46 protein-coding genes and 2 tRNA genes (1 of these 48 running past the window's edge) are annotated in these 57,671 nt (G+C 71.0%); 11 read left to right on the top strand and 37 right to left on the bottom strand.

The annotated features are described in order from the left end of the window. The first annotated feature begins 89 nt into the window (after positions 1-89). Positions 90-1,427, top strand: coding sequence for an MFS transporter (locus tag OO67_RS33785; RefSeq protein ID WP_033305659.1), 1,338 nt, complete (start codon positions 90-92; stop codon positions 1,425-1,427). On the opposite strand, the gene OO67_RS33790 is transcribed toward OO67_RS33785, so the two are convergent. From OO67_RS33790 to hrcA, 7 genes are all read right to left on the bottom strand, one after another. Continuing rightward, complete coding sequence (locus tag OO67_RS33790; RefSeq protein WP_033305660.1) at positions 1,412-2,404, bottom strand: adenosine deaminase; 993 nt, start codon at positions 2,402-2,404, stop codon at positions 1,412-1,414. The two genes, OO67_RS33785 and OO67_RS33790, sit on opposite strands and share 16 nt — an antisense overlap. Before the next feature lie 10 nt (positions 2,405-2,414). Beyond that, on the bottom strand, positions 2,415-3,323 hold the full coding sequence (locus OO67_RS33795) for a ribonuclease Z (protein ID WP_033305661.1): 909 nt from the start codon (positions 3,321-3,323) through the stop codon (positions 2,415-2,417). A gap of 13 nt (positions 3,324-3,336) precedes the next feature. Beyond that, on the bottom strand, positions 3,337-3,696 hold the full coding sequence (locus OO67_RS33800) for a histidine triad nucleotide-binding protein (protein ID WP_033305662.1): 360 nt from the start codon (positions 3,694-3,696) through the stop codon (positions 3,337-3,339). A gap of 77 nt (positions 3,697-3,773) precedes the next feature. Continuing rightward, complete coding sequence (locus OO67_RS33805) at positions 3,774-4,520, bottom strand: 16S rRNA (uracil(1498)-N(3))-methyltransferase (RefSeq protein WP_033305663.1); 747 nt, start codon at positions 4,518-4,520, stop codon at positions 3,774-3,776. Continuing rightward, positions 4,517-5,590: a nitronate monooxygenase gene (locus OO67_RS33810; RefSeq protein ID WP_033305664.1), complete on the bottom strand. Its 1,074-nt coding sequence runs from the start codon at positions 5,588-5,590 to the stop codon at positions 4,517-4,519. Before OO67_RS33810 ends, OO67_RS33805 begins: the two co-directional genes overlap by 4 nt. Positions 5,591-5,711: 121 nt before the next feature. Beyond that, positions 5,712-6,851 (bottom strand): molecular chaperone DnaJ, encoded by a 1,140-nt coding sequence (dnaJ, locus tag OO67_RS33815; protein ID WP_033305665.1) that lies wholly within the window; start codon positions 6,849-6,851, stop codon positions 5,712-5,714. Beyond that, entirely contained in the window at positions 6,852-7,868 is a 1,017-nt protein-coding gene (gene hrcA / locus OO67_RS33820) for a heat-inducible transcriptional repressor HrcA (RefSeq protein WP_033305700.1), read from the bottom strand. It abuts the gene before it with no gap. A 165-nt stretch (positions 7,869-8,033) separates the two neighbouring features. Here hrcA and OO67_RS33825 point away from each other — a divergent pair, with 165 nt between their 5' ends. The 3 genes from OO67_RS33825 (at position 8,034) to OO67_RS33835 (ending at position 12,601) form a co-directional block, all read left to right on the top strand. Then, positions 8,034-8,756, top strand: a complete 723-nt coding sequence (locus OO67_RS33825) for an MBL fold metallo-hydrolase (RefSeq protein WP_033305666.1) — start codon at positions 8,034-8,036, stop codon at positions 8,754-8,756. 24 nt (positions 8,757-8,780) lie between these two features. Next, a complete protein-coding gene (locus tag OO67_RS33830; RefSeq protein ID WP_033305667.1) occupies positions 8,781-9,599 on the top strand; it encodes a DUF3097 domain-containing protein in 819 nt (272 codons plus the stop codon). A gap of 119 nt (positions 9,600-9,718) precedes the next feature. Further along, the gene (locus OO67_RS33835; RefSeq protein ID WP_033305668.1) at positions 9,719-12,601 is read left to right on the top strand and encodes a type 1 periplasmic-binding domain-containing protein; all 2,883 of its coding nucleotides are present in this window, start codon (positions 9,719-9,721) and stop codon (positions 12,599-12,601) included. Between the two features lie 79 nt (positions 12,602-12,680). Here the strand turns inward: OO67_RS33835 and hemW are convergent, their stop codons facing one another. The 4 genes from hemW to lepA form a co-directional block, all read right to left on the bottom strand. Continuing rightward, complete coding sequence (gene hemW, locus OO67_RS33840) at positions 12,681-13,913, bottom strand: radical SAM family heme chaperone HemW (RefSeq protein ID WP_033305701.1); 1,233 nt, start codon at positions 13,911-13,913, stop codon at positions 12,681-12,683. An 11-nt stretch (positions 13,914-13,924) separates the two neighbouring features. Next, positions 13,925-15,880, bottom strand: a complete 1,956-nt coding sequence (locus OO67_RS33845) for an ATP-binding SpoIIE family protein phosphatase (protein ID WP_033305669.1) — start codon at positions 15,878-15,880, stop codon at positions 13,925-13,927. A 173-nt stretch (positions 15,881-16,053) separates the two neighbouring features. Beyond that, the gene (locus OO67_RS33850) at positions 16,054-17,943 is read right to left on the bottom strand and encodes an AMP-dependent synthetase/ligase (RefSeq protein WP_033305670.1); all 1,890 of its coding nucleotides are present in this window, start codon (positions 17,941-17,943) and stop codon (positions 16,054-16,056) included. 290 nt (positions 17,944-18,233) lie between these two features. Then, complete coding sequence (lepA, locus tag OO67_RS33855; protein ID WP_033305671.1) at positions 18,234-20,108, bottom strand: translation elongation factor 4; 1,875 nt, start codon at positions 20,106-20,108, stop codon at positions 18,234-18,236. Positions 20,109-20,323: 215 nt separating this feature from the next. Here lepA and rpsT point away from each other — a divergent pair, with 215 nt between their 5' ends. After that, a complete protein-coding gene (gene rpsT, locus OO67_RS33860; protein WP_014156344.1) occupies positions 20,324-20,590 on the top strand; it encodes a 30S ribosomal protein S20 in 267 nt (88 codons plus the stop codon). Positions 20,591-21,039: 449 nt separating this feature from the next. Here the strand turns inward: rpsT and holA are convergent, their stop codons facing one another. Further along, entirely contained in the window at positions 21,040-22,029 is a 990-nt protein-coding gene (gene holA, locus OO67_RS33865; RefSeq protein WP_033305672.1) for a DNA polymerase III subunit delta, read from the bottom strand. An 89-nt stretch (positions 22,030-22,118) separates the two neighbouring features. Here holA and OO67_RS33870 point away from each other — a divergent pair, with 89 nt between their 5' ends. Next, entirely contained in the window at positions 22,119-22,364 is a 246-nt protein-coding gene (locus OO67_RS33870; RefSeq protein ID WP_208861126.1) for a hypothetical protein, read from the top strand. A gap of 33 nt (positions 22,365-22,397) precedes the next feature. Here OO67_RS33870 and OO67_RS33875 read toward each other — a convergent pair whose 3' ends face one another. Beyond that, positions 22,398-23,282 (bottom strand): YceI family protein, encoded by an 885-nt coding sequence (locus tag OO67_RS33875; protein ID WP_078598470.1) that lies wholly within the window; start codon positions 23,280-23,282, stop codon positions 22,398-22,400. Between the two features lie 276 nt (positions 23,283-23,558). Next, the gene (locus tag OO67_RS33880) at positions 23,559-24,383 is read right to left on the bottom strand and encodes an arylamine N-acetyltransferase family protein (protein WP_051710175.1); all 825 of its coding nucleotides are present in this window, start codon (positions 24,381-24,383) and stop codon (positions 23,559-23,561) included. Positions 24,384-24,483: 100 nt separating this feature from the next. Here OO67_RS33880 and OO67_RS33885 point away from each other — a divergent pair, with 100 nt between their 5' ends. Continuing rightward, positions 24,484-24,939 carry a pyridoxamine 5'-phosphate oxidase family protein gene (locus OO67_RS33885; protein WP_033305674.1) on the top strand — a complete coding sequence of 152 codons (456 nt, stop codon included), beginning with the start codon at positions 24,484-24,486 and terminating at the stop codon, positions 24,937-24,939. A gap of 176 nt (positions 24,940-25,115) precedes the next feature. Here the strand turns inward: OO67_RS33885 and OO67_RS33890 are convergent, their stop codons facing one another. The 5 genes from OO67_RS33890 to leuS form a co-directional block, all read right to left on the bottom strand. Then, positions 25,116-27,734, bottom strand: a complete 2,619-nt coding sequence (locus tag OO67_RS33890; RefSeq protein WP_033305675.1) for a ComEC/Rec2 family competence protein — start codon at positions 27,732-27,734, stop codon at positions 25,116-25,118. Then, complete coding sequence (locus OO67_RS37430; RefSeq protein WP_382055775.1) at positions 27,731-28,393, bottom strand: ComEA family DNA-binding protein; 663 nt, start codon at positions 28,391-28,393, stop codon at positions 27,731-27,733. The genes OO67_RS33890 and OO67_RS37430 overlap by 4 nt, the downstream gene beginning before the upstream one ends. Before the next feature lie 799 nt (positions 28,394-29,192). Further along, positions 29,193-30,038 carry a DegV family protein gene (locus OO67_RS33900; RefSeq protein ID WP_033305676.1) on the bottom strand — a complete coding sequence of 282 codons (846 nt, stop codon included), beginning with the start codon at positions 30,036-30,038 and terminating at the stop codon, positions 29,193-29,195. Positions 30,039-30,219: 181 nt separating this feature from the next. Beyond that, a complete protein-coding gene (locus OO67_RS33905; RefSeq protein ID WP_033305677.1) occupies positions 30,220-30,912 on the bottom strand; it encodes a hypothetical protein in 693 nt (230 codons plus the stop codon). A 212-nt stretch (positions 30,913-31,124) separates the two neighbouring features. After that, entirely contained in the window at positions 31,125-33,998 is a 2,874-nt protein-coding gene (gene leuS, locus OO67_RS33910; RefSeq protein WP_033305678.1) for a leucine--tRNA ligase, read from the bottom strand. A 498-nt stretch (positions 33,999-34,496) separates the two neighbouring features. Here leuS and OO67_RS33915 point away from each other — a divergent pair, with 498 nt between their 5' ends. After that, on the top strand, positions 34,497-35,753 hold the full coding sequence (locus tag OO67_RS33915; RefSeq protein ID WP_033305679.1) for a ferric reductase-like transmembrane domain-containing protein: 1,257 nt from the start codon (positions 34,497-34,499) through the stop codon (positions 35,751-35,753). Further along, positions 35,750-37,324, top strand: coding sequence for an NADH-quinone oxidoreductase subunit NuoF family protein (locus OO67_RS33920; protein WP_033305680.1), 1,575 nt, complete (start codon positions 35,750-35,752; stop codon positions 37,322-37,324). The genes OO67_RS33915 and OO67_RS33920 overlap by 4 nt, the downstream gene beginning before the upstream one ends. 86 nt (positions 37,325-37,410) lie before the next feature. On the opposite strand, the gene OO67_RS33925 is transcribed toward OO67_RS33920, so the two are convergent. From OO67_RS33925 to OO67_RS39195, 9 genes are all read right to left on the bottom strand, one after another. Further along, positions 37,411-37,483, bottom strand: a tRNA-Ala gene (locus OO67_RS33925). Positions 37,484-37,641: 158 nt separating this feature from the next. Continuing rightward, positions 37,642-37,875 carry a hypothetical protein gene (locus OO67_RS33930; RefSeq protein ID WP_033305681.1) on the bottom strand — a complete coding sequence of 78 codons (234 nt, stop codon included), beginning with the start codon at positions 37,873-37,875 and terminating at the stop codon, positions 37,642-37,644. 460 nt (positions 37,876-38,335) lie between these two features. After that, positions 38,336-38,408, bottom strand: a tRNA-Ala gene (locus tag OO67_RS33935). Between the two features lie 116 nt (positions 38,409-38,524). Beyond that, entirely contained in the window at positions 38,525-39,178 is a 654-nt protein-coding gene (locus tag OO67_RS33940; protein ID WP_033305682.1) for a histidine phosphatase family protein, read from the bottom strand. After that, complete coding sequence (rsfS, locus tag OO67_RS33945) at positions 39,175-39,606, bottom strand: ribosome silencing factor (RefSeq protein ID WP_033305683.1); 432 nt, start codon at positions 39,604-39,606, stop codon at positions 39,175-39,177. The genes OO67_RS33940 and rsfS overlap by 4 nt, the downstream gene beginning before the upstream one ends. Positions 39,607-39,666: 60 nt before the next feature. After that, complete coding sequence (locus OO67_RS33950; RefSeq protein WP_033305684.1) at positions 39,667-41,391, bottom strand: LCP family protein; 1,725 nt, start codon at positions 41,389-41,391, stop codon at positions 39,667-39,669. A gap of 19 nt (positions 41,392-41,410) precedes the next feature. Further along, the gene (nadD, locus tag OO67_RS33955; protein ID WP_051710180.1) at positions 41,411-42,028 is read right to left on the bottom strand and encodes a nicotinate-nucleotide adenylyltransferase; all 618 of its coding nucleotides are present in this window, start codon (positions 42,026-42,028) and stop codon (positions 41,411-41,413) included. A 38-nt stretch (positions 42,029-42,066) separates the two neighbouring features. Then, a complete protein-coding gene (locus tag OO67_RS38385) occupies positions 42,067-42,228 on the bottom strand; it encodes a hypothetical protein (protein WP_033305686.1) in 162 nt (53 codons plus the stop codon). An 84-nt stretch (positions 42,229-42,312) separates the two neighbouring features. Beyond that, positions 42,313-42,465 (bottom strand): hypothetical protein, encoded by a 153-nt coding sequence (locus tag OO67_RS39195; RefSeq protein ID WP_033305687.1) that lies wholly within the window; start codon positions 42,463-42,465, stop codon positions 42,313-42,315. A 110-nt stretch (positions 42,466-42,575) separates the two neighbouring features. On the opposite strand from OO67_RS39195, the gene OO67_RS33970 reads away from it, so the two are divergent. Further along, entirely contained in the window at positions 42,576-43,706 is a 1,131-nt protein-coding gene (locus OO67_RS33970) for a M48 family metallopeptidase (protein ID WP_033305688.1), read from the top strand. Here the strand turns inward: OO67_RS33970 and OO67_RS33975 are convergent. From OO67_RS33975 to proB, 5 genes are all read right to left on the bottom strand, one after another. After that, complete coding sequence (locus tag OO67_RS33975; protein ID WP_033305689.1) at positions 43,639-44,760, bottom strand: SCO2583 family membrane protein; 1,122 nt, start codon at positions 44,758-44,760, stop codon at positions 43,639-43,641. The two genes, OO67_RS33970 and OO67_RS33975, sit on opposite strands and share 68 nt — an antisense overlap. Before the next feature lie 625 nt (positions 44,761-45,385). Beyond that, the gene (locus OO67_RS33980; protein ID WP_033305690.1) at positions 45,386-45,985 is read right to left on the bottom strand and encodes an SCO2584 family spore wall biosynthesis protein; all 600 of its coding nucleotides are present in this window, start codon (positions 45,983-45,985) and stop codon (positions 45,386-45,388) included. Positions 45,986-46,060: 75 nt separating this feature from the next. Then, positions 46,061-47,344 (bottom strand): glutamate-5-semialdehyde dehydrogenase, encoded by a 1,284-nt coding sequence (locus OO67_RS33985; protein ID WP_033305691.1) that lies wholly within the window; start codon positions 47,342-47,344, stop codon positions 46,061-46,063. A 156-nt stretch (positions 47,345-47,500) separates the two neighbouring features. Continuing rightward, on the bottom strand, positions 47,501-47,986 hold the full coding sequence (locus OO67_RS33990; RefSeq protein ID WP_033305692.1) for a hypothetical protein: 486 nt from the start codon (positions 47,984-47,986) through the stop codon (positions 47,501-47,503). Between the two features lie 130 nt (positions 47,987-48,116). Further along, positions 48,117-49,235 carry a glutamate 5-kinase gene (proB, locus tag OO67_RS33995; RefSeq protein ID WP_033305693.1) on the bottom strand — a complete coding sequence of 373 codons (1,119 nt, stop codon included), beginning with the start codon at positions 49,233-49,235 and terminating at the stop codon, positions 48,117-48,119. A gap of 296 nt (positions 49,236-49,531) precedes the next feature. On the opposite strand from proB, the gene OO67_RS34000 reads away from it, so the two are divergent. Next, a complete protein-coding gene (locus OO67_RS34000; protein ID WP_033305694.1) occupies positions 49,532-50,956 on the top strand; it encodes a polysaccharide pyruvyl transferase family protein in 1,425 nt (474 codons plus the stop codon). Between the two features lie 30 nt (positions 50,957-50,986). Here OO67_RS34000 and OO67_RS34005 read toward each other — a convergent pair whose 3' ends face one another. From OO67_RS34005 to obgE, 4 genes are all read right to left on the bottom strand, one after another. Beyond that, the gene (locus OO67_RS34005; protein ID WP_033305695.1) at positions 50,987-52,216 is read right to left on the bottom strand and encodes a glycosyltransferase family 2 protein; all 1,230 of its coding nucleotides are present in this window, start codon (positions 52,214-52,216) and stop codon (positions 50,987-50,989) included. A gap of 256 nt (positions 52,217-52,472) precedes the next feature. After that, positions 52,473-54,575, bottom strand: a complete 2,103-nt coding sequence (locus OO67_RS34010; RefSeq protein ID WP_244300442.1) for a hypothetical protein — start codon at positions 54,573-54,575, stop codon at positions 52,473-52,475. A gap of 227 nt (positions 54,576-54,802) precedes the next feature. Further along, positions 54,803-56,302 (bottom strand): bifunctional cytidylyltransferase/SDR family oxidoreductase, encoded by a 1,500-nt coding sequence (locus OO67_RS34015; RefSeq protein ID WP_033305697.1) that lies wholly within the window; start codon positions 56,300-56,302, stop codon positions 54,803-54,805. A gap of 273 nt (positions 56,303-56,575) precedes the next feature. Next, positions 56,576-57,671, bottom strand: the 3' portion of a protein-coding gene (gene obgE / locus OO67_RS34020) for a GTPase ObgE (protein WP_033305698.1). It continues 341 nt past the right edge of the window; the window shows 1,096 of its 1,437 coding nt (coding positions 342-1,437); the start codon falls outside the window, past its right edge — the gene reads right to left on this strand; its stop codon occupies positions 56,576-56,578.

Raw genomic sequence — 57,671 nt, forward strand, 5'->3', positions numbered from 1 at the left:
GCCTTCGTCGGCAGCGTCAGATGTGTATAAGAGACAGCCACCCTCCCCCGCCTCCTCCTGCCTCCTCTGGCATGTCATCAGGAACGCCCATGTCCTCGCGCACTCGCGCCGCGTGGCCTCTGGTCGCCGTGTTCACCGCCGGTTACCTCGCCGCTTACCTGCTCCCCACCATCGTCGGCCGCCTCAGCACCTATCTGGGGCTGAGCTCGGCCCAGGCCGGTCTGGTCGGCAGCGCCCTGCTGCTCAGCTCGGCCTCCGCCGGCTTCGCGCTGGCGGGGCGCGTCGAGAGATACGGGGCGCGGAGACCGGCGCGCACAGGACTGCTGCTCGCCGCGCTCGGATACGGCTGTGCGGCGCTGACCACCTCGGTGCCGCTGGTGATCGCCGGTGTCGTGGTGGGTGGTTTCGGATCCGGTACGGCGACCGCCGTGGCGGCGTCCGGCATCGCCGCGCAGCGCGACCCGCACCGGACCTCGTCGCTCGGGCTGCTCAGCGTCTCGGCGACGGCGGGAGCCCTCTACCTGACGATCCCTCACCTGGGCGGCGGCCACCGGCTGCCGTTCGCCTCCATCGCACTGGTCGCGCTGCTCGTCTGGCCCGCGACGGCCAGGCTGGGCGGCTCGGTGCCCGTCGGCGGGACACCGCCGGTACAGGGACGGCTGCCGCACCGGCGTTCGGGCCTGGTGCTGGCCGGCGGCATGCTCGTCTGGTCGATGGCGCAGAACGCCCTGTGGGGCGTGAGCAGTCGCATCGGCGCCGACCAGGTCGGCCTCTCCGAGGTGACCGTCGGCGCCGTGTTCGCCGCCGCGCTGGGCGCGGGGCTGCTGGGCGTCATGGGTGCCGGCGTGCTGGGAGCCCGGCTCGGGCGGGCGGTACCGATCGGCCTCGGCACGATGATCATCGCGGGGAGCATCGTGCTCAGCTCCTCTGCCGAGGACCTGGGATCGTTCGCGACCGGTGAGATCGTGTGGAACACCTTCTACCCGGTGGTCCTGTCGTACCTGATCGGGCTGGCGGCCTCGCTGGACGTGCGCGGCCGCTGGGCGGTCCTCGCGGGTTCGGCCTCATCCGTCGGTACGGCCTGCGGCCCCCTCCTCGGCAGCGTGCTGTCCGAGCAGGCGGGCTACGCGGTGATGGGCCTGATCCTGGGGGCCGCCACCCTCCTGGTCGCGGCTCCCGTCACCGCGGTGGCGCTGCACACCGGCGGCCGCCCGCTGGTGCCCGGTTCCGTCCGGCGCAGGGGCGGCGCCCCGGCCGCGCTCCTCGCCGCCACGACCAACAGCCTGTCCGGCGCGGTACCGAGGCTGGGCGCGCCGGAGCAGGCGGTCGCGGAGATCAGCGTGCCCGCGCTGCGGCGCAGGCGGCTGGTGCGGAGCGCGGTCCGGACGGCGGGACCGGACGGAGGTTCCGGTCAGTCGAACACGTAGGCCTCGACCTCGGCGAGGTAGCGCGCCCTGCGCTCCTCGTCGTGGTCGAGGAAGGCCGCCTCGAAGGAGTTCCGGGCCAGGGTGCGCAGCTGCTCGCGGTCCAGGCCGAGCGCCTCGTGCACCGCGTGGAAGGTGTCTCCGACGTATCCGCCGAAGTAGGCGGGGTCGTCGGAGTTCACCGTGCAGAGCAGGCCCGCGTCCATCATGGACCGCAGCGGGTGCTGCTCCAGGACGTCGATGGCGCGCAGCCGTACGTTGGAGAGCGGGCAGAGCGTCAGCGGGATCCGCTCGGACACCAGCCGGTCCACCAGCTCCGGGTCCTCCACGCAGCGCAGGCCGTGGTCGATCCGTTCGACGCCGAGGACGTCGAGGGCCTCCCGGATGTACTCCGGCGGTCCCTCCTCGCCGGCGTGGGCGACCTTGCGCAGGCCGAGGGCCGTGGCCGCCGCGTACACCTCGCGGAACTTCGCGGGCGGGTGGCCCACCTCCGCGGAGTCGAGGCCGACCGCGCTGATGCGGTGCAGGTACGGCTTCGCGGCTTCCAGGGTCTCCAGTGCCGAACCGGCGGACTCGTCGCGCAGGAAGCACATGATCAGCTGGGTGGAGATGCCGTGCGTCTCCTCGCTGCGGTCGAGTGCCTTGCCGAGCCCCTCGATGACGGTACCGATCGGGACGCCGCGGTCGGTGTGGGCCTGCGGGTCGAAGAAGATCTCGGCGTGCCGGACGCCCTGGGCGGCGGCGCGGGCGAGATAGGCGTCGGCCAGCTCGGCGAAGTCCTCCTCGGTGCGCAGCACCGCCATGAGGGCGTAGTAGAGGTCGAGGAAGCTCTGCAGGTCGTCGAAGAGGTAGGCGGTGCGCAGCTCTTCGGTGTCCGCGTAGGGCAGGTCCACGCCGTTGCGGGCGGCGAGCGCGAAGGCCAGCTCGGGTTCGAGGGTGCCTTCGATGTGGAGGTGGAGTTCTGCTTTGGGGAGGTGCACGGGGTTCTCGTTACGTGTGGCGGGTGGGTACCGGGACCCTGATCAGGTCCTGGGCGATGGTCAGTCCGCCTTCGAAACCGGCTGCCCTGGCCTGGTGCTCGAAGGCGTCGGGGTCGGTGTAGCGCTGGGAGAAGTGCGTCAGCACGAGGTGCCGTACGCCCGACTCCTTCGCCACCCGGGCCGCCTGGCCGGCGGTGAGGTGACCGTGGTCGGCGGCGAGCCGTCCGTCCTCGTCGAGGAACGTCGACTCGATGACCAGCATGTCGCATCCCTCGGCGAGCGCGAACGCACCCTCGCAGAGCCGGGTGTCCATGACGAACGCGAAGCGCTGTCCGCGGCGGGTCTCGGAGACCTCTTCCAGCGGGACGCCGCGCAGGGCCCCGTCCCGCTGGATCCGTCCGACGTCGGGCCCGCCGATGCCGTGCTCGGCCAGCTTCGCGGGCAGCATCCGCAGCCGGTCGGGCTCGGTGAGGCGGTAGCCGTAGGACTCGACGGGGTGCGACAGCCGGTGGCTGTCGAGGGTGTACGCGCCGGTGGTGGCGAGTACGCCGTCGGCGGCGACCGGGGCCTCGGTCAGCTCGACCGACTCGCGGTAGGCCGTCGAGTACCGGAGCCGGTCGAAGAACCGCTGGCCGCTCGCCGGGAAGTGGGCGGTGACGGGGTGCGGGACCTGGTCGAGGTTGATCCGCTGGATCACGCCCGCCAGGCCCAGCGAGTGGTCGCCGTGGAAGTGGGTGACGCAGATCCGGTTGATGTCGTGCGCTGCCACCCCGGCGCGCAGCATCTGGCGCTGGGTTCCCTCGCCCGGGTCGAAGAGGATGCCCTCCCCGTCCCAGCGCAGCAGGTAGCCGTTGTGGTTGCGGTGACGGGTCGGCACCTGGCTGGCGGTGCCGAGGATCACGAGTTCTCGTACGGACACGGGTGGTGGCCTGCTAGCCGGGGGGCCACTGCATCCCGCGGCCGCCCAGGACGTGGGCGTGCGCGTGGAAGACGGTCTGCCCGGCGCCCGCACCGGTGTTGAGGACGATGCGGTAGCCGCTCTCGGTGAGCTTCTCGTCCGCGGCGACCAGGCCCGCCTCGCGCAGCACGTCGGCGGCGGTCTGCGGTTCGGCGGCGGCGAGCGCGGCGGCGTCCGGGTAGTGCGCCTTGGGGATGACCAGGACGTGGGTCGGGGCCTGAGGGTTTATGTCGCGGAAGGCGACGGTCGTCTCGCTCTCGCGGACGACGGTCGCCGGGATGTCACCTGTAACGATCTTGCAGAACAGGCAGTCGGTCTGCGGCTCTCCCGCCATGGCCCGGCCTCCTCGGTCGTTCGGTCCTCGTGGTCAGTACCCCGGCATGCTATCCGGCCGGGGCGGCGCGACCGCTCTCAGCTCCAGCGCCCGGTGCGTCCCATCAGCAGGGCCGCCGCGGCCGTCCCCGCGGTCGAGGTGCGCAGCACGCTGGGGCCGAGCCGGTACGGGGGCGCCCCCGCCTCGGCGAACGCGGCCAGCTCCTGCGGCGAGACGCCGCCCTCCGGGCCCACGACCAGCACGATCGTGCCCTGGGCGGGGAGTTCGGCGGTGGCGAGCGGCTCGCTGCCGCTGTCGCGGTCCTCGTGCAGGACGCCCGCGAAGTCCGCACCGGCCAGCAGCGCGGCGACCTGCCGGGTCGTCATCGCCTCGGCCACCTCGGGGAAGCGCACCCGGCGCGACTGCTTCCCCGCCTCGCGCGCGGTGCTGCGCCACTTGGCGAGGGACTTGAGCCCGCGTTCGCCCTTCCACTGCGTGATGCAGCGCGCGGCCTGCCAGGGAACGATCGCGTCGACGCCCGTCTCGGTCATCGTCTCCACGGCGAGCTCACCGCGGTCGCCCTTGGGCAGCGCCTGGACGACGGTGACGGACGGGGAGGGCGCGGGCTCCTCGTGCACCGGCTCCAGACCCCCCACGACGAGCCGGTCCTTGCCCTCGGCCGCCCGTACGACGCCTTCCGCCCAGCGGCCCCGCCCGTCGGTCAGGACGACGTCCTCACCCGGGTTGAGACGCTTCACCGAAACGGCGTGCCGCCCCTCGGGGCCGTCCAGCACGAACTCCGGCCCGCCGGCCAGCTGTTCCACGACGAAAACCGGTGCCGTCACCGGGCACTCCTCACACTCACTGCCGCACGCGCGGCTTCCATTTCGGCGGCGAGCAGGCCCACGAGCTCCCCGGCGGGCAGCTCGCGTGCCATCCGGTGGCCCTGGCCCGCCCACAGGGCCATGCCCTGTGCGTCCTCGGTCCGGGCGGCGGCCTTGCGCAGCCCGCTGGTCATATGGTGCACCTGCGGGTAGGCGGCGGGGGCGTACGGGCCGTGCTCCCGTACGAAACGGTTGACCAGCCCGCGTGCGGGGCGGCCGGAGAACGCGCGGGTCAGGGTCGTCGTGACGAAGAGCGGGTTGGTCAGGGCCTGCTTGTGCAGCGGGTGCGCTCCCGACTCGGGGCAGGGCAGGAACGCCGTACCGAGCTGCGCCGCGTCGGCCCCGGCCGCCAGGACGGCCGTGATCTGGGAGCCCCGCATCAGCCCTCCGGCCGCGACGACCGGAAGCTGTACCGACTCGCGGACCTCGGCGAGCAGGGTGAGCAGCCCGGTGCCCGTGAGCCCGGCCTGCGGATCATCGCGGTGGGTGGACTGATGGCCGCCCGCCTCGCCGCCCTGGACGCACAGGGCACCGGCACCCGCCCACTGCGCGTTCCGCGCCTCCTGGGCCGAGGTGACCGTGACGACGGTGAGCGTGCCGGCGGCGGCGAACGCGTCGAGGACCTCGCGGGTGGGGCAGCCGAAGGTGAAGGAGACCAGGGCGACGGGGTCCTCCAGCAGGATCGCGACCTTGGCCTCGTAGCCGTCGTCGCCGCTGGAGTCCGCGTCCCCGAGAGGGGTCTCGTACCAGGACGCCTCCCCGGCGAGCTGGTGGCGGTAGACCTCGACGGCGCCGGCGTCGGCGACCAGGGGCTGCGGCATGAAGAGGTTGACGCCGAAGGACCGGCCGGTCGCCCTCCGGAGCTCCTTGACCTCGTTGTACATCCCGTCCGCCGTCTTGTAGCCGGCGGCGAGGAAACCGATTCCTCCGGCCTCGGCGACGGCGGCGACCAGCTCCGGGCGTGACACACCACCCGCCATGGGGGCCTGCACGATCGGGTACCGGAAGAGATCGGTCAGCGCCAAGGACATGCCCGCATCGTGTCACGTCCGGCGGATCGGGCCGAATCAGCCCTTTCACGCGGCGGACGGACCGCCGCGCACACGGAACCGCCCGCCGGTACGGGACCGGCGGGCGGTGAGGTGACGGGGTTCAGCGTCCGTTGAAGGCGTCCTTCAGCCGGGAGAAGAGGCCCTGCTGCCCGGGCTGGAACTGGCCCGTGGGCCGCTCCTCGCCGCGCAGCTTCGCCAGCTCCCGCAGGAGGCGCTCCTGCTCGGGGTCCATCTTCGTCGGGGTCATGACCTCGACGTGCACGATCAGGTCGCCGCGCCCGCCGCCACGCAGGTGCGTGATGCCGCGCCCGTGCAGCGGGACCGACTGGCCGGACTGGGTGCCCGGCCTGATGTCGATCTCCTCGAGACCGTCGAGCGTCTCCAGCGGCACCTGGGTGCCGAGCGCCGCAGCCGTCATCGGGATGGTGACCGTGCAGTGCAGATCGTCGCCGCGCCGCTGGAACACGGCGTGCGAGAGCTCGTGGATCTCGACGTACAGGTCGCCGGCGGGGCCGCCGCCGGGGCCGACCTCGCCCTCGCCCGCGAGCTGGATCCGGGTGCCGTTGTCGACACCGGCGGGGATCTTCACGGTGAGGGTGCGCCGCGAGCGGATGCGGCCGTCACCGGCGCACTCGGGGCACGGTGTCGGGACGACCGTGCCGAAGCCCTGGCACTGCGGGCAGGGCCGCGAGGTCATGACCTGGCCGAGGAAGGACCTGGTGACCTGGGAGACCTCGCCACGGCCGCGGCACATGTCACAGGTCTGCGCGGAGGTGCCCGGTGCGGCGCCCTCACCACTGCAGGTCGTACAGACGACCGCCGTGTCGACCTGGATGTCCTTGGTCGTGCCGAAGGCCGCCTCGTTGAGGTCGATCTCCAGCCGGATCATCGCGTCCTGGCCGCGGCGGGTCCGCGAACGGGGCCCGCGCTGCGCGGCGTTGCCGAAGAACGCGTCCATGATGTCGCTGAAGTTGCCGAAGCCGCCGGCCCCGAAACCTCCCGCACCACCACCGCCGCCCGAGGAGGACAGCGGGTCTCCGCCGAGGTCGTAGACCTGCTTCTTCTGCGGGTCCGACAGCACCTCGTAGGCGGCGTTGATCTCCTTGAACCGCTCCTGGGTCTTCGGATCCGGGTTGACATCCGGGTGCAGCTCGCGTGCGAGCCGACGGAATGCCTTCTTGATCTCGTCCTGAGATGCGTCGCGGCGCACGCCTAGTACGGCGTAGTAGTCCGTGGCCACTTACGAATCCGCCAGGATCTGTCCGACGTAACGTGCCACTGCGCGTACCGCTCCCATCGTTCCGGGGTAGTCCATGCGGGTCGGTCCGACCACGCCGAGTTTGGCGACTGCCTCGTCGCCCGAACCGTAGCCGACCGCGACGACGGACGTGGCGTTGAGGCCCTCGTGGGCGTTCTCGTGCCCGATCCGTACGGTCATGCCCGAATCCGTTGCCTCACCGAGCAGCTTCAGCAGCACGACCTGCTCCTCCAATGCCTCCAGCACCGGCCGGATCATCACAGGGAAGTCGTGCCCGAAGCGGGTGAGGTTGGAGGTGCCGCCGATGATCAGCCGCTCCTCCGTCTCTTCGACCAGTGTCTCGAGAAGGACGGAGAGCACCGTCGATACGGTTCCCCGGTCCTCGGTCTCGAAGGACTCCGGCAGGTCCTGCACCAGCCGCGGGACGTCCGCGAAGCGCCGTCCGACGACCCGGCTGTTGAGCCGGGCCCGCAGATCGGCCAGCGAGGTGTCACCGAACGGTGCAGGGCAGTCGATCATACGCTGCTCGACCCGGCCCGTGTCCGTGATCAGGACGAGCATCAGCCGGGCCGGAGCCAGCGACAGCAGTTCCACGTGCCGGACCGTCGACCGGGTCAGCGAGGGGTACTGCACGACGGCGACCTGCCTGGTCAGCTGCGCGAGCAGCCGGACCGTGCGGCCCACGACGTCGTCGAGGTCGACCGCGCCGTCGAGGAAATTCTGGATCGCCCGGCGCTCCGGCGACGACAGGGGCTTGACGCCCGCCAGTCTGTCGACGAAGAGACGGTAGCCCTTGTCCGTCGGGATGCGCCCCGCACTCGTGTGCGGCTGGGCGATGAAGCCCTCGTCCTCCAGCACCGCCATGTCGTTGCGGACAGTCGCCGGGGAGACCCCGAGGCTGTGCCGCTCCGTGAGCGCCTTGGAGCCGACGGGCTCCTCGGTGCCGACGTAGTCCTGGACGATGGCGCGCAGCACTTCGAGTCTGCGTTCGCTGAGCACCGCGCACACCTCCAGCTGTTGTTCTCCGGCGTCTGCCTGGCACTCTGTGCGTTCGAGTGCCAGCAATCCCCCCGGTCAGTGTACGGGGGCGAGGCGGGGCCGGGGCAAGGGCGCCCTGCCGCGCCGTCACGGGACTGCGCAGGTCGTTGCCGATAGCGTCGTCGTATGGACGCCTCTTGGGAAGAGTTCGGCTGGGAGCGGTTGGGCAACGGTACGGGGCGGCGACGCCTCCCCGTCTGGGACGCGACCGCCGCACTGGTGGCCGGGGCGGACGGGGTGCTGCTCTACGACACCGGTTCGACGCTCCGTGAGGGCGTCGAGCTCCGTACCCAGGCGGAGGCTCTGCTGGGCCGGAGGGTGACGCATATCGCACTGAGCCATCCGCACTTCGACCATGTGCTGGGCACCGCCGCGTTCTCCGGGGCGGAGGTCTACGGGGCGGTCGGTACGGCGGAGCTGCTGGGGCGGGGCGCCGAGGAGCTGCGCGCGGACGCGCTGCGGCACGGGATGAGCGAGGCGGACGCCACGGCGGCCACGGACGCCCTGGTGGCTCCGCGGCATCAGGTGAGCGGCGAGTGGACGCTCGATCTCGGCGGCGGGTTCCAGGTGCTGCTGGCCAACGTGGGCCCCGGTCACAGCGGCCACGACCTCGCGGTGCTGGTGCCGGGCTCCCCCGTCGTGGTGCTCTGCGGCGATCTGGTCGAGGAGTCCGGCGAACCCCAGGCGGGCCGGGACGCGGTCCCCTCGCGCTGGCCGGCGGCGCTGGACCGGCTGCTGGAGCTGGGCGGCGAGGACGCGCTGTACGTGCCGGGTCACGGGGCGGTGGTGGACGCGGCGTTCGTGCGGGCGCAGCGAGATCAGCTGGCGGCCCGCTTCGGCGTGTCGTGAAGGGGCCCCGTTTATCGTCGTGCCATGCGCAGCTACCAGCCGGATCTGACTCCGCCGTGGAAGAAGTCCACTCCCGTCCCCGAGGTCCCCGCCGAGCCCGACCTGGTCGTCGAGGAGGCCGTCACCGGCTTCTGCGGAGCGGTGATCCGGTGCGAGAAGACGGCCCAGGGGCCGACGGTCACGCTGGAGGACCGCTTCGGGAAGGCCCGGGTCTTCCCGATGGAGCCGCGCGGTTTCCTGCTGGAGGGCAGGGTGGTCACCCTGGTGCGCCCGTCGGCCGGCGGACCCGTCCGCCCCGCGCGCACGGCCTCCGGTTCGGTGGCGGTCCCCGGTGCGCGGGCACGGGTCGCGCGGGCGGGCCGGATCTACGTGGAGGGGCGGCACGACGCCGAGCTCGTCGAACGGGTCTGGGGCGACGACCTCCGCATCGAGGGCGTGGTCGTGGAATACCTGGAGGGCGTGGACGACCTCCCGTCGATCGTCCGGGAGTTCGCGCCCGGCCCGGATGCCCGGCTCGGTGTCCTGGTCGACCACCTGGTGCCCGGTTCCAAGGAGTCCAGGATCGCCGCTCAGGTCACCGACGCGCACGTGCTCGTGGTGGGGCATCCCTTCATCGACGTCTGGGAGGCGGTGAAGCCGTCGTCCGTGGGCATCCCCGGGTGGCCGGCGGTACCGCGCGGCCAGGACTGGAAGACGGGCGTCTGCCGCGCGCTGGGCTGGCCGGAGAACACGGGCGCGGCCTGGCAGCACATCCTGTCCAAGGTCAGCTCGTACAAGGACCTGGAGCCACAGCTGCTGGGCCGCGTCGAGGAGCTGATCGACTTCGTCACGCTCCCGGACTGACGCCCCGCAACCGCCGGGAAGGATCCGGTACCGATCCCCGTGAACACCTGCGCCGCACACGCACCATCCGTTATTGAGAGATGACGGCAGGGCCGGGTGCAGGGGGAGGCACGGGGCGGATGACGCGCGAAGTGTGGCGGGACAGTGCGGAGAACGAGGCGGCCTCGGCCGTCTTCCACCTCATGCAGCAGCTGATCGACCGGTACCGGATCAACCGGCCGGTGATGCCCCTGGTGGTGGCTCAGGCGGAGGACGCTTCCGCCGGGCCGGAGATCGACGGCCGGGTCGAGCAGATCGTCCACCAGATCCACCGCGCGAACCAGCTGCGCCGGGTCCCGGTGAAGCTGGTGGCGGGCAGCGGCGCCACCCCGTACGACGCGGCACTGTCCATGGTCCACACCCTCACCGAGCGGCCCTGGGAGACCCGGGGCAACTCGCAGTACAAGCCCTTCACCTTTCCCCGCTCCCGGCTGCTCGCCGCCATCGAGCAGGCCACCGCGACGGTCGTCGCGCAGCCGGACGGGAGTTCCGCCCGTGAGCGCGACGAACGGATCCTGGAACAGCTGGGCAGCCTGCGCTGGCGGGCGAGCCGGTCGGGGCGCAACAGCTGGTGGGACTCGCTGCGCGCCTCGATCCGCCCGGAGACCTTTCTGGGCGCCGTGTTCATCGCCGTGCTCAGCGTCCTGCTGGGCGAGATCGGCTGGGTACTGACCGCTCTGGTCGCCGCCGCGGCCCTGCTGGGCCTCACGGTCGTACGGCTGATGACGAGTGCGGCACCGCCGCTGCTGTGGCTGCGCCCGGCCAGCAGATGGCTCGCGACCACGTCGTCACTCGCCGCGTCCAGCACCGCGTATCCGTCCGACGGCTGGTCACGCTTCTCCCCCAGCGGTTCGTGGCGGGTGATCCGTGCGCGGGCCGCCGCCGTCGCGGAGCGGGTGGCCGACGCGGGCGCGGGTGACGAGCGCGCGCGCCAGTTCCACCTGGAGCTGCGGGTCCAGGCGCTGCTGGAGGATCTGCTGGACAGCTACCGGGCGCACGCCCTGGACTGGCGGCGCGGCAAGCGCACCGTCCCACCGGTGGTGTTCCTGCCGACGGCCACCCAGGACAACGGCGGCCTCCTGCTGATCAACGCCATCAACAACGTGCGCTCGCGGCGCAGCGAGGTGGATCCGCTGCTGCTCCTCGCCTCCCTGCCGGCCGACCGGATCATGCGGCACACCCCGCCGCTGCCTCCGGAACCGCCCGCGAACAGCGGCGCCAGCTCGGGCGCCCGCGCACGGTACGAGGCCTGGGTCGAGGACCTGAGCGTCGGCCAGGCCCCGGCGGCGGCCGTGAGGCTGGCCTGGGTGCTGCGGCTGCCCCTCCCCACGGAACAGCTGACCCACGAACACGCCCATGTCCAGCTCGTCACCCACCGGGTCCGCCGGACCTGGGCCTGGTGGGTGATGTCGGGGCGGACCGTCAGCCTCGTGCTGGTCGGCGCGCTGCTGGGGACCTTCCTGTGGAGTGAGCACTGGAAGGAGACGTACTGCTACGGCCCGCTGGTCGGCCGCAGCACCGACGCGGTGAGACTGGCCGGCCCCGGCGGCGCGAAGGAGTGCATCGGGGTGGCCACGGCTTCCGAGGTGCGCTTCGCCGCGGGCAACACCCTGCAGCTGAACGGGGTGGGCCAGGGCGTCACCTTCGAGCGGATCGAGCAGGCGATACGGGACCAGAACGCCGGCATAGCGGCGGGCGAACCGCATGTCACCCTCGTCTACGCGGGCCCGCTCACCGGCACCGACACGAACAGGGAGGACACCCGCAAGGGCCTGGAGGAGCTGACCGGCGTCTATCTCCACCAGCGGTTCGTCAACGACACGGCGAACCGTTCGGTCAAGCTGCGGGTCCTGACCGCCAACGGCGGCCAGGACATGCTGCGGCAGACGACGGCGGTCAGGAAGATCATCGAGGTGGCCCGGCGGGACTCCTCCGTCGTGGGTGTGGTGGGCCTCGGCCGCAACACCACCGACAGCGCGACGGCCACCGGACTCCTCCAGCGTGCCGGACTGCCCGTGGTGGACACCACCAACTCCGGCAGTGACCTGGCCCGCGAGTACCCGAACTACTTCGGCCTCGCCGCGACCGACGAGGAGCAGGCGGACGCCGTCGGGCTGGTCGCCGCCCAACTGGCGGACCGGCTGGGCGATCCGCAGGGTGTCGTCCTGTCGAGGAAGGTGGGCAACGAGGACAAGGACCGTTACACCACCGAGCAGCGCAGGGTCGGTCTGCAGATGCTGAAGGAATCCGGCTTCGCCGTGGCCGCCGACGCCCAGTACTCCCTGTCCAAGGACGGCGGCTCCGCCAATCTCGACGCGCCCCTGCACGCGATCTGCGGGGCGGAACGTGTACCCGACGCCCTGTACTTCGCCGGCCGGGTCGAGGACGTCAACACGCTGATGTCCGGCCTGGGGCAGACGGCCGGCTGCTCGGACAAGGCCATCACGGTCTTCACCGGCGACGACCTGACCAAAGCGCGCTTCGACGACTCGACGAAGCTCGCGGACAAGGTCACGCTCTACTACGGCGCGCTCGCGCCGATGAGCCGGGGCGGCGGCCGGGGCTTCTACGAGGACTCCCGCAAGACGCTGGAGGCGCTGCTCCCCGAAGGGCAGCGACTGCCCGCGCTGCCGAAGGAGCGCCCGTACGAGGACAGGCTGTTCGCCAGCGGGCAGACGGTCATCTCCTACCAGGCGACGGCGGTCCTCTACGCCGCCGCGACCCGCAGCGACACTCCGCAGAGCGCGGCGGAGACCTGGGCGACGCTCTACTCGGTGGCCCTGCACGACATGCCTACCGGGACCATCACCTTCCGGGGGACGATCCCTTACACGGACCAGAGGGTGCACGGTGTGAACGTCGTCGAGGTCACACGCCCGGGGCCGGACGCGCAGAGCCGCGTCGTGTGCGGCCGGGCGGCGGGTGACCGGAAACCGCTCACCCGCGCGGACTGCCGGGTGTAGGGGCTCTCCACGGGCCGGAGGGCCCTCGTGAGGACGGGACGGAGCCTCCCACGGGGGCGTCCCCGGACGCGGCGGACCCTCAGTCCACCAGGTCCCGCACCACCGCGTCGGCCAGCAGCCGGCCCCGCAGTGTGAGAACCGCGCGGCCCTCACGGTACGGGCCGGGCTCCAGCAGCCCGTCCGTCACCGCGCGGCCGGCCGCGGCGAGGCCGGCGGGGGCGAGCAGCGACAGCGGGCAGCCTTCGACGAGCCGCAGCTCCAGCAGGATGCGCTCGACCCGGCGGTCCTCGTCGCCGAGCACTTCACGGCCGGCCCCGGGCGAGCGGCCCTCGGCCAGGGCCTGCGCGTAGGCCCCGGGGTGCTTGACGTTCCACCAGCGCACCCCGCCGACGTGGCTGTGTGCTCCCGGCCCGGCGCCCCACCAGTCGGCACCGCGCCAGTACAGCTCGTTGTGCAGGCAGCGGCCCTCGGGTGTGCGGGACCAGTTCGACACCTCGTACCAGGAGAAGCCCGCCGCCGCCATCGCCTCGTCGGCGATCAGATAGCGGTCGGCGTGCACGTCGTCGTCCGTCATCGGGACCTCGCCGCGGCGGATGCGCCGGGCGAGCTGGGTGCCCTCCTCGACGATCAGCGCGTACGCGGACACGTGGTCGGGCCCGGCACCGATCGCCGCGTCCAGGGAGGCCCGCCAGTCGTCGTCGGACTCGCCGGGGGTCCCGTAGATGAGGTCGAGGTTGACGTGCTCGAAGCCGGCCTCACGGGCCTCGGCGACACAGGCCTCCGGCCTGCCGGGCGTGTGGGTGCGGTCCAGGACCTTCAGGACGTGCTGCCGGGCGCTCTGCATGCCGAAGGAGACACGGTTGAAGCCGCCCTCCCGCAGCGCCGCCAGATACGCCAGGTCCACGGATTCCGGATTGGCCTCCGTGGTGATCTCGGCGTCCTCCGCCAGCCCGAACTCCTCGCGGATCGCCGCGAGCATCCGGACGAGGTCGGCGGCGGGCAGCAGCGTCGGCGTGCCGCCGCCGACGAAGACCGTACGGACCGGTCGGGGGTCGTCGCCCAGCACCTTGCGCGCCTGGCGGACCTCCTCGACCAGATGGGCCGCGTAGTTGTCCCGGGACGCCAGGGCCCCGCCGGAGCCGCGCAGCTCGGTCGCGGTGTAGGTGTTGAAGTCGCAGTAGCCGCAGCGGGTCGCGCAGTAGGGCACGTGCAGGTAGAAGCCGAGCGGCCGGCCGGCGGCGCCTTCCAGGGCATGGCGGGGCAGTGCCCCGTCGTCGGGCACGGGTTCACCATCGGGCAGTACGGAAGGCATACCGTCCATTGTCACTCGCCCGCGGAGCTTCCCCGCACATCCGTGTGTCCGTCGACCTGGATCACGAGCATGGCCAGGTCGTCGTCGGGCGGGCGCTCGGCGAACGCGTGGACGGCCCGCTTGATGCGGTCGGCCGTCCCGGCGGCCGACAGCCCCGCGCAGCCGGCGAGGACCCGTGCGAGGCCGTCGCCGTCGTCGAACATCTGCCGGCCGGAACGCCGCTCCGTCACGCCGTCCGTGACGCAGAGAAGGCTGTCGCCGGGTGCCAGGTCGAAGCTCTGGCTGTCGTACGCCACGTCCTCGACGACTCCGAGCAGCACCTGCGGCTCGGCGGCCGGACGTACGGAGCCGTCGGGGCGCAGCAGCAGCGGGAGCGGATGGCCGGCGCTCGCCACGGTGCAGCGCACGGAGCCGTCCGGCAGCGGCACGAGGTCGCCGTACAGCAGGGAGAGGAAGCGGGACTGGGCGCCGTCCTGGGTCTGCGTTCCCCGGATCTGCTGGCCGCCTGCCGCCGCGACCATGAGGGCGGCGGCCTCGGCGGCCTCCATGGCGTCGTCCAGGAGGAGCCGGTTGAGCCGGTCGAGGACCTCGCCGACCCGGAAGCCCTCCCGGGACAGCAGGCGCAGCCAGGGCCGGGCGAGACCGGTGACGACGGCTGCCTCGGGGCCGCTGCCCTGGACGTCTCCGAGCACGAAGCACCAGCGGCCGCCGGGGCACGGGAAGAGGTCGTAGAAGTCGCCGCCGACCACGCCGTCGTCCCCGGGTTCGTACACCAGCGCGCTGGTGACTCCGGGTATCTCGGCGACCTTGCTGGGCAGCAGGCCGCGCTGCAGGATGCGGCTGATGGTGGCCTGCCGGGTGTAGGCGCGGGCAGCGCCCACGGCGAGGCCGACCCGGCGTACGAAGTCCGCGAGGAGGGCGGCGACCGCGTCGGGGATGTGGTCCGTGCCCTCACGTCCCACGAGGACGGCGCCGAGCGTGCGGCCGCCCGAGATGATGCGGTGGGCCAGCGCGGCCCCTGTGCCGTCCCCCCGCGCCGCTGTGGCGCCTGTGGGCCACGGTATGGGTACGGGGCCGGTACCGACGCTTCCGGGTAAGCGCAGGGGCTCCTTCTCCAGTGCGGGGCGCAGCAGCTCGGTCCGCGCCTCGTCGCGGTGCCAGACGCCGGCGAGCCGGGGTGCGGCGGCCGGTCCTCCGCCGTCGCTCTCCAGCCATATCGCGCACCAGTCGGCGAGCCGGGGCACCAGGAGCGGCCCCGCCGTCGCGGCCACCAGGTCCTCGTCGAGCTGGCCCGCGAGGAGCCCGGAGGCCTCGGCGAGGAAGGAGAGCCCGCCGCGTCCGGCCCAGCCCGCGTCGTCGCGCGCGGCGGGCCCCGCGGCGGGGGTGAGGATCCCGCCGGGGAGCAGACCGCGCCTGCGGGGCCCGCCGTCGGCGGCCGGGGCGTCGTCGGCCAGTCCGTAGCGGTCGTCGCCCGGAAGACGGGCCCAGACGGTCTTGAGGCCGGTGCGGTAGGTGATGCCCCAGGATTCGGCGAGCGTGGCGACGAGCTGCAGCCCGCGGCCGTACTCGGCGGGGTCGGGCCGCTCGGCACGGCCGTCGCGCACCGACCGGGCGGGATGGTGATCCGTGATCTCCAGCACCAGCGCGGCCGGCTCGGGCCCTGCCGAGTCCTCCAGCCGGAGCAGCAGCTCGACCGTCGTTCCGGCGTGCACGACCGCGTTGGTGACCAGTTCGCTGGCCACGGTCAGCGCGTCGTCGGTGAGCCGCTCGCCGAACTCACCGGCGGAGGGCAGGCCGAGACCGGTCCAGTCGGCGAGCGCGGCCCGGACGAATCTGCGGGCCGCTGCCGAGGCCTGCGGGATTCCGGGCAGGCTCGTGCGGGCGACCGGACGCGGATCGTCGCCCTGACCGGCGACGACGGCACCGGAACGCTGAACGATGTCCCGCTGCAAGGGAATGGGCCCCACGGTGCGGCTCCTGACAGTCTCGCGAAACGCCGCTGACGTATCCCGACAGAGTGACAGACCGGGCGCGTCCGTAAGCGTCGAGTGACGGAAGTCGCCGGAGCCGGACGGAAAGGGGGCGGGGCCGGTGGACGCTCACGCGCCCACCGGCCCCGCTCCGACGTGCTCCCCGGCTGCTACGCCTCGCGGGAGCCCGCGTACATGTCGTCGATGAGGTACTTGTACTCGCGCTCGACGACGGGCCGCTTCAGCTTGAGGCTGGGGGTCAGCTCGCCGTGCTCGATGTCGAGGTCGCGTGGCAGCAGCCGGAACTTCTTGATGGTCTGCCAGCGCTGCAGACCCTCGTTGAGACGCTGCACATAGCCCTGGATGAGCTCCACGGCCTGCGGCGAAGCCACCACGTCGGCGTACGGCTTGCCGCCCAGGCCGTTCTCCTGTGCCCAGCTGAGGATGGTCGGCTCGTCGAGCGCGATGAGAGCGGTGCAGAAGTTACGGTCCGCGCCGTGCACGAGGATGTTGGAGACGAACGGGCACACCGCCTTGAACTGCCCCTCGACCTCGGCCGGGGCGATGTACTTGCCGCCGGACGTCTTGATCAGGTCCTTCTTGCGGTCGGTGATCCGCAGGTAACCGTCCTCGGAGAGCTCGCCGATGTCACCGGTGTGGAACCAGCCGTCCGACTCCAGCACCTCGGCGGTCTTCTCGGGCAGCCGGTGGTAGCCCTCCATCAGACCGGGCCCGCGCAGCAGGATCTCGCCGTCGTCCGCGATCCGGACCTCGGTGCCGGGGAGCGGCTTCCCGACGGTGCCGGTGCGGTAGGCCTCGCCCGGGTTGACGAAGGACGCGGCGCTGGACTCGGTCAGTCCGTAGCCCTCGAGGATGTGGATGCCCGCGCCGGAGAAGAACAGGCCGATGTCGGGGGCGAGGGCGGCCGAGCCCGAGACGCAGGCGCGGAGCCGTCCGCCGAAGGCCTCGCGGATCTTCGCGAAGACGAGGGTGTCGGCGACCTTGTGCTTGGCGCCGAGCGCGAAGGGCACGGAGGCGTTGCCGGTGCGCCGGAAGTTGTCCTGCGACACCGTGGCGTACTCGCGGGCGACGCCCGCCGCCCACTGGAAGATCTTGTACTTGGCACCGCCGCCGGCCCGCGCCTTGGCCGCGACGCCGTTGTAGACCTTCTCGAAGATGCGGGGAACGGCTGCCATGTAGGTCGGCTGGACCACCGGCAGGTTCTCGATGATCTTGTCGACACGGCCGTCGACGGCCGTGACGTGGCCCACCTCGATCTGGCCGGACGTGAGCACCTTGCCGAAGACGTGCGCGAGCGGCAGCCACAGGTACTGGACGTCGCCCGCGGTGATCAGGCCGGTCGCCACGGTCGCCTTGGCCATGTACGACCAGTTGTCGTGCGGCAGCCGTACGCCCTTGGGGCGGCCGGTGGTGCCCGAGGTGTAGATGAGCGTCGCCAGCTGGTCCGGGGTGATGGCGGAGACCCGGTCGGTGACCGCGTCCGGGTTCTTGACCAGGTGTTCGGCACCGCGGGCCTCGAGCTCGGCCAGCGTGAGGACCCAGCCCTCGGGGTCACCCTCCACGGGCTCCGCGCCGGCCGGATCGATGACGACGACATGCGCCAGTTCGGGCAGGTCGGCCCTGTTCTCCCGGGCCTTCGCCAGCTGGAGGGCGTCCTCCGCGATCAGGACGCGGCTGTCGGAGTCGGCCAGGATGAAGGCGGACTCCTCGGTGTTGGTGGAGGGATAGATCGTCGTGGTCGCCGCACCCGCGCACATCACGCCGAGGTCGGCGAGGATCCATTCGACCCGGGTGGAGGAGGCGAGCGCGACGCGCTCCTCCGGCCGGACCCCCAGCGCGATGAGCCCGGCCGCGATGGCGTACACCCGCTCGGCGGCCTGCGCCCAGGTGAGCGACTTCCATGCGTCCGGGCCCTGACCGGAGGCGGCCGGCACCGGGTAGCGGTACGCCTCCCCGTCCGGCGTGGCCGCCACGCGGTCGATGAAGAGAGTCGCCACGGAGGGCGGTCGGCTATCGATCAAGGTCTGTGTGTCGCTCACGACGTCCTCCGGGCCTGCGGCATTGCTACGACCGGCTTATGGGTGCTGCTGCTGTATGTCCTGCTTCTCGTTCCCGCTCGGCCTGCTTGTTTAACTGGCGAGTAACTAACGGGTGGTGATCAGAGTAGAGCGCGTGGGACCGTCGCGTAAGAGGCAGCAGGACGCCGCTTGATAACGAACCGGGCCCCTGTGTCCGCGGACGTCCGCGGACACAGGGGCCAGTCGCACTACTCCCGGGCACGTCCGAGGACGTGCTCCCGGGCGGTCCCGGACCGGGCGGGCCGCCGGCGCTACTTCTTGCCCTTGCCCTCACCGGCCGACTCGTCGGTCGACAGGACGGAGATGAACGCGTCCTGCGGCACCTCCACGTTGCCGACCATCTTCATCCGCTTCTTGCCCTCCTTCTGCTTCTCCAGCAGCTTCCGCTTGCGGGAGATGTCACCGCCGTAGCACTTGGCGAGGACGTCCTTGCGGATGGCGCGGACGGTCTCACGGGCGATGACGCGCGAACCGATGGCCGCCTGGATCGGCACCTCGAAGTTCTGCCGGGGGATGAGCTTCTGCAGCTTGGCCACGAGCCGGACACCGTACGCGTACGCCGCGTCCTTGTGCGTGACCGCCGAGAAGGCGTCGACCTTGTCGCCGTGCAGCAGGATGTCGACCTTGACGAGCTGCGCGGACTGCTCGCCCGTGGGCTCGTAGTCGAGCGAGGCGTAACCCCGGGTCTTGGACTTCAGCTGGTCGAAGAAGTCGAAGACGATCTCGGCGAGCGGCAGGGTGTAGCGGATCTCCACCCGGTCCTCGGAGAGGTAGTCCATGCCGAGCAGCGTGCCGCGCCGGCTCTGGCAGAGTTCCATGATCGCGCCGATGAACTCGCTGGGCGCCAGGACCGTGGCCCTCACGACCGGCTCGTGCACCTTGTCGATCTTGCCCTCGGGGAACTCGCTCGGGTTGGTGACGGTGTGCTCGGCACCGTCCTCCATCTCCACGCGGTAGACCACGTTCGGGGCGGTGGCGATCAGATCCAGCCCGAACTCGCGCTCGAGGCGCTCACGGATCACGTCGAGGTGCAGCAGGCCGAGGAAGCCGACACGGAAGCCGAAGCCGAGCGCGGCCGACGTCTCCGGCTCGTACACCAGGGCGGCGTCGTTGAGCTGGAGCTTGTCGAGGGCCTCGCGCAGGTTCGGGTAGTCGGAACCGTCCAGGGGGTAGAGCCCCGAGAACACCATCGGCTTGGGGTCCTTGTAGCCGCCCAGCGCCTCGGTCGCGCCCTTGTGCAGGGAGGTGATGGTGTCACCGACCTTGGACTGCCGGACGTCCTTCACACCGGTGATGATGTAGCCGACCTCGCCCACGCCGATGCCGTCGGCCGGGGTCATCTCCGGGGAGGAGACACCGATCTCCAGCAGCTCGTGGGTGGCGCCGGTCGACATCATCCGGATGCGCTCACGCTTGTTGAGCTGGCCGTCGACGACCCTGACGTAGGTGACGACGCCGCGGTAGGGGTCGTAGACCGAGTCGAAGATCATCGCGCGGGCGGCGGAGTCCGCATCGCCGACCGGGGCCGGCACGTCCCGGACCACACGGTCGAGGAGGGCGTCCACGCCGACACCGGTCTTCGCGGAGACCTTGAGGACGTCCTCGGGCTGGCAGCCGATGAGGTTGGCCAGCTCCTCGGAGAACTTCTCGGGCTGCGCGGCGGGCAGGTCGATCTTGTTGAGCACCGGGACGATGGTGAGGTCGTTCTCCATCGCCAGGTAGAGGTTGGCCAGCGTCTGCGCCTCGATGCCCTGGGCGGCGTCGACCAGGAGGACCGTGCCCTCGCACGCCGCCAGGGAACGGGAGACCTCGTAGGTGAAGTCCACGTGGCCCGGGGTGTCGATCATGTTGAGGACGTGGGTCGCGCCCTTGCCCTCGCCCTCGGTGGGCGCCCACGGCAGACGGACCGCCTGGGACTTGATGGTGATGCCGCGCTCGCGCTCGATGTCCATCCGGTCGAGATACTGGGCGCGCATCTGCCGCTGGTCGACCACTCCCGTCAGCTGGAGCATCCGGTCGGCAAGAGTCGACTTGCCGTGGTCGATGTGCGCGATGATGCAGAAGTTGCGGATCAGCGCCGGGTCGGTACGGCTCGGCTCGGGCACGTTGGTAGGAGTCGCGGGCACGCAGGGTCCTGATTCTTGAGACGTCGGACGCCGTGTCTCGGGTCGATGTCGGGTCGGACGGATCGATACGTAGCCTCCATGCTCCCACGCCTGCGGGACCGGGACCGGTTTGGGCCGGTCCGAGGGTGACTGCTACCGTGGGCAGCTGTGCCTCGTGGCCCTCAGAAGCAGCGTGGCGCACATAGGAGATCCAACGAACCTGAAAAGGCTCTTTCGTGGCGAACATCAAGTCCCAGATCAAGCGGAACAAGACGAACGAGAAGGCGCGCCTGCGCAACAAGGCCGTCAAGTCCTCGCTCAAGACCTCGATCCGCAAGGCCCGTGAGGCTGCCGCTGCCGGTGACGTCGAGAAGGCCACTGTGGCCGTCCGTGACGCCTCCCGCCAGCTCGACAAGGCTGTCTCGAAGGGTGTCATCCACAAGAACGCCGCCGCCAACAAGAAGTCGGCGCTGGCGCTCAAGGTTGCCGCCCTCCAGGGCTGAACCACTGATGTGATCGCCGGAACGGACTCAGCGGGCCCTCTCTCCCGCTCCTGACCGGCACCCCGCGCCGCACACCGAACCTGCGTTCGCCACGCGGGTGCGGCGCACCGAGTGTGTACCGAAGGCCCCGGCCGCGTCCTCCCCAGGACGCGGCCGGGGCCTTCGTGCTGGCTTTCCCGTACGGGGGTGCGGGGCTCCCGTACGGGGCGGGGGGCTCCGACACGGGGGTTGCTGGTGCACGCGGTGGTGCGGCTGCTCCGGGCGCGGGTTCCATGGCGGCGGCTCCGGCACGACGCTTCGTGGGCGGTGCCGGAGTCGGCACGGTGCTTCGTGGCGCGGTGCCGACTCCGGCACGGCGCTTCGCGGGGGCGGTGCCGACTCCGGCACGGCGCAACGCGGGGGCGGTGCGGCGCGCGCGGGCCCTCCGGCGCGGCGGGCGGGCGGGTGTGTCAGCGACCGCCGGAGCGTGCCGCGCGGGCGACGGCGACCACCGCCTTCTCCAAGGCGTACTCGGGGTCGTCCCCGCCTCCCTTGACGCCGGCGTCTGCCGCCGCGACCGCGATGAGAGCCGCCGCGACTCCGTCGGGCGTCCACCCGCGCATCTGCTGGCGGACCCGGTCGATCTTCCAGGGCGGCATCCCGAGCTCCCGGGCGAGGTCCGCCGGGCGCCCGCCCCGGGCCGAGGAGAGCTTGCCGATCGCCCGGACGCCCTGCGCGAGGGCGCTGGTGATCAGGACGGGGGCGACGCCCGTGGACAGCGACCAACGCAGCGCCTCCAGCGCTTCCGCCGCCCGGCCCTCGACCGCACGGTCGGCGACGGTGAAGGAGGACGCCTCCGCCCGGCCCGTGTAGTAGCGGCCGACCACCTCTTCATCGATGGTGCCCTCGACATCCGCGGCCAGCTGCGAGGCGGCGCTCGCCAGCTCCCGGAGGTCACTTCCGATGGAGTCCACCAGCGCCTGGCACGCCTCCGGGGTCGCGGAGCGTCCGAGCGCACGGAACTCCGACCGGACGAAGGACAGCCTCTCGGCCGGCTTGGTGGTCTTGGGACACGCCACCTCGCGCGCCCCGGCCTTCCGGACCGCGTCCAGCAGCCCCTTGCCCTTGGCCCCGCCCGCGTGCAGAAGCACCAGGGTGATCTCCTCGGCAGGAGCACCCAGGTAGGCCTTGACGTCCTTGACCGTGTCGGCGGAGAGGTCCTGTGCGTTGCGCACGATCACCACCTTGCGCTCGGCGAAGAGCGAGGGGCTGGTGAGCTCCGCCAGCGTGCCGGGCTGCAGCTGGTCCGGGGTGAGGTCGCGTACGTCCGTGTCGGCGTCGGAGGCGCGGGCGGCAGCCACCACGTGCTGCACGGCCCGGTCGAGGAGCAGGTCCTCCTGCCCCACGGCGAGCGTGACGGGGGCGAGCGGATCGTCGGTGGAATTGCGCTTGGTGGCCATCGCGGTCCAGCATCCCACGCCCCTGTGACAACACCGCGGGGCAGCCGCCCCGGCGGACCGCAGGTCCTGGCGTACCGGAGAATGGGCGGGTGAGCGATGTGAGACATGTGCTGGTGCTGCCCGACCGCGACACGGCCGAGGAAGTCGCCGGGGAGCTGCCCGACCGGTTCGGCGTCACCGAGGAGCCGCAACTCGTGCGTGACGCCCTGGCGGGCGAGGACGACGCCGAGGACGCCCAGTGGCTGGTGGTGGTCGAGGACCCGGCCGCGCGCCTGGACTCCGCGGCGCTCGATGCGTTCGCCGCGGAGTACGAGGGGTGGCTGGAGGCGCCGTGAAGGCGCAGCCGTACATCGGCGTGCCGGGCGGGGTCAGCCCTTCGGGGTGATCTGGATGTCCATCTCGATCCTGATGCTCGGGCCGACCACCGCGATGCCGCGCGCCAGCATCGTCTGCCAGGTGAGTGTGAAGTCCTCGCGGTGCAGCTCGGTGGTCGCCCGGCAGGCGGCCCGGGTCTCACCCTCCAGGCCGTTGCCCAGGCCGAGGTACTGGGTGTCCAGCGTGACGGTGCGGCTCACACCGTGCAGGGTGAGCGCGCCGGTGACGCCCCAGCGCGAGCCGCCGCGGTGGACGAAGCGCTCGCTGTAGAACTCGAGGGTGGGGTAGCGCTCGACGTCGAGGAAGTCGCCGGACCGCAGGTGGTCGTCGCGCATCTGGACGTTCGTGTCTATCGACGAGGCGTCGATGACCACGTGCATGGCGGAGTCCTCCATGCGATCCGCGATCCGCACGGCACCGGCGAAGGTGTTGAACCTCCCGTGGATGCGGGCCATGCCGATATGACGTGCCGTGAAGCCGATCTGGGTGTGCGCCGGCTCGATCTCCCAGTCACCCGGGTCGGGCAGCTGCGGAGGCTGTGCCACCTGGAGGACAACGTCGCCCAGGCTCGCGTGGGCGCCCCGGCCCACGGTGACCGGGCCGTGGAACGGCGTGAAGCCCTCGGCCGTGACGCCCAGGCGGTAATCCCCCGCCGGGACGGTGGCCACCACGTTCCCGAAGGGATCCGTCTCGCCGCCGACGACCCTACGGCCGCCGCTGTCGGTCACGACGAAATCGGCTTGCCGTACGGGCTCGGTGACGGGGTCCAGCACTCGGCAACTCAGCATTCCGGCCTCGGGCGGCACCGGAAACCCGGCGAGGACGTTGCTCTGTGGAGTACCGGACTTCGCTCTGCTGCCTAGCCAACGGCCGAACATGTGCACGTACTCCCCAGGGGGCGGTTCTCACCTCGGGCCCTGAAAGCCGGACGTCGTTGTCGGAACAGCGGCCCGCCGACGAATACGCATTCGATCACCGCTGAGAGGTTCGAGACAAACGCCGCAGCTCAGAAGGGAGGTACCGAGCTGTATCGAACTGTACCGAGCTGTGCCCTGCCGGGTGCCGATGTACGCAGGTGCTACCGAAGGTCCCCATCACCCGGAACGCCGGTGTGTGCGTACCCTCCCACGTCACGCGGCCCGTTGCAGTCCACGTCATGTGGCCGGAGTCGCGCGCACCGCGGGCAGGCGGGTGAGCGCCAGACCGAAGTGGTCGCGGTAGGCGGCGAGTACCTCGGCGTCATCACCAAGCTCCGTCTCCTCCCGCTCGCCCCGCACGGTCGTGATCAGGGTGCGGCCACGAAGCGTCACCCGGCCGTCCTCGGTGCGCCGCGAACAGACGAGCGACCGGGTGAAGTGGGAGTCCGGGGAGGTCCGGTGGTACCAGGCCCCGGCCCGGAAGTCCGCCAGCACACGTGGACGCAGATCCAGACGGAACTGCCTCGAACCGTCGCGCAGCAGATCGAGGTCTCCCTGCGGCACGTCCCGGAAGCGGAATCCGCCGCAGGGGTCGTCCTGTTCGGTACGCGCGTCCAGCTCGAGCGGGCGCAGGGCATGGTCGCCGAACCCGACGTCCGCCAGCCACGGGCCCGTTCCGTCGTCGGTCTCCACGCGCAGCGCGACGTGGTCGTACGGGATACCCAGGCGTCCGCCGTCGCCGAAGACCCGTGCCTGCAGCAGGGTGACGTGGAAGCCTAGTTCGCGCAGCAGCGTGGCGAAGGACCCGTTGAGCTCGTAACAGAAGCCGCCCCGGCGGTCGTCCACGATCTTGGCGACGAGTTTCTCCTCCTCCAGGACGATGTTCTCGGCGAAATGGATCGAGAGGTTCTCGAAGGGCACGGTCATCAGGTGGCGGAGCTGCAGCTCGCGCAGTGCCACGGCGTCGGCGCGGGCGGGGCGGGCAGCACCGATGCGTTCCAGGTAGGCGTCCACCCAGGCAGGGGCGGGCTCGGGCGCCGACTGCTGCGATTGCTCGTTCATGCGTTAAGTCTGTCGCGGCGCACCGGGCGGCGCCACGAGCCCCTGGACCTAGGTCCGCCGACTGATGCGGCGGCCGCAACCGAGGGCTAGCGTCAGGGCCATGACGGAACGGGAGCCGGCACGCGGCCCGGAACAGCGCAAGCAGGACGCACTCGATCGTCTGGAGAAGGACGACGACGCATGGGTGGCGACGGCCTCTGCCGCCGGTGTGCCGTGCCTGGTGCCCCTGTCGTTCGTATGGGACGGAGGCACACTGCTGCTGGCCACCCGGCGCACCAATCCGACAGCGGTCAACGTGACGCCCTCCGGGCAGGCCAGAGTCACCCTCGGGCACACCCGCGATGTGGTGCTGATCGAGGGAACGGCCGAGATCGTGGAGGGGGCGGATCTTTCCGACGAGTCGGGGGACGCCTTTGCCGCCAAGCTCGGCTGGGACCCGCGCGGACGTCCCGCGTGGGTGTATCTGCGGATCACGCCGGACACAGTGAAGGCGTGGCGCGAGGAGAACGAGCTGGCGGGGCGCGAACTGATGCGCGGCAGCACCTGGCTGGTCTGAACGCGAGCGCCGGCACGGCAACGGGGAGGGGCCTGACAGCGGGGACGCCCCGGACTGCTGGAGCCGCCTCGGCAGCGAGGACGGTCCGCACGGCTGGAGCAGGCTCGGCGGCAGGACCGGGCCTGCGAGCGGGAACCGGCCGGGGACCGGGACGAGGCACCGGACATGCATCGCGTTCATGACCGGCCTGCCGCACGCAGCCCCGCACCGGCACCCGTCACCGCGATCGCACCGTGGATGTCGGTACGCAGAACCTTCGCTCCCGTAGCTTCGAGTGCTTCGACCGTACGGGCAGCCGGATGACCGTACGGATTGTCTGCGCCGCAGCTGATCAGCGCGAGCCTCGGGCGGGCGCTGCGCAGGAGCGCGGCGTCCTGGTGGGCCGATCCGTGATGCGCGACCTTGAGCACATCCACCTGGGGCAGCGCCGGGTGACTGCGCAACACCCCTCGCTGTGAGGGGGGTTCGAGATCGCCGAGGAGCAGCAAGGTCAGTCCGCCCGCCCGGACGAGAAGGGTGACGCTGGAATCGTTCGGTTCCTCGGTCGTGTAGGCAGGTGCCGCCCCCGGTGCGCCGCCCGCGGGCCAGAGCACCTGCCAGTCGAGAGGACCCGACCGGCGTCGCTCTCCCGGAGCTGCCCGGACCACGGGGATACGCGCCGCCGCGGCCGTCCTCCTCACGAAGGCCGCCTGCTCCGGCGGTTCGTCGAGGCTCGTCGTCTGGATCGCGCCGACGTCGCGGCCTCTCAGCACACCGGGCAGGCCGCGGACGTGGTCCGCGTGGAAGTGGGTCAGCAGCAGAAGAGGCACACGGGTGATGCCGAGGTCACGCAGACACCGGTCTGCCAGAAGGGGTTCAGGACCCGCGTCCACGACTACCCCCACGCCGTCCCCGGCGGCGAGCACCATGGCGTCGCCCTGCCCGACGTCGCAGAGCGCGAAGGTCCAGCCCGGCGGCGGCCATCCCGTCATGAGCCGGGTGAGCGGCACCGGTCTCAGCACCGCGAGCACCAGAAGCAGCGCGGCCGCGGAACAGATCCATGGGTGCCGGGCCAGACGGCGGGCCGACAACACCAGCAAGGCCGTGAGGACGGCCAGAAGGGCCGCGCCCGGCCATCCGCCCGGCCAGTCCATCTCCGCCCCGGGCAGCGCGGCTCCGGTGCGGGCGACGGACGCGATCCATCCGACCGGCCAGCCGGCGATCTCGGCCAGCACTTCGGCAACCGGCATGGACGCGGGTGCCACAGCGAGCGCGGCGAATCCCAGGACCGTCGCGGGCGCCACCGCGAACTCCGCCAGCAGATTGCAGGGGACGGCCACCAGGCTGACCCGCGCCGCGAGGACCACGACCACGGGAGCGCAGACCGCCTGAGCGGCTCCCGCGGCGGCCAGCACCTCGGCAAGCCGCCCCGGGACCCCGTGCCGCTGGAGAGCAGCGCTCCACCTCGGTGCGAGGGTGAGAAGCGCCCCGGTGGCGAGCACGGACAGCAGGAAGCCGTAACTGCGGGCCAGCCACGGGTCGTACAGCACCAGCAGCAGCACGGCTGCGGCCAGGGCCGGAATCAGCGACCTTCGCCGGCCGGTCCCGATGGCGAGCAGTGTGATCAAGCCACAGGCTGCCGCGCGCAGGACACTGGGCTCCGGACGGCAGACGATCACGAAGGCGAGCGCGACTCCGCCGCCCGTGACGGCGGTCATGCGCAGCGAGATGCCCAGCCGGGGTGCCAGGCCACGGCGTTCGCTGCGCAGCGCCGTTCCCGGTGGGCCGATGAGCAGGAAGAGGAGGATTGACAGATTCGCGCCCGACACGGCGAGCAGATGGGTCAGGTCCGTGGCCTTGAAGGCGTCGTGCAGGTCGGGCGGAACCCGTGAGGTGTCTCCTACGACCAGCCCCGGCAGGAGCGCCCGCGCATCGGCGTCGAGCCCGTCGGTGGCCTCCCGCAGGCCGGACCGCAGCCGTCCGGCGGCCCGCTGGAGAAGGGTGGGCGCCTCGGTGACCCGCGGTGGGTCGTCCGCGTCGGTACCCAGCACCGCTGCGACGCGCTCCCCTTCGTGACGCGGTGGCGCGAGCCGCCCGCTGATGCGGATGCCTGTCGAGGGCAGCAGACGCTGCCACCGCGCCGCCGCGTCCCCCGGGGCGACCATGAGGAGGACCGGGGTGCGGAGCTCGGTGACCGTACCGTCGGGAGCGGTCAGACGGTCGACCTCAGCATTCAGCAGCAGGGATACGGGCGTGCTGTGGTCGCCCCGTACTCGTGGCCGTGTCTGCCGGGGATCGGACGTGACGGTGACCTCCGCTTCGACCTGCGCATACGACTCCGCCAGGCCGGGGACGGGCCCGCTGCGCACATCCGCGCCGTGGAGCCCGGCAGCCGCCGCCCCGGCAGCCGCGCACAGCAGCACCCCGGCTGCGGCCGTGGTCCGCGTCCGCCCGCGCCCTGGGAACTGCGCCCGCCCTGAAACCCTGGACGCCGGGCTCGGCAGGCCCCTCGGACCCACCGGACGCGTCGCGCCGCGGGGTGTCCCTCGTGCCATGACCCGGGGTGCGACGAGGAGGCCCAGGCCGGCACATGCGCAGAGGACCGCCCCGGCAGCCGCCCACCGGCCCGGCGCCCCCAGTGCCAGGGCGGCTGCCGCCCAGGCCGCCAGAGCGGGTGGGACCAGCCGCAGATCGGCCGGAGCCTCCTGCCGCGGGTCGGCGTCCCCCAGCCGCCGCCCCGAGTCCGTGTGGACGTCAGACCCGTCCGCCGTGCCGACGTCAGCCCCGTCCGCCGTGCCGACGTCAGGCCCGTTCATGGCCTGACCAGCGGCCTGAGGTCCGCAAACCGGCGGTCCCCGATCCCGTCGACCTCCCGGAGCTCGTCGACGGAGCGGTAACCCCCGTGCTCGGTGCGGTAGTCGATGATGTGCTGGGCCAGCACCGGCCCGACACCGGGCAGAGTGTCGAGCTGCTCGACGGTGGCCGTGCTGAGGCTCACCGGCGCCGCCGGTCCGGCCTGCCCGGCCGTGGCACCGCCGGCCCCCGTTCCGCCCGCGGGTGGCGGAGCGGCGGGCAGACCCACCGCCACCTGCTCACCGTCCGTCAGAACTCGCGCACGGTTGAGCCCGGTGACGTCGACGCCCTCGCGGACGCCGCCGGCGGCGCGCAGGGCGTCCGCGACGCGGGAGCCGGCCGGCAGGTGCTGGATCCCCGGCCGGCGCACCTTGCCGCTCACGTCGACGACGATCCGGGCGCTCGGCGCCGCGCCGTTCCGCGGTCCCGCGGCCGGACCAGGACTGAGGCCGGGCAGCTGAGCACCCGTCGCCCCTGACCCGCCTTCCTGGACCGCCGCGGCCTCCGTGAGCCGGTCCGGAGCCCGTACGGCCTCGGGGCGGGCCGACCAGAAGTGTGCCGCCGCGAGCACTGCCGCCCCGACCAGGACAACGGCGAGCGCGGCAAGCGCGCGGGGCTCCATTCCGCATCGCAGCTGTAGCCACAGGGGTAACCGGTCCCGCAGGGCCGGCCCGGCTTCTCTCCACCACCGTGACCGCGCGGAGGGGCCGTTGGGCGCACTGCGGCGCAGCACGAGTGGCGGCCCGCCCGGCAGGGCTGCTGCGGTGCTCACCTCGGGCGCCGGGCGCGACGTGACCGCTGCCCAGGCCGGAACGGCGCGGACAGGACCAGGCTCGTCGGCCGGCGCCGCAGCCCTGCCCGCCCCTGCCGCCGCAACCGTGCCTGCCACTGCCGTCGCCGTCGCAGTCGCCGTCGCAGTCGCCGACCCGTCGGCTGCGATGAGCGTGTCCGCCCGGAGCCGGGAAGCGGCCGCGATCTCACTCTCCGGCCCGCGCGCAGTGCGTCGTCGGCGCCCGTGCCGGGCACCGGACGCGGTGCCCGGCGACGTGCCGGCAGCTCCTCCGGGACGGACGCCGGGCCTGGACCGGACACGCCCCGTAAGACGGGACCCTCGGGACACACGGTGTGCGCCACGGTGTGCCGGCGGATCCGTGCCCGCACGCGCGGGAGAATCTTCGGTCCTGTGCGCGAGCGGGTCCATGTCCGCACGCGCGGAGTGATCCGCAGGACGGTGCGCGGGCGGATTCGCGGCGCCGACGGCCGGGCTCTGCCGGCCGGTGGTGGTGCGGCTGGATGCGGGAAGCGTTCGGAAGGTCATGCCGCACGACGCTAGACACTTCTGCGGAAATACGCCGGGCCGCCCTGATTACAGTGGATAACTCATCGGTTGTGCATAACGTCGTCACCCGCCGGAGTGAGATTCAGCGCGGCGCGACGACTGCTGCCAGAAGCCCCGGCCCGGTGTGCGCACCGATCACAGCGCCCACCTCGCTCACATGCAGATCGACAAGCCCTGGCACTCGCCCTCGCAGCCGTTCGGCCAGCCGCTCGGCCCCGTCAGGTGCGGCAAGGTGGTGGACTGCGATGTCCACGGAACCGGCACCGGCCTGCGCGGCGACGATCTCCTCGAGCCGCGCGATGGCCTTGGAGGCTGTCCGGACCTTCTCCAGCATCTCGATTCGCCCGTCCTGGAGTTGAAGCAGCGGTTTGACGGCCAGAGCCGAGCCCAGCAGGGCCTGGGCGGCGCCGATGCGCCCGCCTCGGCGCAGGTAGTCAAGCGTGTCGACGTAGAAGAAGGCCGACGTACCCGATGCCCGCTTCTCCGCCGCCGCGACCGCCTCGTCCAGGCCGCCCCCCGCCCCGGCGGCCTCGGCGGCAGCCAGTGCGCAGAAACCCAGAGCCATGGCGACCATGCCGGTGTCGACCACGCGCACAGGTACGGGTGCGTCCTTCGCGGCGAGCACGGCGGCGTCGTACGTGCCGGAGAACTCTGCCGACAGGTGGAGGGAGACGATGCCTGTGGCCCCCGACTCAGCCACGGCGCGGTACGCGGCGGCGAAGACCTCCGGGCTGGGCCGCGACGTGGTCACGGAACGACGTTTCTGCAGAGCCAGGGCCAGCGATCGGGCCGAGATCTCCGTGCCTTCCTCCAGGGCCTGATCACCCAGGACGACGGTCAGCGGCACCGCGGTGATGCCGTGCCGTTCCATCGTCTGGGGCGGCAGGTAGGCCGTTGAATCGGTGACGATCGCGACATGGCGGGACATGAGCCGGAGGTTACCTTCCGGGGCAACGGCACGGCAGCCCGGGACCGACCTGCTGATCATTTCCGGTCGGTTCTGAACCCATCCCTGCCGCATCTTGGATCAGTTGGGTGCCGTTCAGAGCAGCCCGGACGCCTCACAGGGCCGCTCCGACCGTGAACGGTTTCCACGCCGCCCATCCGCGTCAGTTCGTGGTCTCCGGCTTTGCGGACTTCTGCCACGGATATTCCGTGCGCGGCCGTGGGTCCGGCGGGGTGAGCGACGGCGGCGTCTCCTTGTCGGCCGGACCGCTCCAGCTGTCACCGGCCGTCGCCCCCTCTGCCGACGGCTCCTCCGTCGTCCAGTGACGCAGGGCCCCGGCCTCCAGGTCGATCTGTGCGTTGAGCGCGGCCAGATCGTCGTCGGCGAACTGCCTGGCCCGGTCACGGGCCGCCCAGCGCAGTGACTCCGCCGAGTGTGTGATGCGCTCGGTGCGCTCCTTCAGCCCAGGCAGCAGGGTCGCCACCGTCGCCCGGTCCGGCTCGCGTTCCAGCCGCTTGAGGTCGTCGTCGAGCTCGCGTCCGTGCGCGCTCAGGCGCTCGAAGAGGCCAAGCGACTCCGAGAGAGAGGCGTCCTCCGCCACTCCGGCGTTGAGCGCGTCCTGGGTGGCCCGCATCGATGTACGCAGTGTGAGCCGCAACTGCGCGAGCTCCCCCGGCACGCCGGGCTGCCCGAAGCTCTTGGCCCGCAGCGTGGTGTCCTCCACGGAGCGGCGCGCCTGCGTGATCGTCCGGTCCACACCGCGCTTGGCCGCGCGCACCGTCTTCACACCGGCGTACACCCCGAGCGCCATGAACGCCACGAACAGCAGCGTCAGGATCAGGATCACAGCGTCCATGAACGCCCCTAGGTCGTCGAATCGGCCACCCGTGTGCGGTCGCCCCTTCTACCGTAAACGGAACGGGCAGGCCAAGGGTTCCACCGGAACCCCCAACCTGCCCGTAGGGGAAAGCCCTGGCCCGTCACGCGGACCGCCCGACGCCGTCACAAGGACGTCGCGGGCTGTCCGGGAGCCGTCACACGGACGCCCCCGGTCCGTCCTGGCCGCCGTCAGGCGGGGACGATGTTGACCAGCTTCGGCGCGCGCACGATGACCTTGCGGATCCCCGCCCCGGCCAGTGCGGCGACGACGTTCTCGTCGGCCAGGGCCAGCGCCTCCAGCTCCTCGTCCGAGATCGACGGGGAGATCTCCAGGCGCGCCTTGACCTTGCCCTTGATCTGCACCACACAGGTCACGGTCTCGTCCACGACGTACGCCGGGTCGGCCACCGGGAAGTCCTGGTGCACGACGGACTCGGTGTGGCCCAGTCGGCGCCACAGCTCCTCCGCCACGTGCGGTGCCAGCGGGGCGATCAGGAGCACCAGGCGCTCGGCGACCGACCGCGACAGCGGCCCGCCCGCCTTCGTCAGGTGGTTGTTCAGCTCGGTCACCTTGGCGATGGCGGTGTTGAACCGCATCCCTGCCATGTCCTGGCCGACCCCGTCGATGGCCTTGTGCAGCGCACGCAGCGTGTCCTCGCCGGGTTCCGTGTCCACGACGGTGACCTCACCGGTCTCCTCGTCGACGACGTTGCGCCACAGCCGCTGCAGCAGCCTGTACTGGCCGACCACGGCCCGGGTGTCCCAGGGGCGCGAGACGTCCAGCGGGCCCATGGCCATCTCGTACAGCCGCAGGGTGTCCGCCCCGTACTCACCGCAGATCTCGTCGGGCGTCACGGCGTTCTTCAGGGACTTGCCCATCTTGCCCAGGACACGGCTGACCTTCTCGCCGGCGTAGTAGTACGCCCCGTCGCGCTCCTCGACCTCGGCGGCCGGGACCGCGATCCCCCGGCTGTCCCGGTAGACGAAGGCCTGGATCATGCCCTGGTTGTACAGCTTGTGGAACGGCTCCGCCGACGAGATGTGTCCCAGGTCGTGCAGCACCTTCGACCAGAAGCGGGCGTACAGCAGGTGCAGCACCGCGTGCTCGGCACCGCCGACGTACAGGTCGACGCCGCCGGTCGGCCGGCCCTCGCGCGGCCCCATCCAGTACTGCTCGATCGCCGGGTCGACCAGTCGCTGGTCGTTGTGCGGATCCAGGTAGCGCAGCTCGTACCAGCAGGAACCCGCCCAGTTCGGCATGGTGTTGGTCTCGCGGCGGTACTTGCGCGGACCGGCGCCGTCGCCCAGGTCCAGGGTGACGTTGACCCAGTCGGCGTTCCGGGACAGCGGGGTCTCGGGCTGGGTGTCGGCGTCCTCCGGGTCGAAGGTGCGAGGCGAGTAGTCCTCGACCTCGGGCAGTTCCAGCGGCAGCATCGACTCGGGCAGCGGGTGGGCGATGCCCTCCTCGTCGTACACGATCGGGAAGGGCTCTCCCCAGTAGCGCTGGCGGCTGAACAGCCAGTCACGCAGCCGGAAGTTGACGGTTCCCTCGCCTACGCCGTGCGCCTGCAGCCACTCGGTGATCCGCGCCTTGGCCTCGACGACGCCCAGGCCGTCCAGCGAGATCTCCTCGTTGGAGGAGTTGACCAGCTTCGCGTCGTACGAGCCGAAGGCGTCTTCCCAGGTGGAGGCGTCCGTGCCTCGGTCGTCCGACGGCTCGACGACACAGCGCATCGGCAGCTCGAAGGCGCGCGCGAAGGCGAAGTCGCGCGCGTCGTGCGCCGGTACGGCCATGATCGCGCCGGTGCCGTAGCCCATCAGGACGTAGTCCGCGATGAAGACGGGCACCTTCTCGCCGCTCACCGGGTTGGTCGCGTAGGCGCCGGTGAAGACACCGGTCTTGTCCTTGGCCTCCGCCTGCCGTTCCACGTCGGACTTGGCCGCGGCCTGCTTGCGATACGCGGTGACGGCCTCGGCCGGGCTCGCGTGGCCGCCGGTCCATACCGGGTGGGTGCCCTCCGGCCAGGCTGCCGGGATGATCCGCTCGACCAGGTCGTGCTCGGGCGCCAGCACCATGTAGGTCGCACCGAACAGGGTGTCCTGACGGGTGGTGAAGACGGTGATGTCGCCGGCTCCGTCGACGGGGAAGTCGACGCGCGCACCCTCGGAACGGCCGATCCAGTTGCGCTGCTGCAGCTTGATGGCCTCGGGCCAGTCCAGCCCGTCCAGGTCGTTCAGCAGCCGGTCCGCGTAGGCGGTGATGCGCATGTTCCACTGGCGCAGCTTGGCTTTGAAGACCGGGAAGTTACCGCGCTCGGAGCGTCCGTCGGCCGTCACTTCCTCGTTGGCCAGCACGGTGCCCAGACCGGGCGACCAGTTGACGGGCGCGTCCGAGGCGTACGCCAGGCGGTACCGGCCCAGGACGTCGGCGCGGTCGGCGGCGCTCAGCGCGCCCCACTCACGGCCGCCGGGGACCGTACGCTCGCCACTCTCGAACTGGGCCACCAGTTCGGCGATCGGGCGGGCCCTGTCGGCCTCGGTGTCGTACCAGGAGTTGAAGATCTGCAGGAAGATCCACTGGGTCCACTTGTAGTAGTCCGCGTCGATCGTGGCGAACGAGCGGCGCTTGTCGTGGCCCAGGCCCAGCCGGCGCAGCTGGACCTTCATGTTCTCCATGTTGGCCTCCGTGGAGGCCCGCGGGTGCGTGCCCGTCTGCACGGCGTACTGCTCGGCCGGCAGCCCGAACGCGTCGAAGCCCAGGGTGTGCAGGACGTTGTGCCCGGTCATCCGCTGGTGGCGGGCGTAGACGTCGGTGGCGATGTAGCCCAGCGGGTGGCCGACGTGCAGGCCGGCACCCGAGGGGTACGGGAACATGTCCATGATGAACTTCTTGGGCCTGGCGGCCAGCTCCGGATCATCCGCCAGATCACCGGTCGGGTTCGGCGCCTCGTACGTCCCCTCGGCGTCCCAGAAGTCCTGCCAGCGTGCCTCGATGTCGGCGGCCATCGCTGCCGTATAGCGGTGCGGCGCGGCCACCTCGGCCGCGGTGTTCGTCTCGCTCATGATCCTCAAAGCTCCATCGATCGTCATCTGCCGGCGCCCACGTCCACGGACACACGTCTTCGGACACACGTCTACGGAAACGAAAAATCCCCTCGCACAGGAGGGGACGCCGCGCCGAGTCCGACCAGGCGTTCTCACCGGTCGGGAATGATCAGCGCGGCTCGCTAAGCAGAAGGCGTACGGCACGCATGGCGTCAGGGTACCGCACGGACCCGGCGCCCGGCCCGGCGTATATCCGGCGGGGCGCCCGCGTGCGCCTCGTCGACCCCATGAGCTGAAGGGCACGCAATCCGCGTGAACCTTCCACATGACCCACACACTCCGGAGGTTACTCCGCGTACTGCCCCCTATCGGGGCAACAGTTCAAACCCCGTACCGGCCGGTATACGGCGACCTAGCATGCGGCAACGGGACCGCTTTGCCGAGCCATTCGGAGTCGCCCCCATGAAGCCTCATCGCAGGATCCGTTCCTCCCCCTCCATGAGTCCCAGTCCAGGAATGAGCCGCCCGGTGCGGGGTGGGCTGACCGTAGCGGCGCTGGTCCTCATCCCTCTGCTCGCCGTCGCGGGGAGCGACGGCATGCGCGCCGCGTTCGACTTCACCACCGGCGTCCTGACGCTGGTCTCGCTCACCGCAGCGGTCGCCTGGGGCCTGCTGGCCACCGACCGGACGTTCCTCTCGACCCGTCAGCGGCTCATCTGCCAGGGCATCCACCGGGCTGCGGCCGTCACCTCGCTCGGCTTCCTGCTGCTGCACGGCGCGGTGAAGGTCGCCCTCGGACACGTCGGGCTCCTCGGCGCGCTCATACCGTTCGGCGCAGGCGTGAGCGGCACCGCGGGTCTCATCGGCTTCGGCTCCCTGGCCGGGCTGTTGATGATCACCGCCGCCGCGACAGGCGCCGTACGCAGCGCGTTCGCCACTCCGGGCAGGATCGCCGGGCGCTGGCGTGCGCTGCACGCGCTGGCCTACCCGGCCTGGTGCTCCGCACTGGTACACGGCCTGTACGCCGGCCGGCAGCCCGCGACCTGGGTGGTCGTGATGTACATGCTCTGCCTGGCGGCGGTGGCCGCCGCACTCGGGCTGCGCCTGCTTCCCGTCCCGGCCAAGCGCCTGCTCACCGAACTGGTCACCGGCCTGATCGGCCCGGACGCCCCGCCGTCCGCCTCGGATCCGGTCATACGCACCGCCCCTTTCCCGGGCTCGGATCACCTGCCTCCGCCGCCGACCGGCCCTGGCCTGCCGCCCGACGCGCCCGGCTGGGGCGAGGACCGCGACGTACGCGGCACGCCGGTCCGCCCCAGGACGCTCGCCGCCCCGACACGGCCCGGAGCCCCGGCCTACGGACCACCGGGGGGCGCGTCCGCACCGTACGGGCAACCGCTGTACGGGCATCAGCAGTACGAACCCCCGCCGCGCAGCTCCGAGCGGCTCACCCCGGGCCCGCTTACCGCCCCGGCACCGCCCGCCGGACCGCGGCCCGGCATCTCCGCGGCGTACCGGGCGGTCTCGCGGTCTGCCGGCCTCCCCCCCGAGCGACCCGCCTCCCGGCCCTCCGGCGTCCCACCGGCGCGGGCGGACGACCGCTGGCCCGCGCCGTCCCCGCCGCCTCCGGCGCAGGCGCTCGGACCCGTGCACGCCCCGTCCCCGCCCCCGGGCCCCGCCTCCTCCGTCCAGGAGACCGAGCAGCTGCCGGGGCCGCTCTATCCGCCCTCGGCGGGCGAGCCCTGGCACGCACCAGCAGGAGACCGACCGTGAACGTCCCCCTCCCCGATGTGCCCGAGGTCCGCGTCGTCGGACTTCCCCAGCTGACCATCGGCTTCGATCTGGTGGAACGCCTCGACCTCGCCATGCACCTGAAGGTGCACGGCCCACTCGAACCGATGACCGGCGAGCGGCTGGCCGAACTGGCCGAGGCCATCACGCTGCGCGGCCGCGGCGGCGCCGGCTTCCCTTTCGGGAAGAAGCTTCGCGCGGTCGCGAAGGCCTCCATCCGGCGCGGGGTACGGCCTGTCGTCGTGATCAACGGCAGTGAGGGCGAGCCCGCCTGCCGCAAGGACACCGTTCTCCTCAACCGTGCTCCGCACCTCATCCTCGACGGTGCCCTGCTCGCCGCGGAGGCACTCGGCGCACGCACGCTGGTCGTGGCCGTCACGCGCAACTCCACGGAGATCTCCGTGCGGACCGCCCTGGCCGAACGCGGCCTGTCGGACCGGCGCGGCCGGCATCTTCGCGCCCGCGTGGTGCGCACTCCGGAGCGCATGGTCTCCGGGGAGGCGTCGGCGGTCATCCGGGCGGTGAACGGCGGCCCCGCCCTGCCGCCGGGCCGGCGTGAGCGCGCCGCGGAGTCCGGCGTGGCCGGCGCCCCGACCCTCCTGTCCAACGCGGAGACCTACGCACAACTCGCTGTCGCCGCCCGGCTCGGCTCCCTCCGATACGGACACACCGGCCTGGCCGACGAGCCCGGCACGGTTCTGCTCACCGTCTCCGGGGCGGTGGCGCGCCCGATGGTGATCGAGGTACCGACCGGGGTGCCTCTGCGCTACGTCCTGCAACTGGCCGGCGCGCCCCCGCTGCCCCAGGGCGTGCTCACCGGCGGCTATCACGGCAACTGGATCGACGCGATCGCCTCGCACGACGCCATGATCTCCAGAGCCTCTCTGGCCGCGGCGGGCGGCGCACTCGGCGCCGGCGCCATCCTGCCGATCGGGCCGGAGACCTGCCCGATCGGTGAGTCGCTGAGGATCGCCAACTGGCTGGCAGCGGAGAGCGCGGGCCAGTGCGGTCCCTGCAAGCTGGGGCTGCCCGCCGCCGCGGGCGGGCTCTCCGACGTACTGAACGGCGGCGGCCCCGCAGCCCTGGAGGCCCTGCGCGAGGTGACCCAGGCCGTGAAGGGGCGGGGGGCGTGCAAGCACCCGGACGGATCCGCCCGGTTCCTGGCATCCACCCTCTCGGCGTTCACGGACGATCTCGCCGCGCACGTACTGGACGGCGGGTGCGGACGGGACACGCTGGGAGTGCTGCCCTTGCCCTCTCCCGGCTACGAGGACGCGGAGGAGTCCATACCGAGCGGCGAGAAGCTGGCGGTGGACTGGACGCTCTGCCAGGGGCACGGTCTGTGCGCGGACATCGTTCCGGAACTGATCAGGCTGGGCCCCGACGGCTATCCGGCGCTCGCGGACGCCGCCGTCCCGATGCACCTGCGAGGCCGGGCTCAGCGTGCCGTACGGCGGTGTCCCGCCCTGGCCCTCCGCATCGAGCAGACGTCCGCCGAACGTCCCGCGCTCCCGAGCGCCCAGCGCAGGGCGTTGGGCAGCGGACGCGGCTGACCTGCCGGTCGCCGGAAGCCGACCGAGGTGACGGACACGACGAGAAGCGGGTCATCCGCTACCGGATGACCCGCTTCCCTTCACTGTGGAGCTAAGGAGAATTGAACTCCTGACCTCCTGCATGCCATGCAGGCGCTCTACCAACTGAGCTATAGCCCCGTGTTGTCTGCCGTCCGGTTTCCCTGGCGACATCGAGAACATTACACGGTCCCACCGGCCCATCAAAAATCGTTTCCACTCCGTCCGCATGCGCCCGGTGGGTGACGCCCCGACCGGCCGTTGCTCCGGTGGTCAGCGCCCCGCCCGGAGGTACCGCCTCAGGCGGTGGCGAAGGAGTAGAACCGCTTGAGGGTGCAGTGCTCCTCCAGGAGCCGGCCGTAGATCGGTTCCCCCTCGAGCTCGCGGTACGTCTCAATGGGGTCGCCTTTTATGATCAGCGCCCGTGCGCATTCCTCGCACCAGTACTGGAACTCCGCGTTGACGGGGTCCATGTCCCTGACGATGGGCGTACCGCTGCCGCACCAGTCGCACTTCCGCCTGTGTGCACCCATCCGGTCAGCTCCGAGGGTGGCCGCAGGCCGTGCACGCGAAGGAGTCCACCTGCGGGGCGCCGAGCGAGCGGAGCGCGGTGGCGCCACGGGTGGCGGCGGAGCGGTGGGGCGTGGCGGAGCGGTGGGTCGCCGTGGGGGTAAGGGGCGGGCCCGGGGCCCGTACGCGGCTCGCAGGCATCGCGCTCCCTCCCGATCGGTCCGTCGCCCCCTCCGGCGCTCCGATTCTGCCATGGCCTCGCAAGGGGGTCAGCCCGACGACCGCCCCGCCGGCCGCCTTTGTCCTGAAGGAAGGGCACCCGAGCGGCCGGTTCACCTGCGAAGAAGCCGCCGGACCGCCCTGTCGGCCCTTGTCCCAGGCGGGCAAGGGCAGTTGAGGCCGGAGCGGCGCGGTTCATCCCACCGGGTCCCTGCCCTTGGCAAAAAAAGATCCCGCCCCCTGCCGGGGACGGGATCTTGACTGTGGAGCTAAGGAGAATTGAACTCCTGACCTCCTGCATGCCATGCAGGCGCTCTACCAACTGAGCTATAGCCCCGCTGTCCGCTGTGTTTCCCTGCGTTTCCGCGCTGCGAACAAGAAGAACTTTAGCCTGCGACGAGCCGGAAAGTGAAATCCGGCCCCCGCCGCCCGAAGAGGGCCTCCTAGCGGCTGCTAATCGTCGTCCCCGAGCACCGGTTCGGGGAGCGTCCCGGCGTTGTGCTCGAGCAGACGCCAGCCGCGCGCCCCTTCGCCCAGCACGGACCAGCAGCAGTTGGAAAGCCCGCCGAGCCCTTCCCAGTGGTGTGCCTCGAGCCCGAGGAGACGGCCGATGGTCGTCCGGATCGTGCCGCCGTGGCTCACGACCACGAGCGTCCCCGCGTCCGGGAGCTTGCCGGCGTGCTCCAGGACGACGGGGGCGGCCCGGTCGGCGACCTCGGTCTCCAGCTCGCCACCGCCCCTTCGGACCGGCTCGCCACGCTTCCACGCGGCGTACTGCTCGCCGTACTGTCCGATGATCTCCTCGTGCGTGAGGCCCTGCCAGGCGCCCGCGTACGTCTCCCGCAATGCGGAGTCGTGTGCGACGTCGAGGCCGGTGACCGAGGCGAGCTCCTGCGCTGTGGCCGCCGCCCGCCGCAGGTCGGACGCCACGATCGCGTCCGGCTGCAGCGAGGCGAGCAGCCGGGCCGCGCGGCGCGCCTGGCCGACGCCGGTCTCGGTCAGCTCGATGTCCGTGGAACCCTGGAAACGCCGCTCCAGATTCCACGCCGTCTGGCCGTGCCGCCAGAGGACGATCTTGCGGCCTCTGCCGCTCCCGCTGCCGTTCAGCTCTGGTCACCTTCCGTGCCGCCGTTGAGCTGGGCGTGCTCCTCGGCCTTGCCCCGGGTCTTGAGCGCGTCCTCGGGGAGGGCGATCTCGGGGCAGTCCTTCCACAGTCGCTCGAGCGCGTAGAACACACGCTCCTCGCTGTGCTGGACATGGATCACGATGTCGACGTAGTCGAGAAGGATCCAGCGGGCGTCGCGGTCGCCTTCGCGGCGAACCGGCTTGGCGCCGAGCTCCTTCTGCAGCCGCTCCTCGATCTCGTCGACGATCGACTTGACCTGGCGGTCGTTGGGGGCCGAAGCCAGCAGGAAGGCGTCGGTGATCGACAGCACGTCGCTGACGTCGTAGGCGATGATGTCGTGCGCGAGCCGGTCGGCCGCCGCCTGGGCGGCGGCAGTGATGAGCTCGATGGAGCGGTCCGTGGCGGTCACATGCAGGCTTTCGTCGGCGGTCAGATCAACCTCTAGGGTCTCACGGACCGCCGACAACCCTTACGACGTCTGCTCGGGGATCTTGTAGTTCTGTCCGAGGGCGACGGACACGTCGGCGTTCGCGGCGGGCTCGCCCTTCTTCACCGAGCTCTCCGGCAGGCCGAGGGTCTTGGCGACCTCGATCGCCTTCGCCTTGTCCTCCGCGGCCCCGTAGACCACCTCGGACGACTCCGCGGTGTCCGCCTTGCCACTGTCGACGAAGGCGTAGCCGCCGTTCACTAGCTGGATCCTGGCGTGCTCCGTGCCCTTCGTGTTCCCCGTGGCGTTCTTGATGCCGACGCGCACGGCCGCACCCTGGTCCGGGGCCTTCACCTTGCCGCCCAGGACGTCCTTGACGACGCTCTCGGTGGCCTTCTCGGTGAGCGTGCCGTCGCTCTGGACGGGGAGCAGTTCCGTCTTGTAGTCGCCCACCTTGGCGTGCCCGGCGAGCTTCGCCAGCGAGGCGCCCAGGTCCTGCTCCGGCAGGGAGGGGTCGAGGATCTGAGCGAGGGTCTCGATGGTCACGGTCGCGGCCTTGGGGTCCTCCGAGAGTTTGCGCAGCACGCTGCGCATGACCTGCCCGAAGCGCGTCAGCTGCTTGGCCTCCGGCTCACCCGGGCGCTGGTAGGTCGCGTACGCGACGGCCATCTGACCGCTCAGCGTCTGCGCCTCTCCCTTCGTCACGAGCGGCGAAGCGCCCTTCTTGGGGTCGGGCACAGCCGTGTCGGTGTCCACCTCGATGTTGCCCACCAGCTCGACCAGGTTCTCGAGGTAAGGGGTGTCGAGCCGCCAGGTGCCGCTGATGCTGGTCCCGAGAAGCGTGTCGATCGCCTCACGGGTACCGGTGGACCCGTCGTCGTCGACGGACTTGCCGAGCGTGGTGGTGGATCCGTCGTCCCCGGCCACGGCCAGCGAGTTGGGGAGCAGGACGGTGGTGCCCTGTCCGGTGGTGACGTTGTCGACGAGCAGCGCCGTGGAGGTGCCGCCCTTCTTGGTGTTGTGCAGGTGGACGACGATGACGTCACGCTTCTGCGGGCCGGACGCCGTGGCGTTCTGCTCGTCGCCGCCCGAGACTCCAGGGATCTTCCCGGCGAACCAGAGATATCCCGCTCCGCCGACGACCACGAGAGCCACGACGACTATCAGCGCGACCATCCGGTTGTGACCGCGCCGGCGTGCCTCCTCGCGCCGCTCACTGCGGCTCTCGGTGAATTTCAGCCAGTCGATGACGTCTTCGGAGTCCTCGTCGGGCTCCTCGATGAAGGAGAACTGCTCGGTGCCGTAGTCGCGGTCGCCACGGCGTTGCCCGGGAACGGCGGCCTCGGCCGCAGTCTCCGGTTCGCGCCGTTGTTCCGGCACCGGTGGTGGCGGTGCGGCGGCCGCCGGTGCAGCCGGCTGCTGGGGTGCGTTCCACTGCTGGGCGGAGTCGTCCACGGCGGCGGGCTGCCGGCCCGCGTCGTAGCCGTACACGCCGTAGCCGCCGTCGTCGTACCCGTACCCCGGCTGCGTCGGCTGCTGCTGCTGCTGGGCGGCGTACGGGTCGTACTGCTGCTCCGCGCCCGCGTACGGGTCGTAGCCGTAGCCCTGCTGAGGCTGCCCGTCCTGCTGCGGCTGCTGCTGGTACTGGGCGTACTGGTCGTACTGCTGCTGCCCCTGCTGCTGATAGACCGGCTGCCCGTACTCGTCGTAGCCGATGATCTGCGGCTGCTGCTGGTACGGGTCGTACGGGTTCTGTCGGTCGTTCACAGGTGCCCCTCTGCGTGGCTCATTCGCCGCGGTACAGCTGGCGCTTGTCGATGTAACGGACGACACCGTCCGGCACCAGGTACCAGACCGGCTCCCCCTGCGCGACCCTGGCACGGCAGTCTGTGGACGAGATCGCCAGCGCGGGCACCTCCACCAGCGAGACGCCGCCCTTGGGCAGCCCGTCGTCCGTCAGCAGATGACCCGGCCGGGTCACACCGATGAAGTGGGAGAGCGAGAACAGCTCCTCGGCGTCCCGCCAGGTCAGGATCTGGGAGAGGGCGTCGGCTCCGGTGATGAAGAAGAGGTCCGCGTCGCCGTGGACCGTGCGCAGATCCCGCAGCGTATCGATCGTGTACGTCGGGCCGCCGCGGTCGATGTCGCTGCGGCTGACCGAGAACTGCGGGTTGGACGCCGTCGCGATGACCGTCATCAGATAACGGTCCTCCGCCGGGGACACCTGCTTGTGGCTCTTCTGCCAAGGCTGCCCGGTCGGGACGAAGATGACCTCGTCGAGGTGGAAGTGGGCGGCCACTTCGCTGGCCGCCACCAGGTGTCCGTGATGGATCGGGTCGAAAGTCCCGCCCATCACTCCGAGTCGGCGCCTGCCGCGGCCGGTAGGCACTTTCTGCTCTCCCATGCGTGCAGACCCTACGGGCACAGCTGTTCGCCTCTGCCTCAGCGGTCCCGGTTGAAACGAGTGGTGATCCACAGCAGGACCATCAGCGCGACGAACGCACCGATGCCGGTGAGGTACGGGCTGAGGCTTTCGTGGTTACCACCATGCTCGCCTTCGGAAGCGAGGGTGACCATCTGGTGCGCGGTGCTCGAGAGGCTCATCTTCTGCGGGACCTATCCATCGGGAATCAGGAGGGAGACGTCGCCCACATCGTATGCGGGCGCCCCGGGCACGCTCACGCCGACTCAGTCGTTGTTGTCGTCGTTGCGGTATCCACGCAGCAGGAACCAGGCGAGCAGGGCAGCTCCGACGAGTGCGACGAGCAGCACGACGCGGAGTGTGCTGCCCGGCCCCTGCTCCTCGGACGCGGCAGCGAGCATAACGGCGGTAGGCGGCATTCCGGGCGCTCCTCAAAGTTATCCACAGCCCCCCGCACACCGTAGCGCCAGCGCATACGCTGGCTTTTGTCAGGGGGACGAGCACCGTCTCGTACGAACAGGGGGCATCCATGACCGACACCAGTCACGAGAGCGTGCCGAGCAGGCACCGCAAGCGATTCCCGGACATTTCCTCGCGGGCCTACGAGCATCCGGCGGACCGCTCGGCTCTGGTTGCCCTGCGCAAGCTGAGCGGTTTCGACACCGTGTTCAAGGCGCTGAGCGGCCTGCTGCCCGAGCGCAGTCTGCGGCTGCTCTTCCTCTCGGACTCCGTCCGGGTGAGCGACGCCCAGTTCACGCATCTCAACGACATGCTGCGGGACGCCTGTTACATCCTGGACCTCAAGAAGGTCCCCCCGATGTACGTGACCCAGGACCCGCAGCCCAACGCCATGTGTATCGGCCTCGACGAGCCGATCATCGTGGTCACGACCGGGCTGGTGGAGCTGCTCGACGAGGAGGAGATGCGGGCAGTCGTCGGCCACGAGGTGGGCCACGCCCTCTCCGGCCACGCGGTGTACCGCACGATATTGCTCTTCCTCACCAACCTGGCCCTCAAGGTGGCGTGGATCCCGCTCGGCAATGTGGCGATCATGGCGATCGTGACCGCGCTGCGCGAGTGGTTCCGCAAGTCGGAGCTGTCCGCTGACAGGGCCGGGCTGCTTGTGGGGCAGGACCTGCGGGCCTCGATGCGCGGGCTGATGAAGATCGCCGGCGGCAATCATCTCCACGAGATGAACGTGGACGCCTTCCTCGCCCAGGCCGACGAGTACGAGAAGGGTGGCGACCTCCGTGACTCCGTGCTGAAGATCCTCAACGTGCTGCCCCGGACACATCCGTTCACCACGGTCCGGGCGGCTGAGCTGAAGAAGTGGTCGGAGAGCCGGGACTACCAGCGGATCCTGGACGGCCATTACCCCAAGCGCGACGAGGACAAGGACACCTCGGTGACGGACTCCTTCCGTGAGTCCGCCGCGCACTACGCCGACACGGTGCGCACCAGCAAGGACCCGCTGATGAAGCTCGTCGGTGACATCGCGGGCGGTGCGGGCGACCTGGGAGGCAAGCTCCGGGACAAATTCACCGGAGCGGGCGGCGGTGGCGCAGGCAAGGGCGGTGCCCCGGCCTCGGACGCTACGGACGGCTCCGAGGGGACCTGGCGGCGTCCGGATCCCGAGGAGGGCCCTGCGTCGGGGAGCTGACGGCCAGGGTGCCGCAGAGAGCCGCCGTGGGCACGCCCGTGGCATACGGGTCGGTGCCCGCCGGGCCCCGGGTGTCCGCCTGCTCGCCTGCGAGCAGCGGGCGCAGCGCTCCGGCCGTCTCGGCCGAGCACGCCTGCGGACCGGCCTGGACGTAGGCGCTGCGGACCTCCAGTCGGTGCAGTCGGATGTCTTCCCGGTCAAGCAGGAAATGCAGGATGCGACGCACGGTGAAGAGTGAGGCTCCGTCGGCCCGGTGGGGTCCTGCCACGACGGGCCGCAGGGCGTACGTGAAGGTGTGGTCGGACACCACCTCCAGCGTGTCCGCACCTGCCTCCGCGTACGTGAAGGTGCCGTGGACCCGGATGTCGGGGTCGGCCACTTCCACCTCGGCCGGGTCGAAGCGCACCAGCCAGCCGGTCGCGCTGTGCTTGCCGTCGTCAGCAGGTGAGTCCACGCTTCGCTCGAACTGTGCCGTCTGGTCCGGGTCGAGCAGCCGCGCGACCGGCCGGACGACCCCACCGGTGAGCACGTCGGGGTCGAGGGAGGAGCCCACCAGATAGTCCTTGACCGTGGTCAGGGCCATGGTCACCTGACTGTCCGAGAAGTTCTTCGTCCGCCGGACCGACGGGAAATTGATGCCTGCGGCGCCGGAGCGGTGCGCCGCGGCCGGGCCGTCGGCGAGGAGCGACTCGACGGTCCCTCCCGGTACCGGTCCCTGGGGGGCAAGGGGGATCACCGTGGTCCGGAGCGGTTCGGCCCGTCTGCCGACGGGCGTCGGGTAAGGGTTGCGGAAGCCGATGTAGACGGCGGTAGCGAATGCCAGCGCGATCAGCACGACGAGAGCGATCCCGGCTCTGGAGCGGTGCCGCCGGGTACCGCGGCCGGGGAGGGAGCGCACAGCACGCGCGTGCTCGCCCATGCGCTCCTGAGCAGAGAATTCCTGCAGGCGGGCAGCGCGTACGAACGACTCGTCGAAGACGAGTGAGCGGTACTCGTCCTCCCCGCCCGACGGGTTCTCGGGCGGCCCTTCCGGCGGTTCTCCGCGGCCTGTCATGACTTCTCCCGTTCTCCGCGCCACCGGCGGGGGCTGGCGCTGGGATCCGCCTCAGCCACGCGCCTTCGGGCGGATCTGTCCGTCACGGGTTCGACACATGGACAAGTTGCCCGGCCCTCCCCCCGGGGACGGGGACAGAGGAGGGGTCACAGGGTCATACCTTCAGATTGGGTCGATCGTCATCAAGGTAAACGCCCTGCAGGTGGGAGCGCAGGTGGAGCGCGGCCGGGAGGGCGGCCTTCAGCCACGCGGTCACGCCAGGGCTCAACCGGCCTGCGGCCTGCCGGAGGGCCGCGTGACGCGCCTTCCAGCTGCCGGAGCATGTGAGACCGGGCCCACACCTTCCGCAGGGGGGCCGCAGGGCGGGCCCCCACACCTGACATCCGCCCCGACCCGACGCACGGCCCGCCGTCAGGGGCCCACCGTCAGGCCCCGCCCCGGGGGCGGGGCGCCGCACCGTCAGGGGCCCGTCACGCCGAGGGCCGTGGCCCCGGAGGTCTGGGGGTCCTCACCCGGGCCTCACGATGTCGGGCGACCGGCGGCCCCACGGGCAGCCCACCGGGCGCCGGCGGCACCCCTGGGCTCTCCGCCGCCGTCTCGGCTCCGCCGTCGCTCCTGGGGAGGCTCAGGGCGTGCGGGGAACCGCCGGCACCGCGGGGCGGGAGTAGTCGGCAGAGGCGGAGGGAGACACACGCGGCTTGTCGACGCCGCTGGTCACCGGTAGCGGCACCTGGTCCTGACGGTCGTCGGAAGCGCCGCGGTACACGGCGCTGAACGCCAGCGCGACCATTCCGATCCCCATCAGCAGGGCGAGCAGCCAGGCGACCGGACGGTGCCAGCGAGCCGCGCCGCGGTAAGGGCGCAGGGAGCCGCCGTGACGCCCGTAGGGGCCGTGCTCGTCGTCGTAGGCGCCGTCGGGGTCGTCAGGGTCGTAGAAGTCACCGAAAGCCGTCTCACGGCCGTATGCGCCGTCCGGGCCGTGACCGTCGTCGTAGTGGTCGTCGTCCAGGGAACCGCCACCTGAGCGCGCCCTGGTCGCCTCGGCTTCGGCGCGGGCCTGTGCGGCAGCGAGCAGACGCTCGACCGCGGTCGGTTCGTGGACCTCGGCGGACCGGACGAAGTCCTCGTCGAACACCACGGAGGCGAAGTCATCGTCCGCGCCCCCGCGGTCGTCGTCGGGCTCCCAGCCGTCCGGGAACGGCCTGCCCCCCACGTCGTCCGGCACCGCTCCAGCGTAGCCGCGGCGGGGCGTTTTGGGCAGGGAGCCCACAAAATCGCCCACCCCGCCGCGAGCGTCCGGCTAACGGATGTGGCCGTCGCCGGTGACGATGTACTTCGTCGACGTGAGCTCCGGCAGCCCCATCGGCCCACGGGCGTGCAGCTTCTGCGTGGAGATGCCGATCTCGGCACCGAATCCGAACTGGCCGCCGTCCGTGAAGCGCGTCGAAGCGTTCACAGCGACCGTCGTGGAATCCACCAACTGGGTGAATCGCCGGGCCGCCGCCTGCGAGGTGGTGACGATCGCCTCGGTGTGACCGGAGGACCAGAGCCGGATGTGCGCCACGGCGGATTCCAGCGACTCCACGACCGCGGCCGCGATGTCGTACGAGAGGTATTCGGTCTCCCAGTCCTCCGGCGTCGCGGCGACGACGGTGGCCTTGGAACCCTCGGCGTACGCGAGCACACGCTCGTCGCCGTGCACCGTCACCCCGGCCTCGGCCAGCGCGTCCAGGGCCAGGGGGAGGAAGTCCTCGGCGATGTCCTTGTGGACCAGGAGGGTCTCGGCGGCATTGCACACGCTCGGGCGCTGCGCCTTGGAGTTGACCAGGATCTCGACGGCCATGCCGAGATCGGTCTGCGCGTCGACGTACACGTGGCAGTTGCCGGTGCCGGTCTCGATGACGGGGACCGTCGACTCCTCCACGACCGTGCGGATCAGCGAGGCGCCGCCGCGCGGGATCAGTACGTCGACGAGGCCGCGGGCCCGCATCAGCTCGCGCACCGAATCGCGGCTCTCGCCCGGGACGAGCTGCACCGCGTCCGCCGGGAGACCGGACCCGCCCACCGCGTCACGGAGCACCCGCACGAGTGCGGTGTTCGAGGCGTACGCCGACGAGGATCCCCGCAGCAGCACCGCGTTGCCCGACTTCAGGCAGAGGGCGGCGGCGTCGACCGTCACATTGGGCCGGGCCTCGTAGATGATGCCGACCACCCCGAGGGGCACCCGCACCTGGCGCAGATCGATGCCGTTGGGAAGGGTGGAGCCCCGGACCACTTCACCGACCGGGTCGGGCAGCGCCGCCACGTCACGTGCGTCCGCGGCGATCGCGCGGATCCGCTCCGGGGTGAGCGTCAGCCGGTCGACGATCGACTCGCTCGTCCCGGCCTGCCTGGCCTTCGTGACGTCCTGGGCGTTGGCCTCGACGATCTCACCGGTGCGCACTTCGAGGGCGTCCGCGATCGCCAGCAGGGCGTCGTCCTTCGCCGCGCGCGGGAGTGGCGCGATGTCGTCGGCGGCGGCGCGTGCCCGGTAGGCGGCCTGGGCGACCGGGGACATGTTGTCGTACGGCGAAAGCGTGGTCATGCCCGCAGGGTAGTGCGCACACTGCGGGCATCCGTCACGTATCCCGTCATGCGAGACAGGCGTATCGAAGGCTGTACACCCGGCCCGTCGAGCCCGCCGAGCCCGCCGATCCCGCCGAGCCCGGCGGCGCGGCGGCCCCGCGCCGCGGCAGCCCTCTCAGTACGGGTGCACCCCCACGGGTGCGGCCGGGGGCGGGCCGTAACCCTCGGCGATGCGCAGGTGGTACGTCTCCCGGTCGATGACCTCCAGGCCGACGATCTCCCACGGCGGGAGCTTCGCGCTGGAACGGTGCTCCCCCCACAGCCGCAGCGCCACAGCCGCGGCGTCGTGGAGGTCCCTGGCCTCTTCCCAGTAGCGGATCTCCGCGTGGTCGTTGGCGTACCTGCTGGTCAGCAGGAAGGGGTGATCGTGAGCCAGCTGCTCCAGTCCGCGTCGGACCTCCTTCAGCGGTGTCTCGCTGCCGGAGACGCTGAGGGTGATGTGCCACAGCTTGGAGCGGGTCAGTTCCTCGTCCGTCGCCACCCGTTCCTGCTCGAGGGTCTCGTCGGGGGGCGTGTCGACGTAGTCGGCTCCCGCCCCGACGCTGGTCAGGGCGCGGCTGCCCGTTCCGCGGGGCAGCGCCCCCGGGCGCGCTCGTCTCACCGGCGGCCTCCTGTGAATGCGTAGCTGTCCTGACCCCTTTGTTTTCCCGTGACAAAGTTGACCAGCCCGGGGCCGGGTGTGGGGTGGTTTTCGTGAAGGTCTCCGCCCGAAGGCTGGACTTTCAGCCGTTTCAGGGGGCCGGGCGCGGCGTGAGGACGACGAGGTCGTCCCTGTGTACGACTTCGCGCTCGTAGGCGGGGCCCAGTTCGCGGGCGAGGTCGCGGGTGGACCGGCCGAGCAGCTGGGGGATCTCCTTGGCGTCGAAGTTGACGAGCCCACGGGCGACGGCCCGGCCGGCGGGGTCCCGCAGCTCGACCGGGTCCCCCGCCGAGAACTCTCCCTCGACCGCCGAGATTCCGGCGGGCAGCAAGGACGTGCGGCGCTCGACCACGGCACGCACGGCTCCGTCGTCGAGCGTGAGGGAGCCCCGCGGGGTCGAGGCATGGGCCAGCCAGAGCAGCCGGTCGGCCGAGCGGCGCCCGGTGCGGTGGAAATACGTGCCGGTGTCGCGCCCCGCGAGGGCGTCGGCGACATGGCTCGCGGAGGTGAGGACGACCGGGATCCCGGCGGCGGTGGCGATCCTGGCCGCCTCGACCTTGGTGACCATGCCTCCGGTGCCGACACCCGCCTTTCCCGCGCTGCCGATGGTGACGCCTTCCAGGTCGTCCGGTCCGCTCACCTCGGCGATGCGGGAGGTGCCGGGTGTGCTCGGGTCTCCGTCGTAGAGGCCGTCGACGTCGGACAGGAGTACGAGCAGGTCGGCATGGACCAGATGGGCGACGAGCGCGGCGAGCCGGTCGTTGTCCCCGAAGCGGATCTCGTCCGTGGCCACCGTGTCGTTCTCGTTGACGACGGGGAACGCGCCCATCTCGAGGAGTTGGCCGAGCGTGCTGTAGGCGTTGCGGTAGTGGGCGCGCCGGCTCGTGTCGTCGGCTGTCAGGAGCACCTGCCCGACCCGTACGCCGTAGCGGGCGAAGGAGGCGGTGTAGCGGGCGACGAGCAGTCCCTGACCTACGCTGGCCGCGGCCTGCTGCCGGGCCAGGTCCTTGGGCCTGCGCACGAGCCCGAGCGGAGCGAGGCCCGCCGCGATGGCGCCGCTGGAGACGAGGACGATCTCGCGTTCACCGCCGCTCCTGACCTTGGCGAGTGCGTCGACCAGCGCGTCGACCCGGTCGGCGTCAAGCCCTCCCGCCGCGGTGGTGAGCGAGGAGGAGCCGACCTTGACGACGATCCTGCGGGCCTCGGTCACACCCGGCCTCCGCCCGGCGCCACCCCCGGAGAGTGCGCGGAGCGCGCCTCCGGGTCCCCTTGCCGCGCCTTCGGATTCCCTTGCCCCTGACACGTACGCCCGTCCCCATCACGTCGTCCTGCTCGGTCCGCCTCAATCTACGCGAGGGGCGGCGGCGGCACCGTGTCGTCTCAGCTGCTGTCACGGCACGGCTGCCCCTACAGGGAACAGCCGCTCGGGGGCGATCTTCGACATGCCCCCGAATGGAGTCATTTACGTAATCTCCACCGGCCATTCATCGGGCTACCCTCTATTGCGTGACAGATGAACCGACCCGCCAGAGGCGCATTCTTCTCAGATCGGGCAAAAGCCCCTTCGATGTAGCTTCGCTCGAACAGTCCCTCGACAGAGACGTCTTCGCGACCAACGCGGGCAATCTGATCTTCAGTGATGCGGCCCACAAGATCCTGACGACTCCGCGGGCCGAGGTCTTCTCGAACGGGATCCGCACGGATCCGTCGGCGGCCGCCCGCATCAACGAGGAGTTCGACGTCTTCGTCGTCCCCCTGGCGAACGCGTTCCGCCCGACCTTCGAACGGCCGCTGAAGCGGATGACGCAGCTGATCAGAAAGCTGCGCATCCCCGTCGTCGTCCTGGGCGTCGGCGCGCAGGCCGACCTCGAGTACAACGCGGCCCGGCTGAAGCCGATGGAGCCGACCGTCCGGGAATTCGTCACCGAGGTGCTCAACCGCAGCGCGTCCATCGGTGTGCGGGGCGAGTTCACCGAGCAGTACCTCAAGAACATGGGCTTCCGGGACGTCGAGGTCATCGGCTGTCCTTCGATGTTCATGAACGGCGAGACGTTCACGCTCGAGAAGAAGTCCGAGGCGCTCACCGCGGACTCCATGATCTCGGTGAACGGCTCACACAGCGCCGTACGTTCGCACGGCCTGGACGCCATCATCCGGCAGGCCCACGAGCGCTACCCGAACCTCCGGTTCATCGGGCAGAACCTCCTCGAGGCCCAGCTGCTCCACTGGCGGGAGACGTCGAACCCGATCGGCGCCCAGACCTCGATGCCGACGCATCCGTCCCACCCGATGTACCGCGAGGGCAAGGTCAGGCTCTACGTCGACCCGGCCACCTGGATCGAGGAACTGCGCGCGTACGACTTCTCGTTCGGCTCCCGCATCCACGGGAACATCGCGGCGCTGCTGGCCGGCGTCCCGAGCACCGTGCTCTGCAGCGACTCGCGGACCCTGGAGCTCTGCCGGTACTTCGGCATTCCGCACCGCAAGATCTCCGAGACGCCCAAGAACATCGACCCCGCCGAGCTGTACGAGGCGGCGGACTTCGGCGATCTGGTGAACGGCCACAAGGAACGGTTCCTCCGCTTCACCGGCTTCATGGAGAAGAACGGCCTGGAGAACACCTTCCACCACGGCGACGGCGGCAAGGCGTTCGACGCCCAGGTGTCCAGGCTCGCCCTCCCGCCGGCGGTCCGCCCGTGGACCGACTCCGACCCCGACACCCTGAGCGGCCGTTTCAGCTGGATGCAGAGCCGGATGGACGAGCTCACCGCGCAGAACGCCCTCCTGCGCAGCCAGCTCGAGAAGAAGGCCGGCCCGGTCAGCGTCAAGGTGCAGGCGGGTGAGGGAGCGGCCACGTGGCCGTCCGCCTACCGCCGCGCCCGGCGCGTGGTGGGGCGCCCGGTCCGGAGACTGCTGCGCCCCGAACAGTAGGGGCTTCGCCCGTTGCCGCCCGCGCCCGCCTCAGACCTTGTGGGCGCGGCGCGGCATGTGCAGGCCCGCGGACCGTGCCGTCCTGCGCGCCTTGCCCGCCAGCCGCCGCAGGAAGGCGGTGACGGACTGAGGTCCCGGAACGTCGATCCGCTTGCGGCCGATCCGTTCGGGCACGGTCACCTCGTAGGCCGACAGCGGCAGTCCCGCACCCTCTTTGAAGTGGGGGTAGACGAGATACAGTCGGCCTCGGAGACCCTTGCGGACCGCGCGGGGCTCCTTCTTGTCGCTCATGAACCGCAGGATGTCCAGGAGCAGGTCGAGCCTGCCGTTCGAGATGCAGAGCAGCCTGAGCCGCTCGTGGACCTTGAGGCGACGGGCCAGCCCCGGTGACCAGTAGGCCTCCAGCAGCGGCGCCGCCAGCTCCATCTTCTTCTTCCGCACCTCGTCGGACTGCCTCAGCAGGGCCGGCCCGAACTGCGGGAGCAAGGTGATCACGAACGGCCGGACCATCAGGACGTCCCGCTTCGGTCCCGGCGGTACATGAGCGGCGATGAGAGCCGTCAACGCCCGGGCCGAATCGAAGCGCAGCAGATAGCTGCCGCTCTTCGTCACATGCTTGCCGTCGTCGCGGCCCACCAGGTAGTAGCAGGTGTAGTCGGCCACGACGGAGACGCCGTTGCCCCGGAGGTACGCCTCCATGGTGAAGAGCGCGTCCTCGCCCGTCCTGAGGTTCTCGTCGAACGTCATTCCGAGCCGGACCAGCAGCTCCCGCCGGAACAGCTTCTGGGCGCTCAGGGTGAACTTGATGTTGGAGGTGTACAGATCCGCCCGCTCGACCGTCTGCTTCCACATCGACTTCGCCGCGCCGCGGTTGACGCCGACGACCTTCCCGAGGACCACGTCGGTGCCGGCCCGGTCGCCCATCGCGACCATGCGCTCCAGCGCTTCCTCGCCGAAGTAGTCGTCCGCGTCGAGGAAGAAGACGTACCTGCCGCGAGCGAGGCCGATACCGCGGTTGCGCGGGCCGCTGGGACCGCCGGAGTTCTCCTGGCGGACGACACGCATGCCGATGGCGGTCCTGGCCGCGAACTCCTCCAGGTACTCCCCCGTGCCGTCGGTCGACCCGTCGTCTATCGCCACGATCTCCATGCGCTCGGCCGGGAGCGTCTGCGCTTCGACCGACTCCAGGCAGCGGATCAGGTAGGGCATCGCCTGATAGGCGCCGATGATGACGGTCACATCTGGTGCGCTGCTACTCATCTCTCCCCGGTTCACACATATTCACATCAATCAGGAGAAACGATAGAACGCCGCGAGATGACGTGCTCTATGCACTGACACGCCGAACGGCCCGTACGTTCCCCTCCCTGAGGAGGAGACGGACGGGCCGTTGCGGCGGTTGCGTCGGGAACCGGACGACTTTCGAACAACTGGATGACGGCTGGATTACACCTGTTCGTCAGCTCCGTATCCGCCAACAGGCGTCACCTTGCGCACCCGACCGGGCACGCTGCGGTCAGCGGACCGCCGAAGGGCCCGCGCCGATACCCGCGTCGGCGTCCGGGACGGCCGGCGCGTCGGGGTCGACGGCGGCCTCGGCCTCGGCGACGATCTCCGCCACCCCGTCCCCGGCGCCGCTGGACGCGGCCTCGGGATCGAGCAGCGGGGCGGGCATCTGTTCACCCACACGCTGCGCGACGCCCGCGTTGCGGGCCTCGGCCTTGGCGGCGAGCGCCTTGACGGCGGCGTTGAACTGCTCCATCGAAGTGGGCTCGTCCGGTCCCAGCAGGTAGCTCTTCAGTTCGTGGCGGGCTGCGGCCAGCGAGTCGGCCGACGGGTCCGCGACGGCACGCAGCAGTTCGTCGATCTCCTGCGCACCGTTGGAGAGGATGACCGCCGCCCGTACCGCGGTGTTCTGGCGCTTGAACTCGTCCGGACCGATCTCGGCCGAGTCGGTCACCGCGTACGGCTTGCCGCTCGCGATGAAGTCGGACACCACACTGGAGATGTCCGAAACCATGGCGTCGGACTGGTTGAAGCAGTCGTACAGCTTCGGCTGCGTGCCGGTCACCGTCCGGTGCTCCCACCAGCCGAAGGAACGCCAGTAGGCGTCGTTCCACTCGGCACGCAGGGTGGCGATCTCGGTCTGGCGGGCCGGGTCGGCGAGGGCGACCCTCGACTCCTCCGACTCGTCGCCCCCGGCACGGCCGGGCTTCGCCAGCCCCGCCAGACGGGCCTCGATGCGGACGAGTTCCGCCTTGGCCGCACTCTGTCCGGCGGCGGCGGCCGAGGCCTCCCCCGCCCAGCGCGGGTCGGCGGCGCGCTCCCGCGCGGACTTGGCCACCAGGGCCTGGATCCGGGCGTTGACGGCCCTGGCCTTGGCGCTGCGGATACCGGTGAAGGGGTGCGGCTTGTAGATGACCCGGACCGGGGTCTCCGCCTGCAGCAGCCGGCGGACGATGTTCTCGCCGGCCAGCAGCAGCGAGGTGTTGCCGGGGTTGTCGTCCCAGCCCTCCCAGGTGGGGGCGTACAGCACCGTCGGGATGGGGTTCTTCGTGGTGCCCGTCCAGCTCTCGATGGGCGCCAGCTGCGGCCGGCCGACTTCGACGATGTCCTCGTCGCGGATGCCGACGTCGGCGAGGGCGTAGCGGTCGCGGCCCGCGCGGCCGGCCGTCCACACCTCGTCGTACACCTTGGAGTACGGGTTGACGCTGGCCAGCTTGTCGCTGTCGCCATGGCCGATGAACACGTGCTTCATGGTCGGGACGCGCAGCATGTGGATGTTCTTGCCGACGTTGGCCGGATACAGACACACGCGGACGGTGGAGAGGTTCAGGTTCATCAGGTGCGTGCCGGCCGGCACGCAGACCACGGGTACGGAGGTGTCCGCGAGCTGCGGGACCAGGTTGCGCTCACGCATGACGATCAGCGGGCGCCCCTCGACGGCGGCCATGGTGTCCAGCCACATGTTGCCCTGGTAGGCGGACTCGTTGGAACCGGAGAAGTAGAGCACCACGGTCGGCTGGTACTCGCTCAGCCAGGTGTCCAGGGCCTTCAGCACGGCGGGTGCCGACGGTGCCCGCCGGCTACGGCGCAGGTACGGGACGAGCAGGACGTTGAAGCCGAGGGCGAGCAGCAGCGTCACACCGGCGCCGATGTACCCGAGGAGGTCCTCGCCCGTGCCGGCGGCGACCAGGACGCCCGCCACCGCGGGGAGGTCGAGGTGGAGCATCTTCTCGCTGGAGCGGTGCAGCAGCGCGCGCGGCGGGGCGTCGGGGATACGGACCGCGTGGAGGTCCACGTTTCGGGTCACGATCGGCAGGCTGCGGCGCAGCCGGATCAGCGTCGTCAGCGCGCCGTGCGGGGCCTGCAGACCGTAGAAGAGAAGGAAGCACGCGACGGCCGCGTAGAAGAGCGGCTCCTCGGCGAGGTCGAGCCGCGCCAGCAGCAGGATGATCATCAGGTGGCGGAGGAGGAAGCGTATGGGCAGTCCCGCCCGCACCTTGCCGAGCCGGTTGATCAGATAGCTGCCGCGCTGGTGCAGATACCAGTCCGCGACGTACGTGACAGCCGTGGCCGCCGCGAAGAACCAGATATCGGGGAGAAGAGAGGCGACCATGACGCAGGGATAACCCACCGTCATCAGTACTGCTGCCAACAGTTCTGCCCGACTGCCCACACGGGCCAGGCGAATGGCTGTCGAAATCACGAAGAACCTGCTCCAGGGGGTGCCGGTTGTTTCACGTATAGAGGGAAATGTGAAGATTCGGCTTCACGCACTCGGGCCTCTGGGTTCACCTTTCGGTAAACCCAGAGGCCCGTAAAAAGTACATTTGTCGAGAATTATTACACATCCGCCTGGCGATCCAGGACCGAGGCCAGCGCCTGCTCGAATCCCGACGCCTCGGTGACATCACGGGTCGGGTCCTGCTGCCGCACGTCGATGACGTGGCCCGTCATCGCGGACAGGAGGACGTCCAGGGAGGTGCGTGCCACGGCCTCGGACGAGAGCAGCGAGCCCTCCGGCTCCTGCCCGAACGCCTTGGTCCGCATGGGGGTCGCGGTGCGCTCCGGGTTCACGCAGTTGACCCGGATACCCTCGCCCGCCCACTCGTCGGCCAGCGCCTGCGTGAGGTTGACCATCGCGGCCTTGGTGGAGGAGTAGAGGCTGTACTCGGCGCGGCCACGGGTGTAGCTGCTGGAGGTGTAGAGCAGCAGCTGGCCCTGGGTCTCCGCCAGGTACTTGTACGAGGCACGGGCGATCTGCACCGGCGCCAGGTAGTTGACGTTCAGCGCTTCCTGGATCGTCGTGTTGTCCGTCTCCGCCAGCTTGCCGATGCGCAGCACGCCCGCGGTGTTGATCACGTAGTCGATGCGGCCGGTCTCGGCGTAGGCCTTGGACAGCGCGTCGTCGATGTGTTCCGGGTTCTCGACGTGCGTACCGGTCGTGGAGCGGCCCAGCGCGTACACGCTGGCGCCGTACTGCTCGGCCAGCGTGGCGATGTCGGCTCCGATGCCGTACGAACCGCCGAACACGACCAGGGTCCTGCCCGAGAGCAGCTCGCGGTAGGCGGCCTCGTCGGCCTGGCGGGGGGCTGCCGTGGAGGCCAGCTGGAAGAGCTTGTCGGTGATGAAGACGTCGACCGGCTGGGTCACCTTCATGTTGTACTCGTCGCCCGCGACCACGTAGATCGGCACGTCGGGGAGGTACCGCAGGACGACAGAGCAGTCGTCGGTGGCCTGGAAGTTCGGGTCGCCTGCCGCGACCTCGTACGCCTTGCGAATCGTGGAGAGCTTGAACGCCTGCGGGGTCTGGCCGCGGCGCAGCCGGGACCGGTCCGGGACGTCGGTGATGAACTCGCCGTCCTCGCCGTGGGTGCGGGTCACGATGATCGTGTCGGCGGACGGGATGGCGACGTCGACCGCCTGGTACCGGTCGAGGGCGTCGACGCAGTCCTTGATGACCCGCTGTGACAGAAGCGGACGGACCGCGTCATGGAAGAGGACGTTGCGGTCCTCACCCTCCGCGAGTCCTTCGCCGAGAGCCGCGATGGCGCGCTCGGTGGTCTCGTTCCGGGTGCTGCCACCCTCGATGATCTTGGTGACCTTGGTCAGCCCTGCCTTGGCGACGATCTTCTCGACGTCGGGCACGAAGCCGGGCGCCATCAGCACGATGACATCGTCGATGCCCTCGGCGTTCTCGAAGATGGTCAGCGTGTGCTCGATGACTGCCTTACCGGCGATCTTCAGCAGCTGCTTGGGGATCGACAGTCCCACACGCTGACCGGTCCCACCGGCGAGCACGACCGCTGTGGTCCGGGGCTTGGCTTCATGAGGCACAGACACAGACGACCTACCTTGCGATGACAGGGGGGAACAGTGTGATGGTCGCACTCTCCGTGACCGTCTCGCAAGGCGGACGTTTACCGGTGCTCGCCTCTGGGAAACCCGCAGTTCACCGCCTGGCCAGGCGGATTGAGTCCTTCGAGCCCCGCACCCGGAGTGACAGACTCCACAGACGTGTTACGCAATCCGCACATCGTCGGCCGCCTAACCGCCCACCACCTGGCAGTTTGCTGTGAATCGGGCACCCCCGCCCGGGGGTGCCCGGCGCAGTGGCTAGAAGGGGTCGAACTCGTCGTACTCGCGCTGCGCGACATCTCGCTCGGACTCGCGCTCGCGGCGGCGCGTCGCGGCGGGGCGGGGAGCTTCGAGGCGGTGGTCCTCACCGCGACGGCCCAGCATCTCCGCGCCGGCGGCCATGGTCGGCTCCCAGTCGAAGACGACCGCGTTGTCCTCGGCACCGATGGCCACTCCGTCGCCGGCCTGGGCGCCCGCCTTGCGGAGCGCGTCCTCGACGCCGAGACGGTTGAGCCGGTCGGCGAGGTACCCGACGGCCTCGTCGTTGTTGAAGTCGGTCTGCCGGATCCAGCGCTCGGGCTTCTCGCCGCGCACGCGGTAGATACCGTCCTCCTCCACGGTCACCGTGAACCCGGCGTCGTCCACGGCCTTGGGCCGGATGACGATCCGGGTCGACTCCTCCTTCGGCTGGGTGGCCCGCGCCTCGGCGATGATGCCGGCGAGGGCGTACGACAGCTCGTTGAGGCCCTTGTGCGCGACTGCCGAGACCTCGAAGACGCGGTAGCCGCGCGCCTCCAGGTCCGGGCGGATCATCTCGGCGAGGTCCTGGCCGTCCGGGATGTCGACCTTGTTGAGAGCGACGATGCGCGGGCGGTTCTCGAGACCGCCGTACAGCCGCAGCTCCTCCTCGATCATGTCGAGGTCCGAGACGGGGTCACGGTCCGACTCCAGCGTCGCGGTGTCCAGGACGTGTACGAGGACGGAGCACCGCTCGACGTGCCGCAGGAAGTCCAGGCCGAGGCCCTTCCCCTCGCTGGCGCCCGGAATGAGACCCGGGACGTCGGCGATGGTGTAGACGGTCGAACCGGCGGTGACGACGCCGAGGTTGGGCACGAGGGTCGTGAACGGGTAGTCCGCGATCTTCGGCTTGGCGGCGGAGAGCGCCGAGATCAGCGAGGACTTGCCCGCGCTCGGGTAGCCGACGAGCGCCACGTCGGCGACGGTCTTGAGCTCCAGGACGATGTCCCGGCTCTCCCCCGGCTCGCCGAGCAGCGCGAAGCCGGGCGCCTTGCGGCGGGCGGAGGCGAGCGCCGCGTTGCCGAGGCCGCCGCGGCCGCCCTGGCCCGCGACGAAG

It is taken from the genome of Streptomyces atroolivaceus (genome assembly GCF_000717025.1).
In the GTDB taxonomy this organism is placed as follows: Bacteria; Actinomycetota; Actinomycetes; order Streptomycetales; family Streptomycetaceae; genus Streptomyces; species Streptomyces atroolivaceus.

Excerpts from the sequence above, each read along its gene's own strand:
- OO67_RS33785 (WP_033305659.1), top strand. The coding sequence starts at position 90 with ATGTCCTCGCGCACTCGCGCCGCGTGGCCTCTGGTCGCCGTGTTCACC.
- OO67_RS33800 (WP_033305662.1), bottom strand. The coding sequence starts at position 3,696 with ATGGCGGGAGAGCCGCAGACCGACTGCCTGTTCTGCAAGATCGTTACA.
- OO67_RS33810 (WP_033305664.1), bottom strand. The coding sequence starts at position 5,590 with ATGTCCTTGGCGCTGACCGATCTCTTCCGGTACCCGATCGTGCAGGCC.
- OO67_RS33825 (WP_033305666.1), top strand. The coding sequence starts at position 8,034 with ATGGACGCCTCTTGGGAAGAGTTCGGCTGGGAGCGGTTGGGCAACGGT.
- OO67_RS33830 (WP_033305667.1), top strand. The coding sequence starts at position 8,781 with ATGCGCAGCTACCAGCCGGATCTGACTCCGCCGTGGAAGAAGTCCACT.
- OO67_RS33835 (WP_033305668.1), top strand. The coding sequence starts at position 9,719 with ATGACGCGCGAAGTGTGGCGGGACAGTGCGGAGAACGAGGCGGCCTCG.
- hemW (WP_033305701.1), bottom strand. The coding sequence starts at position 13,913 with ATGCCTTCCGTACTGCCCGATGGTGAACCCGTGCCCGACGACGGGGCA.
- holA (WP_033305672.1), bottom strand. The coding sequence starts at position 22,029 with ATGGCCACCAAGCGCAATTCCACCGACGATCCGCTCGCCCCCGTCACG.
- OO67_RS33875 (WP_078598470.1), bottom strand. The coding sequence starts at position 23,282 with ATGTTCGGCCGTTGGCTAGGCAGCAGAGCGAAGTCCGGTACTCCACAG.
- OO67_RS33880 (WP_051710175.1), bottom strand. The coding sequence starts at position 24,383 with ATGAACGAGCAATCGCAGCAGTCGGCGCCCGAGCCCGCCCCTGCCTGG.
- OO67_RS33885 (WP_033305674.1), top strand. The coding sequence starts at position 24,484 with ATGACGGAACGGGAGCCGGCACGCGGCCCGGAACAGCGCAAGCAGGAC.
- OO67_RS33890 (WP_033305675.1), bottom strand. The coding sequence starts at position 27,734 with ATGAACGGGCCTGACGTCGGCACGGCGGACGGGGCTGACGTCGGCACG.
- OO67_RS37430 (WP_382055775.1), bottom strand. The coding sequence starts at position 28,393 with ATGGAGCCCCGCGCGCTTGCCGCGCTCGCCGTTGTCCTGGTCGGGGCG.
- OO67_RS33900 (WP_033305676.1), bottom strand. The coding sequence starts at position 30,038 with ATGTCCCGCCATGTCGCGATCGTCACCGATTCAACGGCCTACCTGCCG.
- OO67_RS33905 (WP_033305677.1), bottom strand. The coding sequence starts at position 30,912 with ATGGACGCTGTGATCCTGATCCTGACGCTGCTGTTCGTGGCGTTCATG.
- leuS (WP_033305678.1), bottom strand. The coding sequence starts at position 33,998 with ATGAGCGAGACGAACACCGCGGCCGAGGTGGCCGCGCCGCACCGCTAT.
- OO67_RS33915 (WP_033305679.1), top strand. The coding sequence starts at position 34,497 with ATGAGCCGCCCGGTGCGGGGTGGGCTGACCGTAGCGGCGCTGGTCCTC.
- OO67_RS33930 (WP_033305681.1), bottom strand. The coding sequence starts at position 37,875 with ATGGGTGCACACAGGCGGAAGTGCGACTGGTGCGGCAGCGGTACGCCC.
- nadD (WP_051710180.1), bottom strand. The coding sequence starts at position 42,028 with ATGGGAGAGCAGAAAGTGCCTACCGGCCGCGGCAGGCGCCGACTCGGA.
- OO67_RS38385 (WP_033305686.1), bottom strand. The coding sequence starts at position 42,228 with ATGAGCCTCTCGAGCACCGCGCACCAGATGGTCACCCTCGCTTCCGAA.
- OO67_RS39195 (WP_033305687.1), bottom strand. The coding sequence starts at position 42,465 with ATGCCGCCTACCGCCGTTATGCTCGCTGCCGCGTCCGAGGAGCAGGGG.
- OO67_RS33970 (WP_033305688.1), top strand. The coding sequence starts at position 42,576 with ATGACCGACACCAGTCACGAGAGCGTGCCGAGCAGGCACCGCAAGCGA.
- OO67_RS33975 (WP_033305689.1), bottom strand. The coding sequence starts at position 44,760 with ATGACAGGCCGCGGAGAACCGCCGGAAGGGCCGCCCGAGAACCCGTCG.
- OO67_RS33985 (WP_033305691.1), bottom strand. The coding sequence starts at position 47,344 with ATGACCACGCTTTCGCCGTACGACAACATGTCCCCGGTCGCCCAGGCC.
- OO67_RS34005 (WP_033305695.1), bottom strand. The coding sequence starts at position 52,216 with ATGAGTAGCAGCGCACCAGATGTGACCGTCATCATCGGCGCCTATCAG.
- OO67_RS34010 (WP_244300442.1), bottom strand. The coding sequence starts at position 54,575 with ATGGTCGCCTCTCTTCTCCCCGATATCTGGTTCTTCGCGGCGGCCACG.